This is a genomic window from Erwinia sp. Leaf53 (assembly GCF_001422605.1).
In the GTDB taxonomy this organism is placed as follows: Bacteria; Pseudomonadota; Gammaproteobacteria; order Enterobacterales; family Enterobacteriaceae; genus Erwinia.
On record NZ_LMLK01000022.1, the window covers coordinates 1 to 57,671 of the forward strand.

Below are 57,671 nucleotides of genomic sequence, written 5' to 3' on the forward strand. Positions count from 1 at the left end.
GCGCTACAGTCTCACCACAGCGATCGCTGCTTTCAAAGGATGAGACTCATGACGGCATACGGAACGGAGTTTTTCTCGATGAACGATGTGAACCGACTCAGGATCCTTCAGGACGTGATTGACCGGCGTCTGACAACACGCCTTGCAGCCAGCCGGTTGGAGATCTCTGACAGGCACTGCCGCCGATTGCTTGAACGCTACTGTGAACACGAACCGCTTTATCTTGTTAACCGCCGTCGTGGCCAGCCCGGGAACCGACAACTGATGCCAGGCCTCGCCGAACGTGCATTGCGCATCATTCGTGAACGTTACGCTGATTTTGGTCCGACATTAGCCTGCGAAAAGCTCGCTGAAGTTCATGATTTGTACCTTGCTAAAGAGACCGTGCGTAAGCTGATGACCCGGGCCGGTTTATGGATCCCCCGTAAGCTACGACCGTCGCGTGTCCATCAGTCTCGCCCACGACGCGCCTGTACTGGTGAGCTGATACAGATTGATGGCAGTGACCATCGCTGGTTCGAGGATCGTGGCCCGGCCTGTACGCTCCTTGTTTATGTCGATGATGCAACCAGCCAGCTGATGCAGCTTCTGTTCGTCAGTTCTGAGTCTACTTTCACCTATTTTGAAGCCACTCGCGGTTATCTGGAGCGATACGGCAAGCCTCTGGCGTTCTACAGCGACAAGGCCAGTGTCTTCAGGATCAACAACAAACAGGCTACCGGCGGCGATGGCCAGACCCAGTTTGGCCGTGCAATGAACGAGCTGAACATTACCGGTATCTGCGCCAATACGAGTTCAGCCAAGGGCCGCGTTGAGCGGGCTCACCTGACATTACAGGACCGCCTGGTCAAGGAGCTGCGGTTGCGCGGTATCAGTACTCCTGAAGCTCCCAACGCCTTTGCTGATGAGTTTATGGCAGATTACAACCGCCGCTTCGCAAAGCTGCCCCGGCACGATTTTGACGTACATCGCCCGCTGGAGAATGGCGAAAACCTGCAGGCGACATTTACCTGGCGTGAACAGCGTAAGGTCTCAAAAAACCTGACTTTACAGTATGATAAAAAGCTTTATCTACTTGAGGATAATGAAGGAAACCGGCGTTTTCAGGGGAAATACATCGATGTCTGGCAGTATCCGGACGGCACTATTGAGCTCCGGGCCAATGGTACTTCCCTGCCCTTCATCACTTACGACCGGCTGGGAGAACTTGACCAGGGTGCCATCGTCGACAACAAGCGCCTGGGACGTACTCTGGAGATGATAAAGCTGGTTCAGGACAAGCGGGACAACACCCGCTCACAGGCCCTGCCATCACTGGACGGCCATACCTCACGCAGAAAGAAACAACCCGGCAAGAAATCACAGCGAAGTCTAAATCAGAACGACATGCTGGAAGCCCTGCAGCAACTTCAGACAAGGAGCAAGGAAATCTTCGGCCAGAGCTGAAACCTGACCCACATGCGGACGTCTTAATTTAGCTACAAAGCGGACCTCTGAAAACAGGCCAGACAGGGTGTGTAACTGCAATATTCTAATGTCACTTTTAACCCATTTAGAGATGTCACTTTTTATGGCATAAAGGATCCAATCCTCAGGCCATGGAGACATCAGGATGCTTGTGACCATGTCAGATAAAGAACTCAGTCGGATCAACCTCATTCAGTCAGTTGTTGAAAAGCGCATGCGCCGTCGTGATGCTGCTCATCAGCTTGCTTTGACCGAACGTCAGACACAGCGGTTAATGAACCGCTTTCGTGAGTCTGGCGCTGCGGGACTGTCATCCCTGAAACGCGGCAGACCCGCAAATAATCGTGCTCCGGATGAACTGCGGTTCAAAATTCTGACGCTGCTGCGTGAAAACTACAGCGATTTGGGACCGACTCTCTGGCAGCCGAGAAGCTCACTGAACGCCATGGCATTACCATTTCGACAGAAACGCTGAGAAAATGGATGACCGCTGACGGACTCTGGAGTTGTGGTCAAGACCCCGGAAATCACGCCCTTAACGTCGCACGCGCCGTTAAGCCCGCCCACCGGGGTTTCGGGTTTAATGGAGGCTGATTTATCGCTGCTCGTACGCTGCCCTGCCAGAGGTAAAACGAACCCTTTTCAAACAACGTTGTTTCGGTCAAAGCGTTTGGGGACATTATAAGCTGTGAACTGCTATGAACCATCCTTACGTTAAAAACGAGCATCGACCTTAACAACCCATCGTATCCCCTACAAAAAATACGCCATCAAGATCATTTAAAACAGGAAGATAGAAGCCAGTAAATAAGACTGGACTTAAATTTGTATGTATTTATAATTTGCTCAAATTTTAAGCAAATCGTAAGAGAGATTGCTGTGTGTATCAACAGGGAACGTTGTGCCGGAGCAGCCGTGCTCCTGATTTTATCCTGCCTTGCCCCCGCGACTGAGGCCGCCGTTCAGACGCTCAGCCCCGCCGATCAGAGCATTATTGAAAACCGTCAAAGAGCCCTGCTCGAACAGGCGAAGGCGCTGCGTGAGTCGCTGCAGAACCAGACGGACCTTCCTGTCGTAACGTCTTCATCACAGGCTAACGCCGGTGATGCCTGCCATCCGGTAAAGCAGATCCGTTTCCGTCAGTCAGCTCATCTGCCGGCCGGCGTGCAGGCTGCGCTTGCCCGCTCCTGGCAGAACCGCTGCCTGACTCTGGCGCAAATCAACACGCTGATACGGGAAACTACCGCTGCTTACCTGGAAAGAGGCTATATCACCTCGCAGGCCTGGCTCCCAGAACAGGATATTTCAGGCGGGGAGCTCATCATCGCCGTCAGCGAAGGACGTATCGAGTCGGTCACGCTTAACGGTGACACGCCGCTGGCGGTAAGAATGGCGATGCCGGCAGGAGCGGAACAGGTGCTGAACCTGCGGGACCTGGAACAGGGGCTTGAGCAGCTTAACCGGCTGCGTTCAGCGCAGGTGACCATTGATATTCAGCCGGGCACGCTTCCGGGCTATTCCCGCGTGGTACTGGTGCCGGCAGATAAAAAATCATCCGTCGGTGTCAGCGTGAGCGCCGACAACAGCGGGCAGAAGAGTACCGGTACGGCACAGCTGGCCGCCTCACTGACCGTTGAAAACCCGCTGCATCTGGCCGACCTGTGGCAGTTTTCCGCCTCGCGCGACGGCGAGTTCCGACACGACCGGCGCAGCCGCAGCCTGACCGGCAGCGTCAGCATCCCTTACGGATACTGGCTGCTGAGCGGGCAGACCGGCTGGAACGATTTCTATCAGCAGATCCCACTGCAGCAGGCCAGCTACCGCTATGCCGGCAGCGCTCTCAGCCAGCGTTTCTCCGTTGGCCGCACCCTGCTGCGTGACGGCAGACAGAAGCTGGCGTTTGAAACCGCGCTGAGCCGCAGGCGCAGCGAAAACAGGCTGGCCGGAGAAAAACTCAGCGTCAGCAGCCCGACCATAACCGGCCTGAGCGGCACCCTCAACTACAGCCGCAGCGCGGGCGGGGGGTGGCTCACATTAAGCCCGTCGCTCAGCCACGGCCTGCATGTGCTGGGTGCCACGCCGGACGCACCCGATCGGCCAGGGCTGCCCCGCAGCGGCTTTCGCAAATACAGCCTCAGCGCCAGCTACTTCCTGCCGCTTTCCTCCTCCGTTTGGTATCTGACCTCTTTCTACGGCCAGACCACGCCGGACAACCTTTGGGCCAGCGAGCGGATCTCCGTCGGCGGCCAGTACTCGGTGCGCGGCTTTAAGGAGCAGTACCTCACCGGCAACCGCGGAGCCTACTGGCGCAATGAGCTCACCTGGCAGATTGCCAGCTCTGCAAGCTTCGGCGGCCTGTCGCTGACCGGTGCGCTGGATATCGGCCGGGTGCAGAAGGAAGCCGAACGGGTGGAAGGCGGCAGCGTGGCCGGTGCGGCGCTGGGCCTCGGCCTCAGCGGCGGTCTGTTCAGCCAGTCGGTCACTGTGGGCAAGCCCCTTTTATCGCCGGACAGCCTGCAGCCGGACGCCTGGGTGGCGTGGTGGCAGGCCGGCATCACGTTTTAGCAACAGCACACAGCCGGGCACCGCAACGTGCTCTTTTTAACATCCTTCGAGGGAATGACGATGGACAAACTCAATAATCCGCTGGCCCGGGGGGCCAGCTATCTGCTGATTTACCTGACGGCGCTGCAGCCGCTGAACCCGGCGATTGCGGCAGGCATTACCGCCGCGGTCAGCGGTACGCAGGTGCAGTCCGGCACGGTGCCGGTGGTGAATATAGCCCCCCCCAACGGGGCCGGGATTTCGCACAACACCTACAAAGATTTTAATGTCGCTACGCCAGGCGCGGTGCTGAACAACGCCACGGCGGCGGGCAAGTCTCAGCTGGCCGGTCAGCTGAACGCTAACCTGAATCTTAAAGGTAAAGCGGCAGAGCTGATTATTAACGAAGTGACCGGTGCCAGCCGATCGGAGCTGAACGGTAAGCTGGAGGTGTTTGGCAGCAAGGCGAACGTAATGATCGCCAACCCGAACGGTATTACCTGTGACGGCTGCGGGTTTATTAATACCCCCGCCGTAACGCTGACCACCGGCAAGCCGGTCATGGGTAAAGATGGCACAATGGAAGCGCTGGAGGTTAAAAAGGGCAGCGTCGTTATCGGCAGCAAGGGGTTGGACGGCAATAACGCGGATTACGTCGACATCATCAGCCGTGCGACTGAGATGAACGGCAAAATAAACGCAAAGACCCTGTCCCTGACGCAGGGCGCTAACCGCATCAGCTACGTGGATGGCACCCTGAAGCCAGTCAGTGGTGAAGGAACCAAACCGCAGCTGGCCGTGGACACCAAAGCGCTGGGCGGCATGTACGCCGGTAAGATCCGTCTCGTGGCGACTGAAGAGGGCGTGGGCGTCAACCTTCGCGATCTGACCACTAACCAGAAAGACATCAGCCTGAGCGTCAAAGGTCTGGTGGCCTTCACTGGCTCAGCCCAGGTTAAAACCGATCTCAACATCACGGCTAAGGAACTGCAAATCTCTTCAGCCAGCAGCATCAAGGCTGGAAGAGATATCACAGTGGACAGCCCCCGGCTGGCAAATGAAGGACAGTTCAGCAGCGCCGAAGATATGCGCATCTTCAGCGACGAAGCGCGAACCACCGGCGAGAAAACACTGATTCAGGCAGGAAAAAATCTGTGGATACAGAAGGATGCGACGGGAAATAAATCCACCTATCTGACCAATCTTTCCGGAACGATCAAAACGACGACCGGTGATTTGATCATCCGAACCAACAGGCTGGATAACGACCGACATAAGTTAGTTGTTGCCATGGCTACAGCGCCTAAAGATAACAAGGACTTTGACCGCTACGCGGGAGCTGGTTTCTATAATCACCCTACGGATTTTGTGGGATTCGATTACACTGCTGACATTGATGACAAGAGTTTTAAATGGGTAGGTCACATTGATTTCAAAAAATCTCTGGCAGTTAACAGCGACAGGGAAACATGGTCTGTTATTTCTGACAACAAACCAGCAGAAATCAGCGCAGGCAGCAATGCATATATCAATGCATCAGAACTTCGCAATCGCGCCAGTGAGATAAAATCCGGGAAAGACCTTATTATTACTGGAGGCAATCTTGAAGTTATTACAGAATCAACCGGGACTTATAACGAATACGCTAATTTCGAACGTATAACAAATCCTGAACCCCCACTTTACCATTACAACCCAACAGCTCCCCGCAGTTCATACTTTAAAGATGATCCTGCTAATGCATACTTTCTCCTTATTTACAGCCAGAAAGGAAAAGAGGGTAGCTGGTCAGCAACAGCAAACAGGTCATCACTGCTGCAGGCTGGCGGCAATCTCACCGCAGATTTCAATAATTCAATCATCAGCAAAAGTAATACAAATTATAACCCAGCATCGGTTAGCGACATTACATCGATTGAAAACCCTGTAGTGTTTTCAGCCAACAATATCTTACTGAATAGCAAAAATATCACGCTGAGTGAAGGATTAAAAGCGACCGGCGATATCACCCTGATTGCAGGCGATAAAGCCAGTGTCAAGGAATCTACCTGGACCGCCGGAGGGGCCATTTCCCTCGCTGCCGGGAGCAATATTGACCTGCTGCAAAGCAACCTGAAAGCGCAGGATATCACGCTTATCAGCCGTGAGGGGGATATTAAATCAGCCACCAGCAGCAGTCCGTCTTATTTCCGCACTGACGGAACGCGCTGGCAGACCAACCTGGATGCATCCCGCGATCTGACCCTGAGTGCCGGTAAGTCAATTACTTTGAACAATGCGTTGTTGTCTACCCAGGGGCGAAATATTTCAATGACCTCTGCGGGAAATATTTCGTTAGTCCGTGATGATGCAATTTTGCAACGCGCGCGGCCAATGGAAACACTGCCAGCGACTAAGGCACAAGAGTACTTCAATAAATTACTCACCGCAGGGGCCATCAACGTCACTGATTCCGTGTTGATCAACAGCGGTGGCGACCTTGCACTTCGCGGCGTCAATATTAAAGCCGGCAAGGATATCACCTTGCTGGCCGGTAAAAGTGTCGACCTCAGCGTAAGGCCATTAGGAGAACAGTTTGACCCTCTGTTTGCTAACGTCCGTGTTGCGGAACTGCGAAGTACGGTAAACGCCAGTGGCAATCTGCTTTTAAGTGCCGCACAGAACATCACCGCCCAGGGGGCATCACTTGCTGCCACAGGCAATGCCACGTTGATGGCCGGTAAGGATCTGCTGCTTTCAGCAGTGGCCTGGTCAGCTATCGACAGCCAGAACGACAACAATAAGGATGACCGTAATCTGACCGCCAGCCTGAAAGCCGGTAAGGCACTGACGGCAGCAGCTAACGAAAACTTTATCGCAACGGGCACCGAGTTTACCTCCGGTAGTGATATGACGCTGAGCTCCGGCGGCAAGATGGAGTTTAACGCGGTGGCCAGTCATATCTACCGCGAGCGTAGCGATGGCTACAGCGAAGAGGTCACCCAGCAGAACAGTAAACTGAACAGTGGCGGCGTGCTTACCCTGCTGTCGAACGGCAGCATTCTTTTCCAGGCGACTTCGCTGATAGCGAAAGGCGCTATGGACGTGGCGGCGAAGGGGGGCTTCCTGTATGCCCAGGCGATGGAAGAGTCCAGCAGCTACGAAAAAACCACCACCAGTCGTAAATGGTACGGCAAAAAAACCACCATTAAGCAGACCAGCCATAAGGTAACCAATAAGGTCACCGAGTTTACCGCTGACGGCAATATAAACCTGCTCAGCCGTGATGACAGCACCTACCAGGCCAGCAAAATCAACGCCGGTAAAAATGCCACGCTGACCAGTACCAACGGTAAAGTGATTTTCGAAGCGGTGAAGAACACCACCTTTGAACAGCGCATTACCAATTCAAAAGGTTTCTGGATTAAGAATGCAGATAAGGGGTATACAGAAAGCAGATGGATTATGCCCTCGGTTTATACCGGCGGTATTCTGACGGTAAATGCGGCAACCGGTATCACTGCCGATATCAAAACAAAAAATGCACAGTCGCTGAACGAAGCCGTCACGCTGCTCGGCAATACCACCGGCACTGACTGGCTGAAGGGACTGAACACCCGTAAAGACGTGCAGTGGCAGCCAGTGCAGGACGCCTACAACAGCTGGGATTACAAGAGCCAGTCGCTGAATCCTGTCGCGTCAGCAATCATAGCCGTAGCTGTTGCGGCCGTTACCGCCGGCACAGGGCTGGCCGCCTGGGCTGGTGAAGCAGCGGTTACCGCCAGCGGCTCGGCTGCTGCAACCACTGCGGGTGCTGCCGCTTACGGTGTGGGAGCAGCCGGTATGACGGCGCTGACCTCGCAGGCGGCCGTCGCGCTGGTCGAAAACAAAGGTAACTTATCGAAGACACTGCAGGCGTTAGGCAGTTCATCTTCAGTAAAATCTCTGGCGACCTCAATGGTGGTTGGCGGAACCCTGGCGGGTTTTGACCAGGCAGTATTTGGTATTAATGCCACAGCATCGTCCACAAAGCTTCCACTTCTGAGTAAGGGTGACTGGGGTAAAATAGTCCAGCGTGTGGCAGGACAATCCATCCTCAGTTCAAGCCTGAATACCACAATCAATGGCGGCAGTTTTAAAGATCAGTTAACAAGCGCATTGCTGAGTAATGTTGCCGATCAGATTAATGCTGAAGGTGCGAAATTTGTTGGAGACCGCGGGGGAGTATTAGGGATTCCTGGAAAGACTTTGTCACATATGGTTGTCTCAGGCATTGCCGCTGAAATTGGCCAAGGAAATGTTAAAGGTGCGGTAGCAGGAGCACTGGCAGCAGAGTTAGCTGGGATTATAATTAATGACAATCTTTTTAAAACTGTAGGCTGGCGGGAACGAGATGCACAGATCAGCCGTGTAGCAGGGGCTTTGGCCGGAGCGCTGGCAACTAACCAGGCTAACGGAGTAAATAGTGGTGCCAACGCAGCGGAGATAATAGAGAGGTTTAACCGACAGTTACATCAAGATGAATTAATCGCCATAAAAGAACTATCTAAAGGAGATAAGATATCTGAAGAAAAACTATTGGCTGCATCATGTCGCCAGACAAATTGCACCTATCAGGAAGCATTAAGCTCAGTTGAGAGAGATTTTTATGACACCTTAATGAAAAAATATCCAATCACATTATATGAAGATAGTATTCTATCAGATTATTGGGTGAGCAAATCAAAAAACAGATATGGAAATTACCCTGCGCACACTGAAAATTACATAGAGCAGTTATTCACTTACACCGTAAATGATAGTATTACTGATAGTGAAACTTTTGCAAAAAACCAGTGGATAAGTGAGGCAAGAAATAAATTTGGATTATCTAATTCAACATTAACATCCGTGCATAATATGTTAGCAGTGGGTGCAATTGTCTTAGGTTCGAGAAAGGGGAATGTTAATGGCAGGCCTATTACTTTAGAAAATGGATTCTACGTAGCCGACGGGCTAAAAATAAGTACAAGTTACTACGACCGTTTGTGGCAACAAGGTAGAAAAGCGCCGTTCCTTCAGGCCAGGGAGATACTCAACAGTAACCCTAAAGTCATGCAAGACCCTAGAGGGGCCCCCGGATATATGAGATATGAAGTCGGAGGCATTGAAATGGTGTATAATCCCACTACAGGCCAAATTGGCCACATTCAACCACTGAAAAAATAAATTTGAGGATAAACATGGATATTTGGCCAGTAATGCAGGAAGAGCTCATTCGATATCGAGATCTACGCGGTTCGATTGAGTTACATCTCTTGCATTATGAAAAAAGATGCACCGAAATCATTCAAAAAATTAGCCAATTATCATTTGATGAAAGTCAACTGCTGATTGATGAACTTTTTAGTATACAGAACGCACTTGCAATCTGTCAGTACAAGTACAAATTTCCATTAAATGAAAAATTACGGGGCTATGTTTATGAACTTGATCAACAGGATGATTTCACCAGAAAATACTGGTATGAAAGATTTACCAACGGAATGACATGGCCAACTTCTTAGCAAAGTAAGACTGAAGAAAATATATAACAGACAAGTGAATAAGCAGGTATAGAAGATTATTTTTATGGATCAACACACCGAGCCAAAAAATAAAAACTATACCTGTTAGTCGATAATAAAAATAACATTATGCCTCCCCCTCCCTCCGTTAAACGGAACACAATGCATCAAGCTATCCACCTTTCTCGGAGCACCAGCGGGTGCTTCCACGGGGGCTAGCCTTGCGTCAGCGCCGTTCCCTCCGGTGAAGACCATCGCACAGTTATCCCAGACTACGCGGCACAATAGCGCATTACTGTGCGGACAGATTCAGTTCCGGTTGTTCTCTTAATTGGTAAGAAGTGGTTACTGCCTCCCGTTAATATTCCCCGCGCCCACCACCAGCCAGACCCTGACATGTCATGTAGCCCAGCAGGAATTCTGGCCCAGCTCCGGCATCAGCATCAGCATCAGCATCAGCATCATAGAGCCTTCCAGCCGGTTACTACAGCCGATAACCGGCCTCCAATACCTCAGTTCGCAACAAAAATGTGACGGGAATCACCACCTTCATGTTGCATCCTTGTTAGCATTCGAAGCAACAAAACTTACGAACGAAGGTTTTTTGATATTCGTTCGGAAAATGATGCAGCTTAATCCGGAGGAGTTACCATGAACGTTTTTACATCGACCACACTGCCAGAAGACCACAAGGCCAGTATCCGCCTGATGAAACAACAGCTTCGTCAGCAAATCGGAGACGTTGAAGGGGTGTTCCAGAAAGTAAAAACCAGGATTATTCAGGAGATTGCAGCGGCAAAAGCCGATGAAGCAAGATATGGCACGGCATGGCCGGAGGTCAGCTGGGCTGATATCGCTGAAAAGAGAGTGAGCCCGGAAGCCGTTGAGCATATCAGACGCCGTGGCTGCCTTGTGGTTCGCCAGAACTTTGAACGGAGTAAGGCCCTGGCCTGGGATCGCTCCATGCTTGAGTATCTTGAGCGCAATGATTTCGATGCGCAGTACAAAGGCCCTGGCGACGCATTCTTTGGCAGTCTCGAGGCTTCCCGCCCGGAGATATACCCCATTTACTGGTCACATGCGCAAATGGAGGCGCGTCAAAGCAGCGCGATGGCGCTGACGCAGTCTTTTCTGAATCGTCTCTGGAAATTTGAATCTGCGGGCATCAGCTGGTTCGATCCGGATGTGAACATCATTTATCCGGACCGTATCCGTCGCCGCCTGCCGGGGACCACATCGAAGGGGCTTGGCGCGCATACCGACTCAGGCGCGCTGGAACGCTGGTTACTCCCGGCTTATCAGAAGGTCTTCCGTAAAATCTTCACCGGTCAGTTCGACGATTACGATCCCTGGGATGCGGCATACCGTTCAGAAGTGAATGAGTATGACGTTGATAATACGACTAAATGCTCAGCTTTCAGGACGTTCCAGGGATGGACGGCGCTGTCAGATATGGCGATCGGCCAGGGCCTGTTGCACGTCGTCCCTGTGCCGGTGGCGATGGCGTATGTTCTTCTGCGCCCCTTACTGAAGGATGTTCCGGAAGATGAACTCTGCGGCGTTGGGCCGGGTAAAGTTCTGCCCATTTCAGCGCAGTGGCATCCTGACCTGGTCGAAGGGCTGTGTTCAATTCCTGCATTACAGGCCGGGGACTCGGTCTGGTGGCATTGCGATATCATTCATTCCGTTGCGCCGGTCGAGGATCAGCAGGGCTGGGGCAATGTGATGTATATTCCTGCAGCACCGCTGTGTGAGAAAAACCTGGCTTATGCACGAAGCGTTGCCGATGCTCTGGACAAAGGAGCGTCGCCGGCAGACTTCCCCCGCGAGAATTACGAACAGGACTGGCAGTCGCGTTTCACCACGGCTGATTTAAACGCCATCGGCAAAAGAAGCCTGGGGCTTAGCTGATCGCGATCGCAGAGTTGCCCTGTCCGATAACGAACAGGGCAACTGCTTGTTATCTATGAATCTGCTAGACTCGACGTACTTATCCCTGCAAGCCTGAACTGAAATGAACAACAGACACGAACAGATAATACGGTTAGTCAATGAAAGAGGCAGCGTCAGCGTCAGCGAACTGTCTCAGCTAACCGGCGTTTCTGAAGTCACCATTCGTCAGGACCTGAACACGCTTGAAAAAAGTAACTTCCTGAAACGTATTCATGGTTCGGCGGTTACGCCAGACAGTGATGACGTCAGTTCGCGCCTGCGGACAAGATACAGCGTGAAACAGTCAATCGCTGAGTTTGCCGCTTCTCAAATTGTTGATGGCGAATCCGTGTTCATTGAGGGAGGCAGCACCAATGCCCTGCTGGCCAGAACGCTGGCAACCCGATCGAACTTAACCATCATTACGGTAAGCCATTACATTGCTCACCTGTTAAGGGATTCCCAGTGTGAAGTGATCATTATCGGTGGCCAGTTACAGAAGAGCAGTGAATCCGTTGTCGGTCCGTTAGCACGCTATTGCATCCAGCAGTTACACTTCCACAAGGCCTTTATCGGCGTCGACGGCTGGCATCCGCAAACAGGGTTTACCGGACGAAATATGCTGCGATGTGATGTTGTTAATGCGGTGATGGGAAAAGTCACCCACAGGGTGGCATTAACCGACTCATCCAAGTTTGGCCTGGTCCACCCCTACCCTGTTTCAATTGAGCATACTTTCAACCAGGTGATCACTGATGATGCCATCCCTGATGATGCCAGGAAGCTGTTAATTAAACAAAATATCCGGTTAGATCTGGTTGCTGAGAGCCACCAGCCCGGGTGATTTCCATCGCCAGCCCGGCCGGACAGGTCCGGGCCGACGGCTCACACCATCGCTGTTTTACGGCGCCGTTCTATAAGTGCGGCCGCGATTGATTCGACCTCTTTAACGTCTTTTACGGGATTACGATACTTTTAGTGCTTTTAAAAGCACCTTTTAAAGCTCTAAAAAAAGCGCTATTATCAGTGCTGAGTTACGCCTGATACGCTGCCCGGAGGATGCATGATCACCGAAAACATTCTGAGTAGAAAAACCGCGTCCATCACCGAGTTCAAAAAGAACCCGACGGCCGCTATGAACGAGTCGCACGGCGAACCCGTTGCCGTGCTCAACCACAACAAACCCGCGTTTTACTGCGTGCCGCCGGCGATGTTTGAGCTGATGTTCGAGCACGTGAGCGATGCGCTGCTGCTGCAAAAAGCGCTGGACAGAGCCGGAGACGACGAGCTCGACGTAAGCTGGGACGATCTCTGATGTCCGATACCTTCAAGGCCACTCTGAAGTTTAAGGCGCTGGCCAAAAAAGAGTGGGACTCTCTGAACCCGTCTATCCGGGAGAAGTTTGCCAAAGTGCTGAAGAAGCGCGCGGCGTCATATGAAGCGCTGACGATGCCGGCCAACCGGCTTTCTCTCCAGCATAACTGCTACAAAATCAAACTGAGAAACGACGGCTTCCGGCTGGCGTATACCGTCACCTCTGATGACGCGGGAAACGTCAGGGTTACGGTTACCGTGGTTGCCGTCGACAGACGCGACGAGATCTACGAAGACCTGAACAGGCGGCTGGCCGGAAAATAACCGTGCGAGGATAATAGGCCAGCATACACGCCGCCGTTCTGCCAAAGGCCACCGCTTCCCCGGCCACTCGATATCTGAGCCAGATCCCCGGGTTCACCAGCGGCAAACCCGGCACGCCCCATGTGACTAACGCACTGCGCCTCCCTGATACTCACCCACCAACGTAAAAGCCCGCAGATCACGACTTCACGCTGGCAATAAAGGTTTTACGTGCGGTTTTTGATCCAAGCCGTTCCGCCTCATCCAGCAGCTTCAGCGCCTTATCGACATCGCCCACCTTCACTGCTTTCCTGATCGCATCGTTAAAGTAGCTTTCGGAATCGTCGAGCATCGGCGCATCCGGTTTGACCGGGGCTGGTGCTGGTGCCGCCGCAGGCACGCTGCTGCCCACCACCACCGGTGCGGCTGCCGGGGCCGGTGCCGGGAAGATCTGGCCAATCATCACGTTGCCGGTTTTCTGTTCGGCGGTTACCTTCAGGCTCAGCGTGCCGGTCGGCGTATGGCGCGCCACCGGATCGGGAATATCCGGCACGGCGTTACCCACGCCCGCCGCATAGGCTTTCGCCGGGTTAACCATCTGCGTGCTGCCGGCCAGATCCTGACGCGTGGTGTAGACCAGCAGGAAAATCTGCTTCTGTCCCAGCGCCGGCGTCAGCTTGAGGGTGCCTTCCAGCCGGTCGCTGGAGACAATCCCCGGCTGCTGATACGGGAAATAGCCTGAAGGGTAAAAGGCCGCCGGGCGCATCTGTTCATCCAGCACTAACACATTCGGCGCATACAGCGTTTTGCCGGCGGCAATGCTGGTCAGGGTGATCTCCAGCGATCCCCGATCGGCAGGCAGGGCAAAGGCCGCCACCGCGCCCTGGATATCCCCCTGATTAATTTCAGCGCTGGCGGTTCCCAGCGTGACGTCCTGCGTCACCGGCGGCACCAGCGGCGTCCATGACAGGTTGCGCAGGGTCTGGCTGGCGATCGCCGGTGCGGTATTCACATCATTCTGCGCGGCAGCCACCAGGGCAGGCGACGCCGCCATCAGGCTCAGCGACAGACACAGCGACAGCAGATTTTTTCTCATCGTGGTTTCCTTTTGCTCACAATAAAGGCTGGCGGATATCCACCGATAATCCACCAGCCAGCACGTCTCAGCTCATGTAAAACGCTACCACCACACTTCCATCTGCGCGCCGAAGGTGACTTCATCGTCATTGCCGCGGCTGAAGGTACGGGCGCTGGTGTCGTTCATCGCTAACCCGTTGCCGGCACCGCTATCGGTGTTGTAGCCCCACTTCTCGTCCCAGTTGGCATAGGTGGCAAACACGCGGATGGCCGGGCGTGACCAGATGCTGCTGCCCGCCTGCCACTGCTGGGCCAGAGTCACTTTATACTGACCGTTGCGGTCGCCGGTACGCTGCGACTTGACGTTGTCGTAGCCCACCTCCAGCAGGGTGCTCATGATCGGCGTCCATTTGTACATCGGGCGCATACCCACGGTGTACCAGGTGGTGCCGTTGTTGTTGTCACGGTCAACGTCCTGGTACATCCCGACGTACATCAGGCTCCAGGTGTCGTTGAAGTCCATCGCACCGTGGTCCAGCACGCGCACCATGCTGCCGTTGTTGTTGATCGCCGCGCCGTTGGCGTGGCCGTTCGCCGCGCCCTGCCCCGGATCGGTCATCGCGTCGGCGGCATACTGCACCACAAACTTGTTAAAGCCGTTCCAGATGCTCTGCGTGTGCTCCGCCGTCAGCAACCAGCCGTCTTTGGTGGCATCATCAGCCAGCGAGTAGCCGTCGCGCGCGTTGGCCCGGCCGTAATCGACGCCCAGCTCCAGCACGCCGCCCGGGTTGGTGTTCAGCCCGGCCAGGCGCACGTCGAACACGTCGTTAGAGGTGGCAACTTCATTACGCTGGTCGGCGATATAGCCGAACGAACCGCCGCTCTCGGTGTTGCGCGTTGCGGCCAGCGACAGCTTACCAAAGCCGAGGTCGATATCTTCCAGACCGGCGCCCGGGCCCGAGATATCCCAGTAGTAGAAGTCGATCATATGCACGTCATGGCGCTGATAGAAGCGCTTACCAGCCCAGATGGTGGAGCCCGGCAGCCAGTCGATCAGGTTTTTCCCCTTTACGTTGGCTTCGCGGAAGGCCGGGTCGGTTGACTCCCAGTCGTTCTGCTGTGAGACGGAGTAGGCCACGTTGGTATCGAAGTAGAAGCTCTTATCCCCCTCTTTCCACACTTCCTGGCCCAGCTTTAACTCGGCATAGGTCTCACACTCGTTGCCCAGACGGTATTTGCTGTCGGCGCCGGTGGCCTTGAAGCACTGCTGCTCGCCGCCGCTGCCGGACCAGCCAATCCCGGAACGGGCATAGCCGGTGAAATCAACCGCCAGGGCGGGCGTCGAGAGGATACCCGCAGCCACTGCCAGCGACAGGGAAGCTTTACGCATTGTTGTCATCTTTTTCTCCTGTAGGGGGATCGCGTGCTTTCAGACGCCGGGTTCGGGATGCAGCCGGCGACATGCCGTTCCGTCTTCGCGGAACAGATGGCAGCGGTGTGGCGGCAAACCGATGGCGAATGTTGCACCTTCTTCTACCAGCACCACGTCATTCTGGCGGTAGACCAGGTTCTGACGGATGGCCGGAATTTGGATATGAATCTGGGTTTCGTTGCCCAGCTGCTCAACCACCTGGACCTCACCGGACAGCGTCACCTCAGCGACGTCGCCCGGCAGCAGATGTTCAGGGCGCACGCCCAGCGACAGGTTGCTGCCGACGATGACGCCGCTGCCCTCGACCGGCAGCCAGACCCGCTGGCCGTTGGGCAGCTCAACCTGCACGCGCTGCGGCTCCGCACCGGTGACTTTGACCGACAGGAAATTCATCTTTGGCGAGCCGATAAACCCGGCGACAAAACGGTTTGCCGGGTAGTGATACAGCTCAAGCGGTTTGCCGACCTGGGCGATATGCCCGGCGTCGAGCACCACGATTTTGTCGGCCAGCGTCATCGCTTCGACCTGGTCGTGGGTCACGTAGATCATGGTGCGCTTCAGGCGCTTATGCAGACGCGAGATCTCAATGCGCATCTGCACGCGCAGCGCGGCATCCAGGTTGGAGAGCGGTTCATCCAGCAGGAAAACCGTCGGTTCCGCCACCAGCGTGCGGCCAATCGCCACGCGCTGGCGCTGCCCACCCGACAGGGCTTTCGGGCGGCGTTCGAGCAGGTGCGCCAGCTGTAGCACCTCGGAGACCTGATTCACCCGCTGGGCGATGTCGGCTTTCTTCGCCCCGGCCAGCTTCAGGCCGAACGACATGTTCTCGGCCACCGACAGGTGGGGATACAACGCATAGGACTGGAAGACCATGCCGATACCGCGCCCGGCGGGCGGTACCTCGTTCATACGCCGGTCGCCAATTTTCAACTCACCGGAGGTAATGTCCTCCAGGCCGGCAATCATGCGCAGCAGCGTGGACTTACCGCAGCCGGAGGGGCCGACAAACACCACGAACTCGCCTTCTTTAATCTCCAGGTTGATGTCGCTGGAGATCACCGTTTTATCAAAGGCCTTGTACACGCCGTTAAGGGAAACGCTCGCCATGCTGAACTCCTGTACCTGACGCCTGCGGGAAAACTCGATGCAACGAAGAGTGAGGGATTAGCGGATAAGGGTAATCATCCGTAACAAAGTTTTTCACGGCGGAGGCGCAGGGAGGAACGGCGAGACAGGCAGCCGCAAAAAAGTTCCGGCCGGGTGGCAAATTTGTGATCGGGGTTGCAAAAAATGAAGGGGATTGCTGCGCGGTAAGCCACATAACGCCAGAGAGTGTCGGTGGGATCACACTCTGTGCGGTGGGGGCGTAGAGGGGGGGATGATGAAGCCGCGCCGGGTTGAATCCACACTGGCGCGGTACCCTGTCATTGCGTCTGTGACATCAGCATTACCGACTCCTAACAGAGAATAAAAGGACTGGATTATGACTCTCAGCATTAAGGCCCCTTCCATTAAACAAATCGTTAAACATGCCCTGGCCGTGTCCGCGCTGGCATCGATGGTGTTGTCCTCTTCCGCCTTTGCCAGAATTGAAGAAGGCAAGCTGGTTGTCTGGATCAACGGTGACAAAGGCTATAACGGCCTGGCGGAAGTCGGTAAGCGGTTTGAAAAAGAGACCGGCATCAAAGTCACGGTTGAACACCCGGACAAGCTGGAAGAGAAGTATCCGCAGGTGGCGGCCACCGGCGGCGGCCCTGACATTATTTTCTGGGCGCACGACCGTTTCGGCGGTTACGCCGAGTCCGGCCTGCTGGCGGAAATCAGCCCGGATCAGGCGTTTAAAGACAAACTGTTCCCGTTCACCTGGGACGCCGTCACCTTTAACGGCAAGCTGATCGGCTACCCGGTGGCGGTGGAAGCGCTGTCGCTGATTTACAACAAAGACCTGATCAAAGAGGCGCCGAAAACCTGGGAAGAGATCCCGGCGCTGGACACCTCACTGCGCGCCCGAGGCAAAAGCGCCATCATGTGGAACCTGCAGGAACCCTACTTCACCTGGCCCCTCATCGCCGCCGACGGCGGATATGCCTGGAGGTATGAAAACGGCAAATACAACATCAAAGACACCGGGGTGAATAACGACGGCTCCCGCGCCGGCCTGCAGTTCATTATCGATCTGGTGAAGAACAAACACATTAACGCCGACACCGACTACTCGATCGCCGAAGCGGCCTTTAACAAGGGCCAGACCGCGATGACCATCGACGGGCCGTGGGCGTGGTCAAACCTCGATAAGAGCAAAATCAACTACGGCGTGGCGCTGCTGCCCTCCTTCCACGGCAAACCCTCTAAGCCGTTCGTTGGCGTGCTGACCGCCGGCATTAACGCCGCCAGCCCGAACAAGGAGCTGGCCAAAGAGTTCCTGGAAAACTACCTGATCACCGACGAGGGTCTGGGCTCGGTCAACAAAGACAAACCGCTCGGGGCGGTGGCGCTGAAATCGTACCAGCAAACGCTGGAGAAGGATCCGCGCATCGCCGCCACCATGGCCAACTCGAAAAACGGTGAAATCATGCCGAACATCCCGCAGATGAGCGCGTTCTGGTATGCCGAACGCAGCGCTATTATCAACGCGGTGAACGGCCGTCAGACCGTATCGCAGGCGCTGCAGGACGCTGAGTCACGCATTACCAGATAAATCACCTCACCAGCTGATGCCGTTGAAGTCATGAAACAGAGGGTGCGGAGCCTGCGGGCTCCGCACCCTGCCTACAAGGAAGCCCCTATGCCAGTAGCCCAAACCGGTCTGACCGCTGAAAAAAAACGGCCGTTGAGTCATGTGCTGAAATGGCCGGCCATCGGCCTGCTCGCCTGCTTAACCGGTTATCTGATCGTGCTGATGTATGCGCAGGGTGAATACCTGTTTGCCGTCCTGGCCCTGATCCTCTCCGGCAGCGGCCTCTGTATTTACGCCAACCGCCGCGCCTTTGCGTGGCGCTATGTCTATCCCGGCCTGGCCGGAATGGCGCTGTTTGTGCTGTTCCCGCTGGTCTGCACCATCGCCATCGCTTTTACCAACTACAGCAGCACCAATCAGCTGACGTTTGAGCGCGCGCAGTCGGTGCTGATGGGCCGTGAATTCCAGGGGGGCAAAGCGCTAAACTTTGCCCTCTATCCCGCCGGCGATCGCTGGCAGCTGGCGCTGACCTCGGCGGAGAGCGCTGAGGTGCTGGTCTCACCGCCGTTCGCCTTTGATGCCGCCGCCGTGCAGACGCTGACGCTGACGCCGCAGGCGCTGCCCGCCGGCGAGAAGGCCGGGCTGCGGGTGGTGACCCGGAACCGTCAGGCGCTCGGCAGGCTGATGGCCCGGCTGCCGGATGGCGCCACGCTGCGGATGAGTTCGCTGCGCCAGTTCTCCGGCACGCAGCCGCTCTACCGTCTGAATCAGCAGAACCAGCAGCTGACCGACGTGCAGTCCGGGGTGGTCTACCGGCCGAATATGCACAGCGGCTTTTATCAGGCGATCGACGCCGGCGGCGAGTGGCAGGCGGAGAAACTCAGCCCAGGCTTTACCGTCGGCATCGGCTGGGGCAACTTCCTGCGCGTGCTGCACGATGAGGGCATTCAGAAGCCCTTCCTGTCGATCTTTGTCTGGACGGTGGTGTTCGCGTTGCTGACCGTGGTGCTGACCGTCGCCGTTGGCATGGTGCTGGCGTGCGTGGTGCAGTGGGAAGCGCTGAGAGGCAGGGCGGTGTACCGCATCCTGCTGATCCTGCCCTACGCCGTACCGGCGTTTATCTCCATCCTGATTTTCAAGGGGCTGTTTAATCAAAGCTTCGGCGAGATCAACCTGATGCTCAACGCGCTGTTTGGCATCAAACCGGCGTGGTTCAGCGATCCCTGGACCGCTAAGAGCATGATTATCATCGTCAATACCTGGCTGGGCTATCCCTATATGATGATCCTGTGCATGGGCCTGCTGAAGGCGATCCCGGATGACCTCTACGAAGCCTCGGCGATGGACGGCGCGACCCCGATGCAGAACTTCTTCCGCATCACGCTGCCGCTGCTGATTAAACCGCTGACGCCGCTGATGATCGCCAGCTTTGCGTTTAACTTTAACAACTTCGTGCTGATCCAGCTGCTGACCAACGGCGGGCCGGACATGATCGGCACCACCACGCCGGCCGGGCATACCGACCTGCTGGTCAGCTACACCTACCGCATCGCCTTTGAGGGCGGCGGCGGGCAGGACTTCGGTCTGGCCGCGGCGATCGCCACGCTGATCTTCCTGCTGGTCGGCGCGCTGGCTGTCATCAATCTGAAAGCCTCACGTATGAAATTCGATTAAGGAGCAACACCCATGCCGATGGTCAAACCAAGGTCGCAAAAAGCCAGGCTGCTGGTAACGCATCTGTTACTGCTGTGCTTTCTGGCGCTGATCCTGTTCCCGCTGCTGATGGTGTTCACCATCTCACTGCGGCCGGGCAACTTTGCCACCGGGAGCCTGATCCCGGATCAGGTCTCTTGGGATCACTGGAAGCTGGCGCTGGGCATCAGCGTGACCAGCGCCGACGGCAGCCTGACCCCGCCACCGTTCCCGGTGCTGCTGTGGCTGTGGAACTCGATCAAAATCGCCGGCATCACGGCGGTGGGCATCGTGGCGCTCTCCACCACCTGCGCCTATGCCTTTGCCCGTATGAAATTCCGTGGCAAAAGTTCACTGCTGAAGGGCATGCTGATCTTCCAGATGTTTCCGGCGGTGCTGTCGCTGGTGGCGCTCTACGCCCTGTTTGACCGGCTTGGCATTTACGTGCCGTTCCTCGGGCTGAACACCCACGGCGGGGTGATTTTCGCCTATATGGGCGGCATTGCGCTGCACGTGTGGACCATCAAGGGCTATTTCGAAACCATCGACGGTTCGCTGGAGGAGGCCGCGGCGCTGGACGGCGCCTCGCCGTGGCAGGCGTTCCGCCTGGTGCTGCTACCGCTGTCGGTGCCGATCCTGGCGGTGGTGTTTATCCTGTCATTTATCGCCGCGATCACCGAGGTGCCGGTGGCCTCCCTGCTGCTGCGCGACGTCAACAGCTACACGCTGGCCGTGGGGATGCAGCAGTACTTAAACCCGCAGAACTACCTGTGGGGGGACTTCGCCGCCGCCGCGATCCTCTCCGCCATACCGATCACCGCGGTGTTCCTGATTGCCCAGCGCTGGCTGGTCGGTGGCCTGACGGCCGGCGGGATAAAAGGCTAGTTTACCGCTCCCTTTTTTGCGCGTTATCCCGGCAACGGGTGTACTACTTTTCCTGTGTCCTCTGGGTGGCTGAATAAGCCGCCCTTTTTTTTGCTGATACTCCCTGAATTCACCCAACAAAAAAGGGTTTCCCCCGGCGGGAGAAACCCTGTTCTTACTGCGTTAGCCTCAGCTGAGCGACCCGCTGCGCCGCCGCTTATCGAGGTCCTTAATCAGCTTATTGATCCGATGGTCGGCGAACATCTGCTCCAGCGTGTGGCTGAGCTTACGTCGCCAGTTGGGATACTCATCGCTGGTGCCCGGAACGTTCACCGGCGCGGCCATATCCAGCCAGTCTTCCGGCTGCAGGCCCAGCAGCGCGCAGGCGCTGTCGGCGACATAGCGCTGCAGCCCGCGGTTGATCACCGGGGTCATCGCCATCAGTTCAGCGTGGCTGCCGGTTCTTTTGGGGATACAGCCGTAGTGATGCAGCCCGTCAAGCAGCCCCTGACGCGCGCGCGCGCGGTCCTGGTACAGCCCCTGCAGCACGCTGTCATCACGGTACTGCCCGAGCTTTTTGCCCAGCGTCAGATCGTCCGCCTGCCAGTAGCCGCGCAGCGTCGGCAGATCGTGGGTGGTGACGGTCGCCATCGCCTGCACCGGATAGGACTGCGGCGCGCGGAAGTGATGCTCCTCGTCGCGCTCGAAATAGAGCACCTTGTAGGAGTAGACGCCGCCTTCGCGCAGCCTGCTGACGATCTCCACCGGCACCGTCCCAAGGTCTTCGCCAATCACCATGCAGCGATGGCGCTGGCTCTCCAGCGCGAGGATCGCCAGCAGGTCGTCCAGCGGATAGTGTACGTATGCGCCCTTATCCGCCGTCTCGCCCGCCGGGATCCACCACAGGCGCAGCAGCGCCATCACGTGATCGATGCGCAGCGCACCGCAGCGGGTCATACTGGCGCGCAGCAGGTCGATAAACGGCTGATAGCCGCGCTGTACCAGCACCTGCGGATCCAGCGGCGGCAGATCCCAGTTCTGCCCCTGCGGGCCGAGGATATCCGGCGGTGCGCCCACCGAGGCTTTCAGGCAGTAGAGTTCGCCGTCGCTCCAGGTCTCCGCGCCGTCGCGGACCACGCCCACCGCCAGATCGCGGTACAGCCCCAGCGACATCGCCAGCTGCTGGCTGGTGTGAAAACAGTTCGCCAGCTGCGTCTCCGCCAGCCACTGTAACCAGAGATAAAACTCCACCTCCTGCCTGTGCTGCTCGCAGAAGGCCCTCACCGCCGGGCCGCGCGCGTCCTGCCATTCTTCGGGCCAGTCGGCCCAGCCGCCGGTCGCGCCGCTGCGCAGCGCCAGGTGCGCGTGCAGCGCGTCAAAGGCGGCCTGCAACCGGAGGCTCTCGCCCCCCTGGCGGGTAAAGTTCGCCAGCGCCTTGACCTGCGCATCCTGCGGCTTACGCATGAGGAAATGCGCCCAGGCCAGCCGCAGCCCCTCCAGTTTCAGCGGCATTACGCTGGCGTAATCCACCTCATCGCTGGCCCGTACGGCCTGCAGACGCTGCCGGGTCTCGGGCAGCTGCCACCAGCGCTGTGCCGCCTCACTCTGGCGGAAATCCTCCAGCGCACCGACGTCGATATAAATCACGTTCAGCCAGCGGCGTGACGACGGGCTGTAGGGGCTGGCCGCCGCCGGGTTGGCCGGGTAGAGCGCATGGATCGGGTTCAGCCCGACAAAATCCCCGCCGCGTGCGGCAATCTGCCGCAGCAGCAGGGTCAGATCGCCAAAATCACCGATGCCCCAGTTGCTCTCCGAGCGCAGCGTATAGAGCTGCACGCAGGCGCCCCACAGCTTTTTGCCGGCCAGCAGCGCGTCCGGTTCATAGCAGCGTTTCGGGGCGATAATCACCCGGCACGTCCATGATTCCGCCGCCTGGGTCAGCGTCAGCTGGTGGTAACCGGGCGGGATTTTCCCCGCCAGCACCAGCGTCATCCTGCCGCTGATGCGGCCACGCTGCGTGGCGCCGCTCTCCGGCTGCAGCGTCCACAGGTACTCCCCGTCGCCCTCGACCGGCAGCGCCAGGCGTTGCCCGGCGACAAAGACTTTGACCGCCGGCACCGGCGTGGCCAGCGGGCGACGATCAGCCCGCCAGCCCATCGCCGTCAGCAGTTCGCGTTGGGTTTCCGGCGCGGTGGCCTGCTGCTGGCCGTGGGCGTTAATAAACCCGGGGGCAATCCCCGCGTCCCTCGCCGCCTGCTCCAGCGTAATATTCTCCATGCGGACTCCTTAGCGTTTCGCCTGCCAGATGCGCTGCTGATAATCGCGGATCGACCGATCCGAACTGAACATGCCGACGCGGGCGGTGTTAAGAATGGTTTTGCGCGTCCACGCATCGCGATCGCGGTACAGCGCATCGACCCGCTGCTGCGCGGCGCAGTAGCTGGCAAAGTCAGCCAGCACCAGATAGGGGTCGCCGCCGCCGAGCAGGCTGTCGAGCATCAGGCTGAACGCCTGTTTATCGCCGTTGCTGAAGAAGCCGTTTTCCAGCTCCTGCAGGATGCGGTCCAGATGCTTATCTTTTTCACGGACCTGTAACGGGTCGTACCCGCCCGCCTGCAGCGCTTTCACCTCATCGACGGTGTTGCCGAAAATAAAGATGTTCTCTTCACCCACCTGTTCGGCGATCTCCACATTGGCCCCGTCGAGGGTGCCAACGGTCAGCGCGCCGTTCAGCGCAAGTTTCATATTGCCGGTGCCGGAGGCCTCTTTACCGGCGGTGGAGATCTGCTCTGAGACGTCCGCCGCCGGGATCATCAGCTCGGCCACCGACACGCGGTAGTCCGGGATAAACACCACTTTCAGGCGGTCGCGCACCAGCGGGTCGTTATTCACCTTCTCCGCCACCTGGTTGATGGCATAAATGATGTTTTTCGCCAGGTAATAGCCCGGCGCCGCCTTAGCCGCAAACAGGAACACGCGCGGCACCCTGTCCATCTCCGGGTTATCGCGCAGCTGGCGGTAGAGCGACAGAATGTGCAGCAGGTTAAGGTGCTGACGTTTGTACTCGTGCAGGCGTTTGATCTGCACGTCGAAGATCGCCTCCGGGTTCAGCGTCAGTCCGGTGACCTGCTTAACGTAAGCGGCCAGCGCAATTTTGTTGTCACGCTTGATCTGCTGGTAACGCTGGCGGAACGTCGCATCGTCCAGCGATTTTTCCAGCCCCTGTAGCGCATCGAGATCGGTCACCCACCCGGTGTTCAGCTGCGTATCGATCAGCGCGGAGAGCGCCGGGTTGCACTGCTTTAACCAGCGGCGCGGGGTGATGCCGTTGGTGACGTTGTGGAATTTCGTCGGCCACAGCTGGTGATACTCCGGGAACAGGTCGTTGACCACCAGCTCGGAGTGCAGCGCCGCCACGCCGTTAACGGCAAAGCCGCTGACCACGCACAGGTTGGCCATGCGCACCTGGCGATGCTGATGCACCGACAGTTTCTCCCACACCGCTTTGTCGCCCGGCCAGCGCTGTTCCACCACTTTTTTAAAGCGGGCGTTGATGGCTTTAATCAGCGAGAAGTGGCGCGGCAGCAGGCTGCGCACCAGCTTCTCATCCCAGCACTCCAGCGCTTCCGGCATCAGCGTATGGTTGGTGTAGGCAAAGGTTCTCTGCACGATATCCCAGGCCGCGTCCCACGCCAGCCGGTGCTCGTCAAGCAGGATGCGCAGCAGCTCCGGGATGGCAATGGTCGGGTGGGTATCGTTCAGCTGGATCACCTCATACGCCGGCAGATCCTCAATCCTGCGCCCGAGGAAATGATGGCGGCGCAGAATATCGGCGACCGAACAGGCGCACTGGAAATACTGCTGCATCAGGCGCAGGCGTTTACCGGCGTCGTGGTGGTCGTTCGGATAGAGCACTTTCGTCAGCTTCGCGGCGTCGATGCCCTGCTGTTCCGCCCTGAGGAACGCGCCGTCGTTAAACAGCGTCAGGTCGAACGGATGCACGTCGCTGGCCTGCCACAGGCGCAGCGGCTGGGTGACGCCGTTCTGATAGCCGACCACCGGCAGGTCCCAGGCCTCGCCGCGCAGCGTATAAGCCGGCTGCCAGCGCTCGGTGCCCTGCGCATCTTTCACCAGCCTGCCGCCGAAGGCGACATCCACCGACAGCGCGCTGTTGTGGCTGAACCACGGATAGCTTTCGCGTTGCCAGTTGTCCGGCGCTTCCTGCTGCTGCCCCTGCTGAAACGACTGGCGGAACAGGCCGTACTGATAATTTAAGCCGTAGCCGGTGGCGGGCTGGCCGACGGTGGCCATCGAATCGAGGAAACAGGCCGCCAGACGCCCCAGCCCGCCGTTGCCCAGCGCCGGATCGGTCTCCTGCTCCAGCACATCGGCCAGCACCTCGCCCTGCTCCTGCAGCGCCTGGCTGACCTCATCATACCAGCCGAGGTTAATCAGGTTGTTGGCGGTCAGGCGGCCGATCAGAAACTCCATCGAAATATAGTTCACATGGCGCTGCGGCTGCTGCGTTGCCGCGGGTTCAGGCTGCGCGTTCAGCTGCTCTGACAGCGCCGCGCTGGTCGCCTGCCACCACTGGTGCGGCGTCATCTGCTCTGCCCGGCGTAAACCAAAGCCCTGCCACCGGCGTTTTAGCGCGGCGGTAAACTGCGTTTTATCAAAAGTCACCTGCATCACATGCCTCTTTATTCGCGGATCTGTAGGGAAATGGAGTGTTATTACGCGCTATGCTGCCGCCTTCAGCGCGGGGCGGCATCCTCCCGCCGGCAATCAGGCAGGGAGGAGAAACGGGGCGTAGCCGGAGGAGGCGGCCGGTGAGGAGGATGGGGGGTAAAATCAGCCTTAAAAAATGTGATGCAGAGCAAGTTAACGACATGTAACTCCTTAACATTGTTGCATTCAGGGTTTCAAAGGAGGACTTTAGAAAAAGTGATTAATTACGCGCTGCGAAATAAAGATTACGCCTCCTGATCACCTTCAACAGAATCGAAAAAAATGCTGATCCCATCAAAACTGAGCCGCCCGGTGCGGCAGCAAAATACCGTGGTTCGTGACCGACTGTTGGCCAGGCTCTCGGCGGCACCGAACTATCGTCTGACCCTGGTGGCCGGCCCGGCGGGCTATGGCAAGACCACCCTGGTGGCCCACTGGGCCGCGGGTAAGAGCGATCTTGGCTGGTATTCTCTTGATGAAAGCGACAACCTGCCCGAGCGTTTCGCCAGCTATCTGATCGCCGCCATTCAGCAGGCCTGCGGCGGCCACTGCGGCAAAAGTGAGGCGCTCAGCCAGAAACATCAGTATGCCAGCCTGCCGGCGCTGTTCGCCCAGCTGTTTGTCGAGCTGTCGGACTGGCACCGCCCGCTGCTGCTGGTGATTGATGATTATCATCTGATTACCAGTGAGGCGATCCACGCCGGGATGCGCTTCTTCCTGCGGCATCAGCCGGAGAACCTGTCGCTGGTAGTGCTGTCCCGCACCCTGCCGCCGCTGGGCATCGCCAACCTGCGCGTGCGCGAGCAGCTGCTGGAGCTGAACGCCGCGCAGCTGGCGTTCACCCACCCGGAAACGCAGCAGTTTTTCGACAACCGCCTGAACGACCCGATCGATCCGGCCGACAGCAGCCGCCTGTGCGATGAGGTTGCCGGCTGGGCTACCGCCCTGCAGCTGATTGCCCTGTCTGCCCGCCAGTCCAGTACGCCGTCACGCCAGTCCACCCGGCAGTCGGCGCGTAAGCTGGCGGGGCTGAACGCCAGCCACCTGTCCGACTATCTGGTGGAGGAAGTGCTGGACCGCGTTGATGCGCCGACGCGGGATTTTCTGCTGCGCTGCTCGCTGCTGCGCTCGATGAATGATGCCCTGATCGTGCGCCTGACCGGCGACAGCAACGGCCAGCAGCGGCTGGAGGAGCTGGAGCGCCAGGGCCTGTTTATTCACCGTATGGATGACACCGGCGAGTGGTTTAACTTCCATCCGCTGTTTGCCACCTTCCTGCGCCAGCGCTGCCAGTGGGAGCTGACGGCGGAGCTGCCCGCCATCCACCGCGCCGCCGCAGAAGGCTGGCTGGCGCAGGGATTCCCGGCGGAGGCGATCCACCACGCCCTCGCCGCGGATGATATCGCGATGCTGCGCGATATTATGCTGCAGCACGCCTGGTCGCTGTTCAATCATAGCGAGCTGGCGCTGCTGGAAGAGTGCCTGGCCGCGCTGCCGTACGACTGCCTGATCCGCAACCCGAAGCTGGTGCTGCTGCAGGCGTGGCTGGCCCAGAGCCAGCACCGCTACGCCGAGGTCAACACGCTGCTGGCCCAGGCGGAATGCGAGATGCAAAAACAGGACCAGGTAATGGATCAGGACCTGAACGCCGAGTTCAACGCGCTGCGCGCCCAGGTCGCCATCAACGACGGACGCCAGGACGAAGCGGAGCAGCTGGCCGCCGAGGCGCTGCGTTTTCTCTCCTTTGAGAGTTTTTACAGCCGCATTGTCGCCACCTCGGTGACCGGCGAAATCCAGCACTGCAAAGGGGACCTCGCCCGCGCGCTGCCGCTGATGCAGCAGACCGAGCAGATCGCCCGCCGCCACGAGGCCTACCACTACGCGCTGTGGGCGCTGATCCAGCAGAGCGAGATCCTGATCGCCCAGGGCTTTTTGCAGGCCGCCTTTGAGATGCAGGAGCGCGCCTTCGAACTGGTGCGCGAGCAGCACCTGGAGCAGCTGCCGATGCACGAATTTTTACTGCGCCTGCGCTCGCAGCTGCTGTGGTCATGGTCGCGGCTGGACGACGCCGAAGACGCCGCGCGCCAGGGGCTGGAGGTGCTGACCAACTTTCAGCCGCAGCAGCAGCTGCAGTGCCTGGCGATGCTGGCGAAATGTTCGCTGGCGCGCGGCCAGCTGGACAATGCCCACCATCATTTACAGCGCTGTGAAGCGCTGCTGAAAACCGGGCAGTATCATATCGACTGGCTGACCAACACCGACAAGCCGCGGGTGATCTACTGGCAGATGACCGGCGATAAGGCGGCCGCCGGACAGTGGCTGCAGCAGGCGCGTAAGCCCGATATGGCCGATAACCACTTCCAGCAGGGGCAGTGGCGCAATATCGCCCGCGTGCAGATTTTGCTGGAGAAGTTCGCCGAAGCCGAAGCGGTGCTGGATGAGCTTAACCACAACGCCCGCCAGCTGCGCCTGACCAGTGACCTGAACCGTAACCTGCTGCTGAGCAACCTGCTTTACTGGCACACCGGCCGTAAAGCGCAGGCGCAGCAGGCGCTGATCGAAGCGCTGGGGCTGGCGAACCGCACCGGGTTTATCAGCCACTTTGTGATTGAGGGGGAGATGATGGCCCAGCAGCTGCGTCAGCTGCTCCAGCTTAACCTGCTGCCCGACCTTGAGCAGCGGCGGGCGCAGCAGATCCTGCGCGAAATTAACCAGCATCATCGCCATAAGTTCGCGCACTTCGACGAAGGGTTCGTCAATAAGCTGTTAACCCACCCGCAGGTGCCGGAGCTGATCCGCACCAGCCCGCTCACCCAGCGCGAATGGCAGGTGCTGGGGCTGATCTACTCCGGCTACAGCAACGACCAGATCGCCGGGGAACTGGACGTGGCCTCGACCACCATCAAGACGCATATCCGCAACCTGTATCAGAAGCTGGGGGTGGCCCATCGCCAGGACGCGGTGCAGCAGGCGCAGCATCTGCTGCAGGTGATGGGCTACGGGGCTTAATGGCCGTGCACGGTCAGCCCCACCAGCCGGATCACCACCGGGCGCACCACCAGGATGCAAACAAAGGCCGCAGGCATGGCAATCTGATAGGCATTCATCACATTTGTCATGTAATCCGTGCCCAGGCCGAACTCAGCCCAGGTGATCACCAGGCTCATCAGAAACGCCATGATCGTTGCCATATACAGCGCAAAGATATAGGGTGAGGCGTGCTTTGGCAGGCGGATGCGGGCGGGATTTTTTGCGACGGCGTCGGTCATGGTGTCATCCTGTTAACGATTAATAATAAACGGCGGTGAATAAAACAGCCGCTAAATTATCAGGCCGTTCAGGGCGGCGGTAGCCGGGCGAAGCTTTAATCATTATTAAGCAAAACTATCGAATATGACGTTGAGGCGGCGATGGATCTGTTAGGGCTGATTGGCACCTTTATTCGCGTAGTGGAGAACGGCAGCATCGCCGCGGCGGCGCGTGCCAAGGGGATGAGCCCGGCGGCGGTCAGCCAGAGCCTCTCCCGTCTTGAGGCACATCTGGGCGTACGCCTGCTGTCACGCACCACCCGCAGCATGACCTTAACCGAAAGTGGTCAGCGTTATTTCGAGAAAGTCCGCCACATTCCCCATGATATCGATCTCGCCTCTGAGGCTGCTGCGCTGGAAAGCAAACCGCAGGGCCCGCTGTGCATCGCCACCACGGCCGCGTTCGGCCGTCACGTTCTCGCGCCGCTGATGCCGGCCTTTAAAACGGCTTACCCAGGTATTGTTACCGAACTGATTAGCACCGATCGCAACGTCGACCACCGGCTGGAGGGCGTCGACGTCAGCATTCGTATTGAGGCACAGCTCAGCGACCAGCTGATTGCGCGAAAAATTGTCTCATTACCCTTTATCTTCTGCGCGGCCCCGGCGTATCTGGCGCACGCGGGCATCCCACAGCATCCCGATGAGCTGAGCCGCCACGCCTGCCTGGTATTCCGCTATCCGACCGACGGCCGTTTTCTGCCCTGGACCTTTATGGTCAACGGCCAGCCGGTCAGCGCCAGGCTCAACCCGGCATTTATCAGCGATGATATTGATATCATCGCCAGAATAGCCGTGAACGGCGGCGGCGTTGCGCGACTGGCGAGCTTTGTTGCCCGGCCGCTGATTGAGCAGGGTCTGCTGGTCCCGTTGCTGCAATCGGACCCAACCGACGGGATTGATATGGCGTCGTTACCGATGGATATTTATGCCTGCGTTAACGAGCGGTCGGCGCTGAATTCAAAGGTCAGAGCCTTTATTCAGTTTCTGGAGGAGTCGATCTGACGGGCCGTATCACCGTACAGACCCGCTTCGTCGGCGCTGCTGAACCAGAAAACCTGGCCGGCTTTTGCTTATCCGCCAGTCAGCAGATAGATCAGTGAAAATTTATCGGTGAAGTCGATCTGTTCGATCTCTGCCAGCAGTTTATCATCAGCGTATTTGTCATGCTTAGTGATGCTGTGATAGCTGTAAACGATATTAATCACCTCCTCTTCGCTGAATTCGGGGTTAAGTTCAACGGAAGCGGCAATCAGCCATTTTAACAGGAGCCATTCCGACATCAGCAGCAGAAGATGGGTTAAGGGTTCCCTGCCCTTTTTCGACGGGAAGCGATCCTCATAGAGTCGATACTGAATATAATTACTGAGCAGATGGGGGCGAGCCTGTAGCCACGGCAGCGCCTTCTCCCGCCAGATAGTATTCAGCTGCCGTGCTGGCGTCGTCACCTCGGTGGATTGCGTAACACCCTGGGTTAAATCAGTCAGGTTCTGATAATAGCGCTGTAAACGTTGTCCGCCGCGCCCTTCATTTTTGGTGCTCAGATAGCTTTGCAAACGTAACAGCAGCGCGGACTGCAGCTGATGATCGGGGTGCAGCTCGGCCATTTCTTTTTTTACCGTGCCGTTTTGCAGCGCCGTCTGGATATCCTCGAAAAAACGCAGCATTTTTTCCTGCAGGTCAGCGTCCCCGGCTAGCTTATCGCGATAAAGCAGCAGCATGGTGATGCCGTAAAACCCCTCTTCGATGTCTGACCCGCAACCGACCATAATATGCGTACACATCAGACCGATCAGCCGGTCCTCCTGGCTGATATCCGGTGCATCCAGCGGCTCGGGGCTTTGCCTGACCCTTTCGCCGAAGAGCATCGCCCCCGGTGTGGTTAACAGCAGCCTGGCGGCTTCCGGACAGGACAGGGTCAGGTTACTGCGGATCTCATATTTAAAGCTGCCATACAGCCGCGGATAGATCGCGCAGGTGCCGCTCAGCGCTTTTTCGCCCAGAGACTTATGGACTTTACACAGGCGGTCTTCATCGAGGAAAGAGCAGTTTCCGTTGCTTTGTAATTTAATCTTCCCCCAGCTGCCCTCATTTATTTCCGTCGTGATGACATTTTCCTGCGCTATATGACGTATTTCAATCTCATCACTCTGCAGGTAGCGGTTCACCGTCGGCTTATCAAGCTCGATATCCCAGCCTTTACAGCAATGATCGGGACAGGCGCTGCCCACACAGTGAAACTGGGTGAAAAATGCCGGCTCAACAATGACGATATCATGCATAAATCAAGGACTCTTCAGGGAAAGAAAAATGGCTCATGCTAAGATAACAAGCCATTGAGTCATCAATTGTCTTAAAAGGCAGCCAAATCAGCGCCTGTTTTGCTGATGACGCTGAAGAAGATGTCCCCTGGCTGCTCATCTTCAGATGACGGCATTAACGCCCTTTTACTGCTGTCGCGGCGTAAACGTCAAGTTTACGGCCGAGCTCAGTTTTACAGAGGAGGCGAGCTCGTGATGATTGTAAAGTTCTTCGGTTAATATCCTGAATGCTTCTGCGCGATTTGCATATTTCCTGCGAAACTGAGTCGGCGTGATGGCAAAATAGGACTTGAAGGTGCGGGTGAAATTTTGCTGACATGAGAAGCCATTCTCAACGGCGATTTCAAGCATCCCTTTATTCGTAAAAGCAATCAGATGTGCAGCTCTTGCAATACGTCTGAGCCGGATATAAGCAGCAAGATTAATACCGGTTCCCTGACGAAACAACCGCTGAAAGTGCCAGTGGCCGTAACCGCTGCGTTCTGTTACCGTTCTGACTCTTATCGACTCATCAGAAAGATTTTTATCAATCCAGGGAAGAATACCCTCAATCACAGCATCAGTGATTTTATTTCGTGCTGATTTCATCTTCTCTTCCGGCTAAATGCGTTTTCATTTCAATCTCAACAGGACTACGCTGGTCAGCAGGCGTGCGCATCAACAGGTTCGGGTGAGGCTGACAGGTTTCTCTTATACGGCCATTATGGCTCAGTTTAATCGACGTGTATGTTATACAAAGGGATAGTATACAAAGAGATCATTGCATATTTTCCTGTGCCTGATGCAGCTCGCCGAGGCGTGATAACGAACAGACCGGTGAAGTTTATATTTTAAAGCTCATCGCATCGGGTTATATTGACGTTCATGAAGAAAGCGTTGAGAGTCAGAAAGCGTCTCTATGGATAAAAAAATTTATATCGTTGACGACGATCAGTCTGTCATCAACTCACTGCATAACCTCCTCAGTTCCGCAGGTTATGCAGTTTCAAGCTTCACATCGCCAGCCGAATTCCTTAGCCAGACGGATTACAGTACACCCTGCTGCCTGATCGTAGACCTCAACATGCCGGGGTCAGACGGTTTTGACGTCAGCCATCACCTGACCGAACGCGGTTACTCCATACCCACGATTTTCCTCACCGGCTTTGGCACCATCCCGATCACGGTCAGGGCGATGAAGGCGGGGGCATTTGAATTCTTAACCAAACCCGTGATGCCCGATGATTTACTGAATGTCGTCGCAGATGCGCTACAGTTTTCAGAAAAAAACGTCGCCCTCTCTGAGGAAAAACGTCGGGTATGGGAGCGCTACGGTTCACTTACGCCGCGCGAGAAGGAACTTATGCAGCTGGTTATCCGGGGATTGCTCAATAAGCAGATAGCCGCCGAAATGGGGATCAGTGAAATCACCGCGAAAGTGCATAAGCGCCGGGTAATGGAAAAAATGGGCGTCCGCTCGGCGCCCGAGCTGGTCAGAATCGCGGAAAAGTTAGGGCTGCTTGATGATGATGCGGCCGCCGGTAGTGGGGTTTACTGAGCACCCTTCCACCGTTAATAAATGCTCCCGCCACCCCGTGCGGGAGCCCCTCTCACTACATTCCCCCCTCAACCGGGAGGGTGAACCAGAATAAACTTCCTCCCTCAGAGCGGTTCTCGGCGTGCAGAACGCCACCATGACGTTTGATAATCTCCTTGCTGATGGTCAGCCCCATGCCCATACCTTCCGCTTTGGTGGTGTAAAATGACTCGAAAATCTTATCCGGCATCTCACCCGGCAGCCCGCTACCGTTATCAGCCACGTCGATACGAATCACATCGCGGGCCGGATGCGATGAAGCGATACGTAAATGTCGTACGCCGGCGTTTTCCGCCATCGCTTCAATGGCATTAATGACCAGATTTAATAAAACCTGCTGGATCTGGACGTTTTCACAAAAAATAGCGTCATTTTCCGCCGACAGGTCCAGCTCCAGCGAGATGAGTTTGCGTTCCAGTTCCAGACGGGACAGGCTTAAAATATCCCGCGTAATCAGGTGCATTCTTGCCGAAGCAAACTCAACGACCTGTTTACGGGTAAGCGCCTCAAGCCCGCGGATGATATTGCCGGCGCGTCGACCTTCACTGATGATCTCATCAAGGCTGTTGCAGGCATTCTCCAGATTAGCGGGATCACGTTTCAGCCAACGCTGGCTGGCACCGGCATTGGCCACAATAGACATCAGCGGCTGGTTAATTTCGTGGGCGATTGACGAGGTAAGCTGGCCAACGGTTGATGCACGCGCCACGCGAGCCAGCTCCATCTGAGCGATCCTGACAGCATTCTCTGATTCACGCTGTGCCGTGATATCGGTCAGCGTGCCAAAGTATTCCGCCACATCTGGCCAGTTATCATTTGGCTCACCAATGCCTTTAATATAACGACATTCGCCATTATCGCGGATAATACGGAATTCAGCCTGCATAACGGACCCCTTCATCACGCTGGTTTCAATTAACTCCCGCAGGCAAAGAATATCATCCGGGTGAACACGACGCTGGAATTCAGCCATTGAGGTGGTGGTCTGTTCATCCGGAAGGCCCATGATCCGTTTATATTCATCAGAGATATATTGTACGTCGGGTTCCACATGCCAGTGCCAGGAGCCGGTATGACTGATTTTTTCCCCCAGCATCAGCGACGTCTGGCTGGAAAGCAGTTTCTTTTCGATTTTACGGCGCTGATTGTTCTCCTCGACCAGTTCGGCATACAGTCGGGCCGTCTCCAGTGAGACCGCCGCCTGTGCGCCCAGCATGGAAACAATCCGCGAGTGTTCGGCGGTAAACATATCGGGCATCAGCCGATTTTCCAGGTAAAGTACCCCAACCATCTGAGCCTGCCGGTACATCGGCACGCACATCACCGCTGCCCCCGAGGCGACCAGATAATTATCCTGACTGAACGGGCTGAACACCTCAGGTTTGCCGGTGCGGATCTCCTGCCCGGTGCGGATCACCGCAGAGAGGACCGACAACGGCAGATCGGTCGCGACCGGTAATTCGCGGACAATTCTGACCTTTATGCCGTCAACGGTGGTGGTGGCTCTTGCCTGGATTTCAGGAATATTATCGTCGGTCAGCCTGATTAACATGCAGTGCTGGGCACCGGCGCGTTCCACCAGCATGATCATCAGGATGTGTATCAGCCGATCCAGGTTGATCTCTTCGGTCAGGGCGCGCATCACGGTTACCATGCTCTGCAGGTCGCCGATCGCGGCGCTGGGTTCAAAGGACAGGGTGCTGAGCGCAGTCTGAGAGGCGTGGCAGGCGAGTGCCGGATACCGTGTTTCCAGCTGCTTAACTTTGGCCCCTGCCCCCCAACGGTCCCATGCGGCTATTGCCCCCCTGATGTAAGCATCACCGGCGAACGACATGCCCCTGGCGTAGGCCAGACCTGCGGCCAGCTCGCAGGCCAGTCCGTTGATATGATGAAACTGCCCTTCACGTGACAACGCAATGGCTTTTTCAAACTGCTCTGATGCCCCGGTCGTTTCCCCTTCAAGACGCAGCAGCTCCGCGCGAAGCAGGGCTTCCTTATCTGAAAACGTTTTCGTGTTCTCATTTGACCAGGTCACAATCCTGTCGAAATGGTGCCCGAGCCGCTGCCGCAAATCCTCGGTCATGGCCCCGGTTTCTAAGGGAATGGTCAGGGACAACGCGCTGTAGAGGTGATAATCGAGCATATGTACATGCCCGGGGATGTGTTCGACAAAGGGTAACGCGTCTTTAAACAACTTCTCTGCCACTTCATATTCATGTGCAAAGAAGTGGGCCATCGCTTTGTACAGTCGCGACCAGAACCGCATCAGGAGTATCGGCTCAACGGCGTTTTCGGGTTTCACCACCTCCAGCACCGGCGTCAGGAAATTATCGCCGCTGAACGTATGGCCCCGTGGCTTACGCAGGAACAGGACGAAGTCCAGCTGCATGCCGAGAATAACTTCAACGTCGCGATACTGCGCCTTTTGCACAAACAGCAATGCCCGCGAGACTGACGTGTGTACCCCGTCGAGATGGTCTCCCCGGGCCAGCATATTCATAATGATATGCCGCAGCGCCAGGCAGGCAGAGGTCCGGTCGCCGGTTTCAACCCCAACGTCAAAGGCAGCCCTGGCCCGCTCAATCGCGTAGGTTAGCGGCATTGTCCACACGCTGACCTGGTCAAGCGGTAGCAGCGTACGCGCTTTAAAGCTCACAAAGTCATGCTTGTAAACCAGTTCACGCGCCAGCAGGGTGCTGGCAAAACCACGGCTGTACTCATCATACCGATCGCCACAGACCACCCCGTACCATGAGAGCGCGAGCGTGGATGCGCCACTCAGTCCACGGGCCATGGTCAGGTGCAGCAGCCTGCACAGCAGCATGAATTGCAGTCGTGGATTGGTAAAGGCGGCGAACGTGCTGGCGCTGGCCATCAGATTCATGATGGCTACGGTATTTTTACATTCCACCAGCGGAAGTGAACGGAACCGGGTATACGGATTTTTACCCACATCCTCCTTCAAAACCAGCCTTGCTGCATCGCACTCTTCCGGGCCAGGATGGCGGTTCAGTTGCACACCAAACACCGCAAGCCACTCCAGCGCGGTTTCCAGCGCACGCTCACTGTCCGACTGCCGCATGTGGATTTCAGCGATCAGACAGGCGGCCTCCGCTTTGGTTGTCATCTCGCCGGATGAGAAGTGAAGCCGGGTACTTAACGCCAGCGCGGCCGCGAGATTACCGTTAAGAAACTCGCACTCGGCCTCTTCAAGCAGAAACTCCCCGGTGTCGGCCTTTCCCGTGCCGTGGAGAAGGGAACGGGCCATTTTCAGGTAGCGCAGGGCTGAAACGTAGTCACCGGTGGTTTTTGCACGCCGGGTGGCTTTCAGTATCAGCTGGCTGCATCCCTCAACATCCTGAGCCAGCAATGAAAGATCTTTAATGGACACCAGATGATGCGCGGCGCTGAAAAGCAGAACACTGGTGACATCGAGGCTGGATTTACGCATGTAGATAAGCGCGGCGGCGTAATGGAAAGCATCTTTCTCTTTATCTGTTAACAGTTCGAGTGCCGCCTCATGCATGCTCTCATGCATAAAAGCGTAACCCTGATGACTTAACGCGATCAGTCGTGCCTTCACGGCGGGTAACAACATCCGCTCAATGTCGGCCACGGGCAGGGTGATTATCGTGCTAATCACCTCGAGCTGGCCCGCATTTCCCGATAATGCCAGCTTGCCCAATAGCTGACGCGTTGGCAGCGGTATTAATGAGAGATGCAGTAAAACACTGGCGGCAACGTTGGCCGTAAAATGGCTGTTTTTAAGCGCCTGCAGATCGCAGGCCCAGCGGCGCGGCGCGGTGTGGCTAATCAGTTCATCACGCAGGGCCTGACGGAAAAATTCATGGGTTGCAAGCGGATTGCCGGCGGTTTTCTCATGAATAACCTGCGCAAGTTCCAGGGTGGCCGACGCAGTGGTGTGAAATATTCCGGCCAGCCAGCCGGCAATATGCGTCTCAGAAAGCGGGGCCGGGGTGATATCGGTAATGCGCATGGCACAGGCGCGAATACGCTGCAGATTGCCGATGATGGTAGGGCAAGGTAATGAGACACTATCGCGATGTGCCATGACCAGCAGCAGCGGGATGTCTTCACTGGAGCTGAGCAGATTCTGCAGCAGGTGAAGCGTGGCCTGATCGGTCCAGTGCATATCATCGATAAAAATAACCAGAGGCCGCCCGGGCGCGGTGAACGCCCTGACCAGGTTACTGGCAACCAGCATCAGCCGTTTTTTTGCATCAAGCGTGTGCACATGGGTCAGCACAGCCACTTTTTTATTCAGCAGGATGCCCAACTCCGGGACCAGATTCACCGCCAGCCCGGCGTGTTCGCCCAGCAGGCGGGTTATGTGCGCCTTCCACTGCGTCATTTCTGCATGGGGAAGGCCGAGCACGTGGAGTGCCAGCACTTTGAAGGCGGCGGTAAACACCGTATACGGCATCACCGGCGAATGCTTATCCGCCTTCACTACGGTGAGCAGCGCTTTTTTATTACGCAGTCGTCTGAGTGACGATGCGATAAGTGATGACTTGCCCGATCCCTGAGCGCCACCGATCACCACCAGACTGTGCTTGCCGCTGCGGCTTACCTCATCAAAAGCCGCCAGTATCTCCGTTGCCTGTGGATGGTCCGTACAGAGCGTATCCAGTGAAAAATGGCTGTTGGGGTGATCCTGCAGCCCCGGCGTAAAAGGCTCAATCAGCCCGTCCGGCATCAACGTGGACGCGCATTGCCGCAGATCGGCCAACACCGCCTCGGCCGTCTGATAGCGGTTTTCCGGAGATTTGGCCAGCAGTTTCAGGATAATGGCCGAGAGAACCACTGGAATCTCTTTGCGCAACGTATGCGGCGGCAGCGCCTCAGAGGCAATATGGTGATGCACCCACTCTGCGTGTCCGCCGTCAATATTGCCGTAGGGCAACCTGCCGGTCAGTAACTCGTACAGCACAATACCCAGACTGTAGAGATCGCTAACGCGGCTGACCGGATGCGCTGAGCGAGAGGTATGCTCCGGAGACATATAGGCCAGCGTACCGCCGGCGACCTGCAACGGTGGCTTCTGCAGTAAATCGTCATTAACAGATGACAGCCCGAAGCCGCCCAGCAGCACCGTGCGATCGTCCGTATAAAAAAAGTTGGCAGGCTTGATATCACCGTGTACCAGCCCCTGCTGATGCATCATGCTCAGCGTGCCGCAAAGCGTTGCGGCACGTGTGAGAAAATCAGTGATATCTCCGGGGGGCATGCACAAAATATCTGCCAGCGTGCGATAGTTAAACGGCGGGTAGATCAGCGCATATCGCCCTTGATAATGGGTGTGTTGCCGCGGTTTTAGCGCCCAGCTCTCCGATAACCTGCCGCGAAGCGCATATTCGTTTTTCAGCCGCTGGGTGATCTGGGAGAGCAGTTCATCATTGCCTGCGGTGGCAAGAATAAAGGATTCACCGCTAATGGCATGGCGACACAGAAACCAGTCAATCGTGTCATCCTGCACCAGCCGGCTAAAGGTAGTGTCCTCTGATAACAGGATTTCATCGTGTTCTGTTTCGACAGACGGCCGCGTAGAGTGGCTCACTGACGCGCAGCCTGACAGGAAAACGCCTGGAGGATGTGTTCAAACAGGGTGTCAATCTCAATCGGCTTAGGTAAAAACGCTATCGCGCCAAGCGCGATAGCGTACCTGTGCATGCTTTCATCTCCATTGCCGGAAATGATAATACCCGGCGGATTTTTCAGCCGCCGGGTGAGATTGATGAAAAGCTCAAAACCATTCATGCCTTTCAACTGCACATCAATGATAAAAAGCGCGGCATTCGCCATCGCTGCTTCATCAGAAAGAAGAGATTCTGCCGAATCAAACGCCTCTGACAGAAAACCTTCTGACTGAAGCAGGTTGGTCAGACCACTGCGGACAGAACGTTCATCATCGACGACGATAATGCGCTGCGACAGCTGCATGCTGTTTTCCTTAGTTAAAACTCAGGCCCGGATCGGGCGCTTCCCTGGGAGGATTTGTCCTCTGAGGACGAAGAATTATCCCCGATTTTATGGTGATACTGATGGCGAAACCAGTGAAGACTGACCGGCTGGCGTTGAATCAGTCGTCTGGCTAACGGGATAATGTGCTCGCCAGTCTGCATGCCCAGCAGCCCCACCAGTGCAACGATCGGAGGGGCCGGGGAATTTACGTCAAGGATGGCATAGATCAGGCCCGCCAGTACGCCAACGATCAGTGAAACAGAATAGGTTTTCAACATGTTTATCCCGCCTGCTTAGCCAGTAAGGGTAACGATGCCGGCCGGTGATCGGCGGTGATCGGGTGTTGCTCGCTGGTGGTCACCCTGGCTGATGGGGAAGTGTGAAGCAGTTTCCCTCCCAGGGTGCTGCCGATAACCATTCCCAGCAGTCCGATCAGTGCCACCGCTGGCGGAGCCGGAGACTGAACCCTGAGCAGCGCATAGATTATGCCGATCAGCGTGCCGGCCGCCAGAGAGAGTAATAAAGGACTCACAGGCCCTCCTTTATCTGAAAAAGCGTGCCGGCTCCGCAAAGAGCCAGCCCGCTGAACGGTTTAACGCACCGGTGCCGGAACCGGAGCCAGGGTACGATGTTCGCTCTTCTGACGTGAAGGCGCCTTGTGTACCATGGTGTAGGCGTAATCAACGCCGATACCGTAAGCACCTGAGTGCTCTTTCGCAATGTCCATCACCGCGTTGTACGTCTCTTTGTGGGCCCAGTCACGCTGCCACTCCAGCATCACCTGCTGCCAGGTGACAGGAATAACGCCAGCCTGAATCATGCGCTGCATCGCATAGTCGTGCGCTTCTTTGGTAGTGCCGCCAGAGGCATCAGCCACCATGTAAATTTCGTAATCACCTTCCAGCATCGCGCACAGTGCAAAAGTGTTGTTGCACACTTCAGTCCACAGGCCAGAAACAACAATTTTCTTCTTGCCGTTCGCTGCCAGTGCGTCGCGGACTTTCTGGTCATCCCATGAGTTCATTGAGGTACGCTCAAGGATGTCCTGGCCCGGGAACACGTCCAGCAGCTCCGGGAAGGTATTACCGGAAAAACTTTCGGTCTCAACGGTAGTCAGTACGGTCGGAATATTGAAGACTTTGGCCGCTTTAGCCAGCGCCACGACGTTATTTTTCAGCACCTGGCGATCGATTGACTGCACACCAAACGCCATCTGTGGCTGCTGATCGATAAAGATAATCTGGCAGTTCTGCGGCGTGAGTACTTCAAGCTTGCGATTGGTCATGTCATTTCCCATTGAGGTTAGAGGGGCTAAGTTCAGTAAAAAAAATTAATGGCATCAATTTGCAGCAGCCGCCGTTAGCGGGTAGCGCATTCCTGCTCGCTGCTATCCGTAGGGGTGGGTCACTGTTGCTGCGCAGTGTAGGAGCCTTTTATTTTTCAAACTATTATCTATAGGTATAACTATACGAAGGTATACCTATCCTTTTGTATAACTAGACCTGCTACCGGCCTCCTGTTCATAATCCCGTCATCCCACTATCCTGCTTTTACAGCAGAGCATTTCACTGGCTGCGGTCGTAATGAGCGCATCAGACCATTCAATTCTGGAGATCATATGGTTACCCTTGGTAAAGCCGACGTCATACTCACTAATGGACGATTTCACACTGTCGATCGCGAAAATCCGGTGGCCGATGCCGTGGCCATTCGCGACGGTAAATTTCAGGCCGTGGGCAGCCTGGCGGAAGTTATGCAGTACCATTGTGAGGGAACCAAAGTCCTCGATCTTAAGGGCCATACCGCCGTACCGGGCCTGAATGACTCACACCTGCACTTAATCCGTGGCGGTCTGAACTACAACCTGGAGCTGCGCTGGGAAGGCGTTCCCTCCGTCGCGGATGCGCTACGCATGCTGAAAAATCAGGCGCTGCGCACCCCTTCGCCACAGTGGGTGCGCGTGGTGGGCGGCTGGAACGAATTCCAGTTTGCCGAGCGGCGTATGCCCACGCTGGATGAGATCAACGAAGCGGCGCCGGACACGCCGGTGTTCGTACTGCACCTGTATGACCGCGCGCTGCTTAACCGTGCCGCACTGAAAGTGGTGGGCTATACCAAAGATACGCCTAACCCGCCGGGCGGTGAGATCCAGCGCGACGGCAACGGCAACCCGACCGGCATGCTGATCGCCCGTCCCAACGCCATGATCCTGTACGCCACGCTGGCGAAAGGACCGAAACTGCCGCTGGAGCAGCAGGTGAACTCTACCCGCCAGTTCATGCGCGAGTTAAACCGTCTGGGCATCACCAGCGCCATTGATGCCGGCGGCGGCTTCCAGAACTACCCGGAAGATTATCAGGTGATTGCCGAGCTGCATGAGAAGAAGCAGTTGACGATCCGTATCGCCTACAACCTGTTCACCCAGCGTCCGGGGCACGAGCTGGAAGATTTTGAAAAATGGACCGATCTGCTCACTCCGGGCCAGGGCACCGACTACTTCCGCCACAACGGCGCGGGGGAAATGCTGGTCTTCTCGGCGGCCGATTTCGAAGACTTCCTGGAACCGCGTCCCGATCTGGCGCCAGGCATGGAAGATGAACTTGAGCGCGTAGTCCGCCACCTGGTTGAACACCGTTGGCCGTTCCGCCTGCACGCCACCTACGACGAATCAATCAGCCGTATGCTCGACGTGTTTGAAAAGGTTAACCGCGACATTCCGTTTAACGGCCTGCACTGGTTCTTCGATCACGCTGAAACCGTTACCCAGCGCAATATCGATCGCATCAAGGAGTTAGGCGGCGGTATCGCGGTCCAGCACCGTATGGCCTTCCAGGGCGAATACTTCGCCGAGCGCTACGGCATCGAAGCAACCCGCCACACGCCGCCGGTGGCCCGCATGCTGGAGACCGGCGTGCCGGTCGGGCTGGGTACTGACGCCACCCGCGTGGCCAGCTACAACCCGTGGACCGCGCTCTACTGGCTGGTGTCCGGCCGCACGGTGGGCGGGATGCAGATGTATGACGTCAACGCCCGTCTGGATCGCGATACGGCGCTGATGCTGTGGACACAAGGCAGCGCCTGGTTCTCCAGCGAACAGGGTAAGAAAGGACAGATTAAAGCCGGTCAGCTGGCGGACGTCGTGGTCCTGAGCAAGGATTACTTCAGCGTGCCGGAAGAAGAAATTAAGGGTATTGAATCGGTGCTGACCCTGGTGGACGGGAACATCGTCTACGCTGCAGGTTCTTTCACCTCTGAAGCGCCGCCGTCAATTCCTGTGCTGCCAGAATGGTCGCCGGTGGTGAAGGTGCCGGGCCACTACCGCAGCGCCCCCCCTTCTGCGAACACCCGCGTTGGTCTGCAGCAGATGCCTCACCAGTGCAGCGGTCCGTGCGGCGTGCACAGCCACTCACATGACGTGGCTCGCGGCGCCAACCTGCCGGTATCCGAAGATAACGCCTTCTGGGGCGCGCTCGGCTGCAGCTGTTTTGCATTCTGACGTTAAAACGCGTCTGTTCTCTCAGCAGCCCCGCAGTAATGCCGGGCTGTTCTGTCTGCGCCTGCCCGGCGAACAGACCCAGTCGGCCTGCCTGCCGGTCCTCGACGGGCCGGTGGCGCATCCGCTTTGGTAAACCCAGGAAAGTAGTTATGGCGCAAGCTAACGATATCAACAACATTACGCAGAATGAGACCCTGCCGTCCCCGGCGGCGGCATCATCTCTGGATCCTTTGCGTCAGCCGGTGTTTCGCATGCTGTGGATTGCCACGGTGGTGTCCAATATTGGCTCGTGGATGAACGACGTGGGGATCAACTGGACCATGCTGACGCTCAGCGCCGATCCCCTCAGCGTGGCGCTGGTGCAGGCAGCCAGCAGCCTGCCGATGTTCCTGTTTGCCCTGCCCTCCGGCGTGCTGGCCGATATTATCGACCGGCGTAAGTATCTGCTGTTTTCACAGCTGTGGGTGTTCATCGCCGCCGCCGGGCTGACCCTGTTGTCCTTTACCGGGCACGTCACGCCGCTGGTACTGCTGATTGCGGCCTTCCTGATGAGCGCCGGTGCGGCAATGAGTTCACCGCCGTTTCAGGCCATTGTGTCGGACCTGGTGAAAAAGGAGGAGTTAGGACCCGCGATTGCGCTTAACTCGCTGGGTATCAATATCAGCCGCGCCATCGGTCCGGCACTCGGCGGGCTGATCCTGTCGTTCGCCGGGCCGTGGATGGTGTTTCTGCTTAACGCCCTCTCTGTCGTTGGCGTCGCCTGGGTGCTGTACCGCTGGAAAGAGTCGCCCGGTATTCAGCGCCTGCCGCCGGAGCACTTTTTTCCCGCCGTGCGCGCCGGTCTGCGCTACGTACACGCCGCACCGGTGCTGCGCAACGTACTGGTTCGTACCGTGGCATTCTTCGTGTTCGGCAGCGCCGGCTGGGCGCTTCTACCGCTGGTTGCACGCCGCGAACTGGGGATGGGGCCAGGCGGCTACGGCATTCTGCTGGCCTTTATCGGCGTGGGGGCGATTTGTGGCGCGGTGCTCCTGCCCCGGCTGCGTAAACGCTTTAACGCCGACCAGCTGATGGTGCTGGCCAGCCTGATGTTTGCCGCGACCCTGCTGGCGCTGGCGTTTATACGCAACGTCTGGCTGCTCAACGTGTTTGAGTTCTTCACCGGCTTCGCGTGGATTGCCGTGCTCTCAACCCTGAATCTGGGCGCGCAGCGTAGCGCCGCAAAGTGGGTCAAGGCGCGGGCGCTGGCGGTTTACCTCACCGTGTTCTTTGGCTCAATGACCGTGGGTAGCGCCATCTGGGGGCAGCTCGCGTCCAGTTACGGCATTCCGCTATCGCTGTGTGTGGCAACGCTGGGGATGGTGCTGGGCTGCTTTACCGTATTGCGCTGGCGTCTGGATAAAGATCCTGACCTCAATCTGGACCTCAGTGATAGCAACGAGCCGGTTCCGGTACTGGATGTGCATCACGATCGCGGGCCGGTGCGGGTAAGCTACGAGTACCTGCTGCAACAGCAGGATGCGCCGGCATTTATGGTCTGTATGCAGGACTTAAGGCGTGTACGACGTCGCGGCGGCGCCATCAACTGGGCGGTGTACGAGGATATTCTGCAACCCGGCATTTTCGTTGAAACATTTGAGGTGGGCTCGTGGATGGAGCATCTGCGCCAGCTTGAACGTTACACGATGAACGATCAACGGATACAGAACCGGGTAACCGCATTTCATCAGGCAGAACAGATGCCCGTGGCACGCTATCTGATTGCACCTGAGTAAGGCATGATTTTTGGGTAAATTACCCAGGCCTGATACTCTGCAGGACCGGCTCACCGGCCGGTCCTTTTTCTTGCTGACCCCGTCAGAGCGTGGTGCAGCTGGCGAATCTTTCCAGCGCGGGGCCGTCAAGCCGGTAGCGAACCCACTCGTTAAGGGGCAGCGCATCAATACTCTGATAAAACTCGTTGGCCGGTTTATCCCACTCCAGTACGTTCCATTCAATGCGGCTGCACTGCCGGCTTACCGCCAGTTGGGCAATAAACTGCAGCATCGTTTTGCCAGCGCCCCGCCCCCGGTAGTCGGGCGTAAAGTAGAGCTCTTCCACGCTCAGGCGATGGCGGCCTGACCAACTGGCCTGGCTCATTAAGAGAATCGCGTAGCCATTGATCGTTCCGTCAATTTCACAGATATAGGCTTCAGCGAGCGATCCCGGGGAGAATAAAAACGTCCTGATTTCTCCAATGGCGGGTATCGCTTCCAGCGGCGCCTCTCTGTAGACGGATAACCCATTGATCATGTTATAGATGGCATCCGTATCTGCCTCGCTGGCCTGCCTGATCATCACGTCCATACACTGTCTCTTATCATCACCATTTGAAGGCTGAAAGGATAATGGGTATCTTTCAATGAATTAAGTGCATTAATATCAATAAAGGATGAATTCTATGCATCATGTGCTGAGGCGTATCGATCTTAACCTGTTGCCTGTTTTTGATGCGGTGTTCCGGCACCGATCGGTCCGGCTTGCGGCGGTTGAACTCTCAATGAGCACTTCAGCACTCAGCCATGCCTTAGCGCGCCTGCGTGACTTTCTGAAGGACCCCCTGTTCTATCGTGAGGGGCACCGAATGTGCCCCAGCGTTTACGCTCAACAGCTTGCTCCACACATCGCCGGGTCATTATCTGCCCTTAATCAGCATCTCAGCCCGGTGCAGCCGTTCGATCCCCTGAACAGCAGTGAAACGTTTCGTGTTGCGGTGACGGACTACACCGCCTTCTGTATTTTTCCGCGGCTGATGCGTGCGATTGAAAACACTGCGCCCGGCATTAATTTTGAACTGTTTCATTTACCTCACAACCCGGCCCTGAATCAGTTACTGGCAGGAGAAGTGGACCTGGCGCTGAGTTTTAGCGAGCCGGACGACGTTAAACATCAGGATTTGGACGAGGTTGAACTCTTTAGCGATGAATTTGTGGTGATCGGTAACGTTAATCGTCAAAGCATGACGCTCGACGATTATCTCTCTGCCGGACATCTGGTGGTGACGCCATGGAATGAAAGACAGGGATTGCTGGATACGCACCTCGCAAAACTGGGGCTGCAACGAAAAATCACGCTTAAAACGCCCTCGATGCTGAGTTCACCCTATATTATCGCCGAAAGTGAACTGCTTATGGCAATCCCGTCGTTCGTTGCGGGAAAGCTGGAAAAACTGGCCAACTTTAAGACCTTCAAACTGCCGTTCTGTGCGCCTCCTTTTACCGTCAAAATATTCTCCCATGAACGCAGTGGCAAAAAGAAATCTACCGACTGGTTAAAAAAAGTCATTTTAAACAATACTGTTATCGGCACCGACCCTGGTGTGACGCCATACAAGCTGTAAAAATTTCCACCCTGTCTGAGAGTCGTGCTGCCCGGCGGACGCCCTCGCGTTGGCTGGAGCCTGTCAGAGCATAGTACATCGCTCCTCCGCAGGCAGCTCAGGGCCTGGCGGCGCGCTCAGGCAAACCGCTGACGACTGCAGCTACGTCAACGGTAGTGAACTGTTCGTCGACGGCGGTACCGCAAAAATTTAAGCGTCCTTCATCCTGTTTAGCGATGCCCGGCTAAAGTGACTTTAATTATTATCACTCATATTCCTTCATGACCTTGTTGAGCCGGACGTTTCATTCGCCGTGCAACGCGAGGTCATCCTTAACAATGTAACAAGGCAGACACATGCATAGTGCTGATTCTTCGATCGGTCAACTGCACACTGTTTATTTATTTCCCCTCCTCAGACATCTGATAAGGCGTGAATGCGTGCATTATAATTAGCATTGATTTATATGAAATTTATATACTCCCCACTTCTCAAAAACAATTACACCCGCATCTCCTTCAACCGCTATTTTTTTTGCAGCCCATAAATAACGGCATGAAAAACAGAATGGTGCAGAATATTCTTATTTATGAACTACGCTTAAATTGAATTAACACGTAACCATGTAAATTAAGGATAGTTTATGGACATTCAAAGAGATTCAGTTGTGGTCAGGCGTATTTCCTGGGGAAGCGTGATCGCCGGTGTGGTCACCGCTATTGCGCTGTCCCTGCTGTTCACCACCCTCGGCACCAGCCTCGGCCTGTCAATGCTGCAACCTAAAGCCGATGATGTGGTGAACGGTGCCGATAAAGCCGTGCTGGCGTGGTCGGTGATTTCGGTGGTGATCAGCCTTGCCTGCGGCGGGTTTATCGCCGGCCGTCTTGCCGGCACTGACGGCACCGTTCACGGATTCCTCAGCTGGGCAACCTCGCTGATCGTCGCCTCGGTACTGGGCTTTATGGCGGTCGGCGGGGCGCTGAATATGGCAGGCTCCGCGGTAGGCTCTGTCGCTTCAGCCACCGGCAGCGCGGTCAGCGGCATTGGCAGCGTGGCGGCCAAAGCCGCAGGCGGCACCGCAGATATGGCGAAAAACCTGTCGGATCGCCTTGGCTTCGACACTAAGCTGACCGCGGCAAACGCGGATGACAATATCACCGAGGCGTTACGCAAGTCCGGCGTCCCCGAGCTGCAGCCGGACTATCTCCAGTCCCAGCTGCAGGCGGCGGGCAATGACGTGGCTTCAGCCGTTAAGGATCTGGCGGTCAGCCCGGACAGCAGCGATGCCATTTTTGATAAACTGGGTCAGAAGCTGAAAGCACGGGTCGATACGGTCAGCCAGTCCGTCAGCCGTGATGATGTTAAAAATGCGCTGGCGCAGAACACCAGCATGACCCCTGAAGAGGCGGATAAAGCGGTTGATAACTTTATCAAAACCCGCGATACCACCGTCACTCAGGCGAAACAGCGTCTGGACGAACTGCAGGGCCGCCTGAACGAGGCGAAAGTGCAGTACGCCGAACTCAAAAAAGAAGCAATTGAGAAAGCGGATCAGGCGGCCAGCGCGGGTGCCAGACTGGCGCTGTGGTCGTTCATTGCGCTGCTGATCGGCGCGGTCGTCAGCGCCTTTGCCGGCCTGTGGGGGGTGAACACCCATCCTGAGTATCGTCGCATCAGGGCATAAACGTCACCCACCTGAAACGACCAACGCTGTTTACCCCGCCCTGAGATCCCTCTCAGGGCGGTTTTTTTTCTCACCGCACTTACCGTCACTCTTCGTTCATCAGCTTACGGCCTTGCGCCTGACGCCGTTGCGCCCGTAACAGTATGGAAAGCCTGCCGTTAAAGATGACACCGTCCCTGGCCTCAGCCATTATGGCTGAGGCCGGCCGCCTGGAGCAGCCGTCGCCGTTTCGGGCAAATAACTCACAGTAAGGGAGGTTTATGAGCAATCTTGATTACCACGTCAGCTACGCTTCGCACCGCGTGCCGGTGATGGGACGTAACGCCGTTGCCACTTCGCAGCCGCTGGCGGCGCAGGCGGGCATCCGAATGCTGCAACAGGGCGGCAACGCGGTGGATGCGGCGATCGCCAGCGCCATGGCGCTGACGGTGCTGGAGCCGACCGGTAACGGCATCGGCAGCGACGCCTTCGCCATCGTCTGGGACGGTAAGCAGCTGCATGGCCTGAATGCCTCCGGGCGTGCCCCCGCTGAGTGGAACCTTGCACGTTTTGCCGGGCTGAAAACGATGCCGCAAACCGGCTGGGAAGCGGTGACCGTACCAGGTGCGGTGTCGGCGTGGGTGGCGCTGGCGGAGCGTTTCGCCAGCCTGCCGCTGACCACGCTGGCGCAACCGGCCATCGACTACGCGCGTAACGGCTTTCCGGTGTCGCCGCTGATCGCCCGGCTGTGGCAGGCCGGCTACAACAAACTGCAACAGCAGCCGGGCTTTACCGAGTGCTTCGCGCCCGGGGGCCGCCCGCCGCGTGCCGGTGAGCTGTACCGCAACCCGGCCCAGGCCGCCACGCTGCAGAAAATTGCGGAAACGCGCGGTGAGGCGTTTTACCGCGGTGAACTGGCGCAGAAGATCGTGGCCAGCGCGCAACAGCACGGTGCGGCGCTGAGCATTGCCGATCTTAGCAACCACCGTGCTGACTGGGTGCGGCTGCTGTCGCGGCCGTTTGCCGGTGGTTCGGTGCACGAGCTGCCGCCAAACGGTCAGGGTATCGCCACGCTGATCGCCATCGGCATTCTTGAGCACTGGGATATTGGCCGCTATCCGCCTGATTCCGCGCCGTGCCTGCACCTCTGCTTTGAGGCGATGAAGCTGGCGCTGCTCGATCTGGAGCGCTACGTCGGCGACGACGATCGTCTGGCGTTCCCGGCGGAGCACCTGTTAAGCGACGAGTATCTGCAGCAGCGGGCGGCGCTGATCGATCCCGATCGTGCCGGGGATTTTACCTTTGGCTCGCCGCAGCAGAGCGGCACCGTCTATCTCACTACCGCCGACGCCAGCGGCATGATGGTCTCGTTTATCCAGTCCAACTATATGGGCTTCGGTTCCGGGGTGGTGGTGCCCGGCACCGGCATCAGCCTGCAGAATCGCGGCAACGGCTTTTCGCTCGACCCGCAGCACCCGAACGTGGTGGCGGGCGGCAAGCGGCCGTTCACCACCATTATTCCGGGGTTTGCGTTGGACGCGGCCGGGCAGCCGCTGATGTCGTTTGGCGTGATGGGCGGCACCATGCAGGCGCAGGGCCATCTGCAGCTGGCGCTGCGCGTGATGCTGCACAAGCAAAACCCACAGGCGGCGATCGATGCCCCGCGCTGGCGCGTGGTGCAGGGGCGCGAGGTGATGGTCGAATCCGGCATTGACCGCAACGTGCTGGCAACGCTGCGTGAGATGGGGCACCTGATTAGCGTAGAAGATCCGCTCTCCGGCCATAACTTTGGCGGCGCGCAGGCGATCGTCCGCGATCCACAGGGCTTCTATGTTGCAGGCTCCGAAAGCCGGAAAGATGGTCAGGCGCTGGTCTGCTGATAGCCTGAGCACCGACCGCACGCCGCAGGCGACTATGCTAACGGTTTTACCGTGACGCTCTGGCCGCCGCGGGATATTCTGGTGGCGCAAAGGGTCTCAGTGACCCTTTAACCAACCTGACGCGTATCCACGTTCGTGGTCAGTGCCGAACCTGATTATTCCTTATTTGCGGGCGCTGAAGTTGAGCGATCGGCTTCCGTACCGGTGCGCTCAACTCCATCACTGGCATTACCAGCACATTCAGCAGATATTTTGCCGACAGGTATTAAATTCCAACAATTCTCATGCAGATGCATAGCCCCCCACCGTACAAATATCACCCACCTGGTTTTATCTACAGTCAGAATAACGCCGCAGCCTCTTAAATTCCCCCCCACCAATTTTGTCATTTTAATTTTTTTTCAAATTTTTTTGCATGAATAATTACCTGCCAGCAGGGGGCACATTAATGCATTTATATGCAATTTTTATTCATTTTAATGAATAGTTTTGTTAAAACCATGAATTTTTCAGAGGGTTATAGGTTAGCTTACTGTGCATAAGACGTTTTGTTTTATCGCTAACTTTGTTAATGTGCGGCACCATTATGGAGCATGGCAGTAAGAAAAACGCTATTCTGGCGAATTTTCCACCCGCTCCCGGTTCGTAACAGAGAAACACGCTTCGCAGAGAAAATACAGTACGGCTATTTAATGTCACTCACTGGCAATGCCAACAAACGTTGCTTTTTAATCCATGCTTCCGGGCAGGCCTTATCACACCTGTCACTTAAAAGACGGGGAAAAAGGTAACAAGTCGGATGGCATTGAAAGAGTCATTGTCATTAAAAAAACAATCGCTTCATGGCGGGAGAATTAATTCCCTGCCGGGGATCGCTTTGCCTGCTCGTTAATAACGCGAGCCTTTGCTGTGGCATCAACAGACCATCCCCACGTCGTTATTACGGGATTGATTGCCATTAAGCATACGGATAACTGAAATAGCATTTCCGAACCGAAAAAACCATTAGCTGCACAGGGATAACGCCTGTTTCTATCCAGGTATATTGATTTGACAGAGGCCGGCACAGGATGTCACCCGGCCGCCTGTCGTCTACCAGAGAGACGTTCTGCAATGAAACTGACAAGAAGAAAATTTTTACTCGGTGGCGCGGCGCTGGCCGTGGCCGGCGGCGCTATTCTGACGCCTATGCTCACCCGCGAAGGTCGCCTGCTCCCGGGCATGCCGCGTTCCGGCTTTGTGCCCGGCCTGAGCGAACCGCTGCCGAAACAGTCTGACGTGGTGGTGATCGGCGGCGGCATCCTCGGCATTATGACCGCCATCAACCTGGTTGAGCGTGGCCTGTCGGTGGTAGTGCTGGAGAAAGGCAACATCGCCGGCGAACAGTCGAGCCGCTTCTACGGCCAGGTAATGACCTACAAAATGCCGGATGAAACCTTCCAGCTGCACCACCTTGCCAAACAGCGCTGGCGTGAGATGAACGCCCGTATCGGCACGGATACCACCTACCGCACCCAGGGCCGCGTTGAGGTACCGCTGGACGACGAAGATCTCGAGCATGTAAAAACCTGGATCGAGCGTAAACGTCAGGAAGCCGGCAGCGCTATTCCGTTCAGAACCCGCATGATCGAAGGCGATGAGCTGAGCCAGCGCCTGCGCGGCGCGAAGTCCGAATGGAAGATTGCCGGTTTTGAAGAGGACTCCGGCAGCCTGGACGCCGAAGTAGCGGCATTTGTGATGGCCGAGCACGCTAAAAAGATCGGCGTCAAAATTTACACCAACTGTGCGGCGCGCGGCATTGAAACCCAGGGCGGCGCGATCTCCGACGTGGTCACCGAGAAAGGCGCGATCCGTACCTCGCAGGTGGTGGTGGCAGGCGGCGCATGGTCACGCCTGTTTATGCAGAACCTGAATGTAAGCGTCCCTACCCTGCCGGCCTACCAGTCACAGCAGCTGATCAGCGGCGCGCCGGGTGCGCCGGGCGGCAACGTGGCGCTGCCGGGTAACATCTACTTCCGCGAACAGGCCGACGGCACCTATGCCACCTCACCGCGCGTGATCGTGGCACCGGTGGTGCAGGAATCCCTGATGTACGGCTATAAGTATCTGCCGCTGCTGGCGCTGCCGGACTTCCCGGTGCATATCGCGCTGAACAAACAGCTGGTCGACACGCTGATGCAGCCAAAGCACTGGAAGAACAGTGAAGAATCGCCGTTCGAGAAAAACCGCGATATGGTCGCCGCACCGGACCTGCCTGAGCTGAACAGCTCGCTGGAAAAACTGCGCGCCGAGTTCCCGGCGTTTAAAGCGTCGAAACTGATCGACCAGTGGAGCGGCGCGATGTCCATCGCACCGGATGAAAACCCGATTATCTCCGAGGTGAAGGAGTATCCGGGAATGGTGATCAACACCGCTACCGGCTGGGGCATGACCGAAAGCCCGGTCTCAGCAGAAATCGCCGCCGACCTGCTGCTGGGCAAAAAGCCGGTTCTCGATCCAAAGGCGTTCAGCCTGTATCGTTTCTGACGCCGTCCGGACCTGCCAGCGCGCCAGTACCCAGGGGTACTGGCGCTACGCTTACTTTGCCCAGTCTTCCAGTGCCAGACCCGTTACCCGTTCAAACTCTCGCACGTTGTTGGTCACCAGAACGGCCCCTGCGGAGATGGCATGGCCTGCAATGCCGGTGTCATTTGGCCCGATCGGCGTGCCCGCGGCAAAGAGCGCAGTCTTAACCTCTGTGGTGGCGTCTACCGCAGCCCGGTCCCACGGCAGAATGGCATCAAGACGGCTGCAGAATGCCTCAACCAGCTTTGCATGGCGCGGTGAAGCCTTTTTACCGATTGCACCGAAACGCATCTCCGCATACGTAATCGCAGAGACAACGATGCGATGGTTGCGCAGTACAGCCTGTTCAAGACGGCGAATCACCGTTTCCGGCTGCTCACGCATGATAAAGGAGCAGATATTGGTATCCAGCATGAAGGTTTTAGTCATAGTTCAAAACGCCCCTCATCACTGACAACATCATCGCGATCGGCCATAAAGTCCTTATCAGCTTTCTCCTCTTGCAGATACGATCCCCACGTTGGTCGTACGGGACGCAGGATAAGGGTATCGCCATCCCGTAGGATCTCAAGTTCGCTGACGCCGTCAAAGTCCAGGTCACGTGGCAGGCGGATAGCACGGTTGTTACCGTTTTTAAACACGGATACGGTTCGCATAGTTGTCCCTCACAGGTTGAACAGATCCGGGGAAAGTTCCCGGTCAGATCATTATAGGCGTACGGGCAGAACATGTATATGCCTGGCATATGCATACTATGCTCTTGCATTCACCCCAGGACCTTCCCGTTATTCTCCCTGACGACCACCTGCCCCTACTGTCATTAGACTCCATGGCCGATGGTCAGGACCGGGTTTAAGGTCTTTTACGCGCTGAGCCAGGTGAAGTACACCACGGCGCTGCCGAACCGGCACCTGCGCGGATAGCCTGAGCAACGCCGCGCCGGTTGTTAAAGAATCTCATATTTATGGATGTACAAGGTTAAATATTCTGGGTTGACAAGATCATTTAAAAAAAACCCAGTAATATAACTCTAATTTTTGAATAGAAAAGAGTTTAATAATCGAACCGGCCGTTAAAAACCGGTCGCACCGGTAAAGTTAATCCTGTCGATGCCGATAATAGTGATGTCCGTCTTTTTTTAAAAAAATCACGCTAACACGGCAGCTGAAAGGATGAATTTTTATTATGAAAAACACAATGAGCGTGAAAAGAATGCTGACGCTGGCCTTCGCCACCGTCATCCTGTGCGGCGTCTGCGTTTCACTTTTCGCCGGCTTTAAACTTTACAACGCTTCAGAGCAGCAGAAGCTGACCACGGCGCGATTCAATGACTTAGAGGTATTAAGAGGCCTGCGGGACACGTTCTCGCAACAGCTTAACGAAGTACAGGGGCTGCTGGCGCGTAATGATGATAGCGCGGCCCGTACATCAGAGACTTTTATTACTTTGCAGCAGAAGAATGACGCGGTAACGGATATGTTTCGCGGTCTGGTGAACGGCGCGAAGTCGATTCCTGGCATTAACCTGCAGGAGGTTGAAGAGGCGTCTTCACGGCTGGCCGTTATCGAACAGACGCGCGCCGACTGGCGCGAAAAGGCCGCAGCGCTGTTTGCGTATCCGCTGGCCGATGAAGCGGCACGACGTGCGTGGTTTATTAACCAACTGCAGCCTGCCGCGAATAACTATGGTAAGGCGATCGGCGAAATGGTTGATTACCAGCAAAGGGTTACCAACGCGACGCTGGGCTCCTCCTCGCGCCTGCTGGCGGGCGTGTTCACCACGCTCTATATCCTGACCGGGTTTTCAATCCTGCTGGGTATCGTCATGACCTGGCTGATCACCCGCCGCCTGCAGAGACAGCTGGGCGGTGAACCGGCCGAGGCGGTGCGCCTGGCCACCGCTATCGCCGACGGAGACCTGACCACCGAAACGCTAATCAAACCGGGGGACAGCACCAGCCTGCTGGCGTCGCTGGCCGGTATGCAGGAACGTCTGCGCGCTCTGGTGACAGGCGTAAAGGATACCGCCTTCAACGTAGCCGAAGTGGCAAACGGCATCAGCCATGGCAACCACGAACTCGCTTCCCGCACGGAACAGCAGGCGTCGGCGCTGCAGCAGACTGCGGCCAGCATGGAGCAGCTCAGCGCCACGGTACGCAATAACGCCAGCGGTGCCGAGCGCGCGGCGCAGGACGCGCGTGAAGCGGCGAAAAGCGCGCGTAGCGGCGGTGACAGCGCCGGCCAGATGTCTGACGCCATGAGCGGCATCGCGAAGAGCGTTGAAAAGGTCAGCGAAATTACCGGCGTGATTGAGGGCATCGCCTTCCAGACCAATATCCTGGCGCTGAACGCGGCGGTGGAAGCAGCGCGAGCGGGAGAAAGCGGGCGCGGTTTTGCCGTGGTGGCCGGTGAGGTGAGAACGCTGGCACAGCGCAGCGCGGTGGCCGCACGGGAGATCAAGGACGTGATGCGTGAAGCGACCTCGCTGGTGGCGGAAGGGTCGAAAGTCACCGACAGTACCGCCAGCAATATTCGCGGCATCGCCACCACGGTGGTTGACCTCGCCGGGTCTATCGGTGAAATCTCACTGGCCTCCGGTGAGCAGATGCTGGGCATCAGCCAGATCCACCAGGCCGTTAACGAAATGGACAGCGTAACGCAGAAAAATGCCACGCTGGTTCACACGTCTGCGGCGGCGACCGGGAAACTGGACGAACACGTCGCGGTACTGACGGCGTCGGTCAGCCGCTTCAGAACCTGATAACGGCAACAGACATCCTTATTTTATTTAACAACCGCGCCGACGTTTGTAAATAATCGTACAGGTCACTTGCGCTTTCAGCATACGGCTACTATTACTTACCGCGCTGATTGTTAAATATTTAAGATGTGCCTGAATGCATATTGACCGCCCCCTTGTGGGGCGGTTTTTTTTTGCACGCGGCTAACGCCAACCGGTACTCCAGTTAATTTAAAGCATAGGTGATTAAAGTTAAAAAATAATAAACTTTATCTTTCTTAAAATCTTATCAGTTTCATGTCCGCCATTTTATCATTCTCACCGCTGGCTGATGATTGTCGCCCGATCCTGTTATCACGCCGATGGGTTTTCAGGACTGAAAGGCAAAGCTATATTTATTTTATATATTTAAAACAATATGTTAAGAAAAATAAAAGGTTCAGACTCTGGTCTGCATCCGCGGCTTCCGGCTGAGCGGCAGTACAGCAAGACTGAACAGAAATCCGCTCACAAAAAAACTTCTGATGACTCCCCGTACGATATGCGCGCTAAACGTACCACAGTCGTTAATATCAGGAATCAGACCGGAAAGTGTTTAAGCCCGGGAAGCACGATCCTTAAGGTGGATCTCCCCGAGCGGTACTCAAAAATTGACCTAACAGAAACCGGCCGTCTGACGTTTACTCGCCAGGCAGGCGGAGCGAGTCATCGGGTGTTCTCCCTTAAGCAGATACACTGTAAACGCCCGATGCGCCGATTTTATTCATCCCTGCACAAACATTTTTTTCCTGCGCTTATTGCCCGCCGTTCAGCCGCCACACCAACGCCTGGCGGGCGTGGGCAATACGCGGCTGGCGCAGCGCCCCAGGCAGCCAGATCAGGTGGTAGCGGATTTCACCGTCACCAACCGGCGCGTTGAGTCTGACCAGTTCGCCGCTGGCCATCTGCGCCTGGCACAGAAATTCCGGCATCACCGACCAGCCAAAGCCCCGGCACAGCAGGCTGCGTTGCCCGCGCAGATCCTGGCCGACCATCGCCGGCAGCAGCGACTGATAATTGATGCGGTTCTTATCCAGCCAGCCGGCGATCAGCGACAGCTGCAGATCGTAGGCCAGCAGCGGCTCGCGCAGCAGATCGGCGGCAAAATCTCGGCTCTGGTGCAGACGTTCTGCCACGCCGGGCGAGGCCACCGCCACTACCCGATCGCGGTAAACCACCTCGCCTTTCAGACGTGGGTCGGTCACCGGGTGCGCGGTAATACCGAGATCGCAGTGCCCTTCCGTGACCATCTGCGCCACCAGCGAGCCGTCGCCGGTATGCATATGCACGCGGATGCCGCTCTCCAGCAGCGGCAGCAGCTCCGCCGCCAGCTTCTCGGCCATAAAGTCGGCGTGGCCGATGATCTGCAGCGTGCCGCTAACGTCCATCGATCGCGCCCGCGCCGTCGATAGCGCCCGCTCGGCGCTGTCCAGCGAACCACCGATATCAGCGGCCAGATCGTCGGCGGCGGCGGTCGGTTGCACGCCCTGCGGCTGGCGTTCAAACAGCGGCCGGCCGATTGCCACCTCCAGCCCGCTGATATGCTGCGACACCGCCGGCTGCGTCAGGTTCAGCGCCCGCGCCGCGCCTGAGATCGAGCCCTGGCGATAAACTTCGATAAAGGTGCGTAAGCGAACCAGTGACACGGTGACCCCATAAATTTATTTATACCCCTGTGAAAATAGCCTTGTTAGCGGCAAAACGCCAGCGCGGGTAACCTGTCTGCAATTCGAAACGCACAGGATAAACATCATGACCCATCAGCAGGAATTACAGCACGTACTGCAGGTGATGAAGCACGCCCATCTGCAGGCCGGCCCGGCTTCCGCCGCCCTACGCCGCGACCGTTTACAGCGCAGCATCGCGCTGCTCCGCGATAACCAGGCGGCGCTGATTGCCGCCATCAGCGACGATTTTGGCCACCGCAGCGCCTATCAGACGCAGGCGGCCGACCTGTTAACCACCATCAATATGCTGCAGCACTCGGCCGAACACCTGGCACAGTGGATGCAGCCGGAAGCCGCCGAGGTGCCGGTCGCCGGCATGCAGGCACGTATCGAGCCGCAGCCGCTCGGCGTGGTCGGCGTGATCAGCCCGTGGAACTTCCCGATCAACCTGGCCTTCGGTCCGCTGGCCGGCGTATTTGCGGCGGGCAATACCGCGATGCTGAAACCGTCCGAGCTGACGCCGCGCACCTCCGAGCTGCTGGCCGAGCTGGTACCGCGTTACTTTGCCGCTGATGAACTCACCGTGGTGCTGGGTGATGCCAGCGTGGGCCAGGCGTTCAGCGCCCTGCCGTTCGATCACCTGGTGTTTACCGGCAGCAGCGCGGTGGGCAAACACGTAATGCGCGCCGCGGCAGAAAATCTGGTGCCGGTCACGCTGGAGCTGGGCGGCAAGTCACCGGTGGTGGTGGACGAGGACGCGGATATCGCCCAGGCGGCAGAGCGCACCCTGACCATTAAAACCTTTAACGCCGGGCAGATTTGTATTTCACCGGACTATCTGTTGCTGCCGCAGAGCGCGGAGCCGGCCTTTATCCGTGCCGCGCAGACCTTTATGCAGCAGGCGTTCCCGACGCTGCAGGCCAATGACGACTACACCGCCATCATCAGCGATCGCCACTATCAGCGGCTGGTGGATCTGATTGACGATGCCCGCGCTAAGGGCGCACGCATTATCAGCCTGGCCCCCGCCGGTGAGGCGGATTTCGATCCGCTTACGCGCAAAATCGCGCCGCAGCTGATCCTCGATGCCAGCGAAGAGATGACGGTGATGCAGGAAGAGGTGTTTGGCCCGCTGCTGCCGGTCAAAACCTTTACCGCCGGGGTCAGCGAGGCGATTAGCTACATCAACGCCCATCCGCGCCCGCTGGCGGCCTACTATTTTGGCAAGGATCCGCAGCGCCAGCGGCAGATGGCGCAGCACACCACCTCCGGTGCGCTGGTGATAAACGACGTTATGACCCATGCTTCTCTCGACAGCCTGCCGTTTGGCGGCGTTGGTGCCTCGGGTATCGGCGCCTATCACGGCATTCACGGCTTCCGTCGTTTCAGCCACGCTAAACCGGTGGTGATTCAGGATGCAGCCGGCACCAGTAACCTGCGCCTGCGCGCCCCCTATCAGCAAAACAGCGCGGCGCTTTCCGCCCTGCTGAACAACGCACGCTAACCGAGGATCACCGATGAA

The 57,671-nt window shown here is 56.9% G+C and carries 40 protein-coding genes and 1 pseudogene (1 of these 41 running past the window's edge); 24 read left to right on the forward strand and 17 right to left on the reverse strand.

Translation table 11 applies throughout. The annotated features are described in order from the left end of the window. The first annotated feature begins 48 nt into the window (after positions 1-48). The 9 genes and pseudogenes from ASF13_RS13910 to ASF13_RS13940 all read left to right on the forward strand — a co-directional run bounded on the left by ASF13_RS13910 (position 49) and on the right by ASF13_RS13940 (position 13,106). Positions 49-1,446 carry an ISNCY family transposase gene (locus tag ASF13_RS13910; protein ID WP_056237197.1) on the forward strand — a complete coding sequence of 466 codons (1,398 nt, stop codon included), beginning with the start codon at positions 49-51 and terminating at the stop codon, positions 1,444-1,446. 178 nt (positions 1,447-1,624) lie between these two features. Then, positions 1,625-2,037 (forward strand): annotated as a pseudogene (locus ASF13_RS23605) (helix-turn-helix domain-containing protein); the annotation flags it as partial. 345 nt (positions 2,038-2,382) lie between these two features. Then, on the forward strand, positions 2,383-4,032 hold the full coding sequence (locus ASF13_RS13915; RefSeq protein WP_146005425.1) for a ShlB/FhaC/HecB family hemolysin secretion/activation protein: 1,650 nt from the start codon (positions 2,383-2,385) through the stop codon (positions 4,030-4,032). 60 nt (positions 4,033-4,092) lie between these two features. Continuing rightward, a complete protein-coding gene (locus ASF13_RS13920; protein WP_162237197.1) occupies positions 4,093-9,198 on the forward strand; it encodes a DUF637 domain-containing protein in 5,106 nt (1,701 codons plus the stop codon). A gap of 14 nt (positions 9,199-9,212) precedes the next feature. After that, positions 9,213-9,536, forward strand: coding sequence for a hypothetical protein (locus ASF13_RS24385; RefSeq protein ID WP_156365598.1), 324 nt, complete (start codon positions 9,213-9,215; stop codon positions 9,534-9,536). Positions 9,537-10,187: 651 nt separating this feature from the next. Beyond that, entirely contained in the window at positions 10,188-11,447 is a 1,260-nt protein-coding gene (locus ASF13_RS13925; RefSeq protein ID WP_056237201.1) for a DUF1479 domain-containing protein, read from the forward strand. Positions 11,448-11,550: 103 nt separating this feature from the next. Then, entirely contained in the window at positions 11,551-12,312 is a 762-nt protein-coding gene (locus tag ASF13_RS13930) for a DNA-binding transcriptional regulator YciT (RefSeq protein ID WP_056237202.1), read from the forward strand. A gap of 219 nt (positions 12,313-12,531) precedes the next feature. After that, on the forward strand, positions 12,532-12,783 hold the full coding sequence (locus ASF13_RS13935; RefSeq protein ID WP_056237204.1) for a type II toxin-antitoxin system Phd/YefM family antitoxin: 252 nt from the start codon (positions 12,532-12,534) through the stop codon (positions 12,781-12,783). Next, a complete protein-coding gene (locus ASF13_RS13940) occupies positions 12,783-13,106 on the forward strand; it encodes a type II toxin-antitoxin system RelE/ParE family toxin (RefSeq protein ID WP_056237207.1) in 324 nt (107 codons plus the stop codon). Before ASF13_RS13935 ends, ASF13_RS13940 begins: the two co-directional genes overlap by 1 nt. A 178-nt stretch (positions 13,107-13,284) precedes the next feature. Here the strand turns inward: ASF13_RS13940 and malM are convergent, their stop codons facing one another. From malM to malK, 3 genes are all read right to left on the reverse strand, one after another. After that, positions 13,285-14,181, reverse strand: coding sequence for a maltose operon protein MalM (malM, locus tag ASF13_RS13945; protein ID WP_056237210.1), 897 nt, complete (start codon positions 14,179-14,181; stop codon positions 13,285-13,287). 84 nt (positions 14,182-14,265) lie between these two features. Further along, positions 14,266-15,561: a maltoporin gene (locus tag ASF13_RS13950; protein WP_056237212.1), complete on the reverse strand. Its 1,296-nt coding sequence runs from the start codon at positions 15,559-15,561 to the stop codon at positions 14,266-14,268. 30 nt (positions 15,562-15,591) lie between these two features. Then, complete coding sequence (gene malK, locus ASF13_RS13955; protein ID WP_056237214.1) at positions 15,592-16,701, reverse strand: maltose/maltodextrin ABC transporter ATP-binding protein MalK; 1,110 nt, start codon at positions 16,699-16,701, stop codon at positions 15,592-15,594. Positions 16,702-17,077: 376 nt separating this feature from the next. Between malK and malE the strand changes: the two genes are divergently transcribed. The 3 genes from malE (at position 17,078) to malG (ending at position 20,848) form a co-directional block, all read left to right on the forward strand. After that, positions 17,078-18,292, forward strand: a complete 1,215-nt coding sequence (malE, locus tag ASF13_RS13960) for a maltose/maltodextrin ABC transporter substrate-binding protein MalE (RefSeq protein ID WP_056237216.1) — start codon at positions 17,078-17,080, stop codon at positions 18,290-18,292. Positions 18,293-18,379: 87 nt separating this feature from the next. Beyond that, positions 18,380-19,945 (forward strand): maltose ABC transporter permease MalF, encoded by a 1,566-nt coding sequence (malF, locus tag ASF13_RS13965; protein ID WP_056237218.1) that lies wholly within the window; start codon positions 18,380-18,382, stop codon positions 19,943-19,945. A gap of 12 nt (positions 19,946-19,957) precedes the next feature. Beyond that, a complete protein-coding gene (gene malG, locus ASF13_RS13970; protein ID WP_056237219.1) occupies positions 19,958-20,848 on the forward strand; it encodes a maltose ABC transporter permease MalG in 891 nt (296 codons plus the stop codon). 168 nt (positions 20,849-21,016) lie between these two features. Here the strand turns inward: malG and malQ are convergent, their stop codons facing one another. Together malQ and malP are read right to left on the reverse strand one after the other, a co-directional pair. After that, positions 21,017-23,104: a 4-alpha-glucanotransferase gene (malQ, locus tag ASF13_RS13975; protein ID WP_056237222.1), complete on the reverse strand. Its 2,088-nt coding sequence runs from the start codon at positions 23,102-23,104 to the stop codon at positions 21,017-21,019. Between the two features lie 9 nt (positions 23,105-23,113). Beyond that, positions 23,114-25,516: a maltodextrin phosphorylase gene (gene malP, locus ASF13_RS13980; RefSeq protein ID WP_056237226.1), complete on the reverse strand. Its 2,403-nt coding sequence runs from the start codon at positions 25,514-25,516 to the stop codon at positions 23,114-23,116. A 321-nt stretch (positions 25,517-25,837) separates the two neighbouring features. Here malP and malT point away from each other — a divergent pair, with 321 nt between their 5' ends. Beyond that, a complete protein-coding gene (gene malT, locus ASF13_RS13985) occupies positions 25,838-28,564 on the forward strand; it encodes an HTH-type transcriptional regulator MalT (RefSeq protein ID WP_056237228.1) in 2,727 nt (908 codons plus the stop codon). Here malT and ASF13_RS13990 read toward each other — a convergent pair. Beyond that, positions 28,561-28,824: a DUF2798 domain-containing protein gene (locus ASF13_RS13990; protein WP_056237230.1), complete on the reverse strand. Its 264-nt coding sequence runs from the start codon at positions 28,822-28,824 to the stop codon at positions 28,561-28,563. The genes malT and ASF13_RS13990 overlap by 4 nt on opposite strands. 141 nt (positions 28,825-28,965) lie before the next feature. Between ASF13_RS13990 and ASF13_RS13995 the strand changes: the two genes are divergently transcribed. Beyond that, positions 28,966-29,868, forward strand: coding sequence for a LysR family transcriptional regulator (locus ASF13_RS13995; protein WP_056237235.1), 903 nt, complete (start codon positions 28,966-28,968; stop codon positions 29,866-29,868). A gap of 68 nt (positions 29,869-29,936) precedes the next feature. Here the strand turns inward: ASF13_RS13995 and fliB are convergent, their stop codons facing one another. Beyond that, the gene (gene fliB / locus ASF13_RS14000; protein WP_056237236.1) at positions 29,937-31,145 is read right to left on the reverse strand and encodes a flagellin lysine-N-methylase; all 1,209 of its coding nucleotides are present in this window, start codon (positions 31,143-31,145) and stop codon (positions 29,937-29,939) included. Between the two features lie 165 nt (positions 31,146-31,310). Next, on the reverse strand, positions 31,311-31,772 hold the full coding sequence (locus ASF13_RS14005; RefSeq protein WP_056237239.1) for a helix-turn-helix domain-containing protein: 462 nt from the start codon (positions 31,770-31,772) through the stop codon (positions 31,311-31,313). Between the two features lie 310 nt (positions 31,773-32,082). Between ASF13_RS14005 and ASF13_RS14010 the strand changes: the two genes are divergently transcribed. After that, positions 32,083-32,721, forward strand: coding sequence for a response regulator transcription factor (locus ASF13_RS14010; protein ID WP_056237241.1), 639 nt, complete (start codon positions 32,083-32,085; stop codon positions 32,719-32,721). A gap of 55 nt (positions 32,722-32,776) precedes the next feature. Here the strand turns inward: ASF13_RS14010 and ASF13_RS14015 are convergent, their stop codons facing one another. From ASF13_RS14015 to ASF13_RS14035, 5 genes are all read right to left on the reverse strand, one after another. Further along, positions 32,777-38,008 carry an AAA family ATPase gene (locus tag ASF13_RS14015; RefSeq protein ID WP_255354460.1) on the reverse strand — a complete coding sequence of 1,744 codons (5,232 nt, stop codon included), beginning with the start codon at positions 38,006-38,008 and terminating at the stop codon, positions 32,777-32,779. A gap of 326 nt (positions 38,009-38,334) precedes the next feature. After that, positions 38,335-38,721, reverse strand: coding sequence for a response regulator transcription factor (locus ASF13_RS14020; RefSeq protein ID WP_056237248.1), 387 nt, complete (start codon positions 38,719-38,721; stop codon positions 38,335-38,337). A gap of 14 nt (positions 38,722-38,735) precedes the next feature. Then, positions 38,736-39,020 (reverse strand): DUF1427 family protein, encoded by a 285-nt coding sequence (locus ASF13_RS14025; protein ID WP_056237250.1) that lies wholly within the window; start codon positions 39,018-39,020, stop codon positions 38,736-38,738. 2 nt (positions 39,021-39,022) lie between these two features. Next, positions 39,023-39,274, reverse strand: coding sequence for a DUF1427 family protein (locus tag ASF13_RS14030; RefSeq protein WP_056237252.1), 252 nt, complete (start codon positions 39,272-39,274; stop codon positions 39,023-39,025). A 60-nt stretch (positions 39,275-39,334) separates the two neighbouring features. Next, on the reverse strand, positions 39,335-40,027 hold the full coding sequence (locus ASF13_RS14035) for a hydrolase (RefSeq protein WP_056237255.1): 693 nt from the start codon (positions 40,025-40,027) through the stop codon (positions 39,335-39,337). Between the two features lie 333 nt (positions 40,028-40,360). Here ASF13_RS14035 and ASF13_RS14040 point away from each other — a divergent pair, with 333 nt between their 5' ends. After that, complete coding sequence (locus ASF13_RS14040; RefSeq protein ID WP_056237257.1) at positions 40,361-42,238, forward strand: amidohydrolase; 1,878 nt, start codon at positions 40,361-40,363, stop codon at positions 42,236-42,238. A gap of 149 nt (positions 42,239-42,387) precedes the next feature. Further along, positions 42,388-44,013, forward strand: coding sequence for an MFS transporter (locus tag ASF13_RS14045; protein WP_056237263.1), 1,626 nt, complete (start codon positions 42,388-42,390; stop codon positions 44,011-44,013). An 82-nt stretch (positions 44,014-44,095) separates the two neighbouring features. On the opposite strand, the gene ASF13_RS14050 is transcribed toward ASF13_RS14045, so the two are convergent. Beyond that, positions 44,096-44,584, reverse strand: a complete 489-nt coding sequence (locus tag ASF13_RS14050; protein WP_056237265.1) for a GNAT family N-acetyltransferase — start codon at positions 44,582-44,584, stop codon at positions 44,096-44,098. 85 nt (positions 44,585-44,669) lie between these two features. Between ASF13_RS14050 and ASF13_RS14055 the strand changes: the two genes are divergently transcribed. The 4 genes from ASF13_RS14055 to ASF13_RS14070 all read left to right on the forward strand — a co-directional run bounded on the left by ASF13_RS14055 (position 44,670) and on the right by ASF13_RS14070 (position 51,665). Then, the gene (locus ASF13_RS14055) at positions 44,670-45,617 is read left to right on the forward strand and encodes a LysR family transcriptional regulator (RefSeq protein ID WP_056237271.1); all 948 of its coding nucleotides are present in this window, start codon (positions 44,670-44,672) and stop codon (positions 45,615-45,617) included. A gap of 622 nt (positions 45,618-46,239) precedes the next feature. Beyond that, positions 46,240-47,280, forward strand: a complete 1,041-nt coding sequence (locus tag ASF13_RS14060; protein ID WP_056237272.1) for a TIGR04086 family membrane protein — start codon at positions 46,240-46,242, stop codon at positions 47,278-47,280. A 260-nt stretch (positions 47,281-47,540) separates the two neighbouring features. Next, positions 47,541-49,139, forward strand: coding sequence for a gamma-glutamyltransferase family protein (locus ASF13_RS14065; protein ID WP_056237275.1), 1,599 nt, complete (start codon positions 47,541-47,543; stop codon positions 49,137-49,139). A 1,113-nt stretch (positions 49,140-50,252) separates the two neighbouring features. After that, the gene (locus ASF13_RS14070; RefSeq protein WP_056237278.1) at positions 50,253-51,665 is read left to right on the forward strand and encodes an FAD-binding oxidoreductase; all 1,413 of its coding nucleotides are present in this window, start codon (positions 50,253-50,255) and stop codon (positions 51,663-51,665) included. Between the two features lie 51 nt (positions 51,666-51,716). Here ASF13_RS14070 and ASF13_RS14075 read toward each other — a convergent pair whose 3' ends face one another. Together ASF13_RS14075 and vapB are read right to left on the reverse strand one after the other, a co-directional pair. Further along, on the reverse strand, positions 51,717-52,133 hold the full coding sequence (locus ASF13_RS14075) for a type II toxin-antitoxin system VapC family toxin (protein WP_056237281.1): 417 nt from the start codon (positions 52,131-52,133) through the stop codon (positions 51,717-51,719). Then, positions 52,130-52,360 carry a type II toxin-antitoxin system VapB family antitoxin gene (gene vapB, locus ASF13_RS14080; protein ID WP_056237284.1) on the reverse strand — a complete coding sequence of 77 codons (231 nt, stop codon included), beginning with the start codon at positions 52,358-52,360 and terminating at the stop codon, positions 52,130-52,132. Before vapB ends, ASF13_RS14075 begins: the two co-directional genes overlap by 4 nt. Before the next feature lie 529 nt (positions 52,361-52,889). Between vapB and ASF13_RS14085 the strand changes: the two genes are divergently transcribed. Next, positions 52,890-54,464 carry a methyl-accepting chemotaxis protein gene (locus tag ASF13_RS14085; protein ID WP_235515012.1) on the forward strand — a complete coding sequence of 525 codons (1,575 nt, stop codon included), beginning with the start codon at positions 52,890-52,892 and terminating at the stop codon, positions 54,462-54,464. Positions 54,465-55,237: 773 nt separating this feature from the next. On the opposite strand, the gene ASF13_RS14090 is transcribed toward ASF13_RS14085, so the two are convergent. Continuing rightward, positions 55,238-56,128, reverse strand: a complete 891-nt coding sequence (locus ASF13_RS14090) for a LysR family transcriptional regulator (RefSeq protein ID WP_056237290.1) — start codon at positions 56,126-56,128, stop codon at positions 55,238-55,240. 97 nt (positions 56,129-56,225) lie between these two features. Between ASF13_RS14090 and ASF13_RS14095 the strand changes: the two genes are divergently transcribed. After that, positions 56,226-57,653, forward strand: a complete 1,428-nt coding sequence (locus ASF13_RS14095; protein ID WP_369814386.1) for a coniferyl aldehyde dehydrogenase — start codon at positions 56,226-56,228, stop codon at positions 57,651-57,653. A gap of 13 nt (positions 57,654-57,666) precedes the next feature. Next, on the forward strand, positions 57,667-57,671 hold the 5' portion of the coding sequence (locus ASF13_RS14100; RefSeq protein WP_056237295.1) for a type 1 glutamine amidotransferase domain-containing protein. 676 nt of this gene lie beyond the right edge of the window; the window shows 5 of its 681 coding nt (coding positions 1-5); the start codon lies at positions 57,667-57,669; its stop codon lies off the right edge, out of view.

Coding starts and splice junctions, on each gene's coding strand:
- ASF13_RS13910 (WP_056237197.1), top strand. CDS start 49: ATGACGGCATACGGAACGGAGTTTTTCTCGATGAACGATGTGAACCGA.
- ASF13_RS13920 (WP_162237197.1), top strand. CDS start 4,093: ATGGACAAACTCAATAATCCGCTGGCCCGGGGGGCCAGCTATCTGCTG.
- ASF13_RS24385 (WP_156365598.1), top strand. CDS start 9,213: ATGGATATTTGGCCAGTAATGCAGGAAGAGCTCATTCGATATCGAGAT.
- ASF13_RS13925 (WP_056237201.1), top strand. CDS start 10,188: ATGAACGTTTTTACATCGACCACACTGCCAGAAGACCACAAGGCCAGT.
- ASF13_RS13930 (WP_056237202.1), top strand. CDS start 11,551: ATGAACAACAGACACGAACAGATAATACGGTTAGTCAATGAAAGAGGC.
- ASF13_RS13935 (WP_056237204.1), top strand. CDS start 12,532: ATGATCACCGAAAACATTCTGAGTAGAAAAACCGCGTCCATCACCGAG.
- ASF13_RS13940 (WP_056237207.1), top strand. CDS start 12,783: ATGTCCGATACCTTCAAGGCCACTCTGAAGTTTAAGGCGCTGGCCAAA.
- malM (WP_056237210.1), bottom strand. CDS start 14,181: ATGAGAAAAAATCTGCTGTCGCTGTGTCTGTCGCTGAGCCTGATGGCG.
- ASF13_RS13950 (WP_056237212.1), bottom strand. CDS start 15,561: ATGACAACAATGCGTAAAGCTTCCCTGTCGCTGGCAGTGGCTGCGGGT.
- malK (WP_056237214.1), bottom strand. CDS start 16,701: ATGGCGAGCGTTTCCCTTAACGGCGTGTACAAGGCCTTTGATAAAACG.
- malE (WP_056237216.1), top strand. CDS start 17,078: ATGACTCTCAGCATTAAGGCCCCTTCCATTAAACAAATCGTTAAACAT.
- malF (WP_056237218.1), top strand. CDS start 18,380: ATGCCAGTAGCCCAAACCGGTCTGACCGCTGAAAAAAAACGGCCGTTG.
- malG (WP_056237219.1), top strand. CDS start 19,958: ATGCCGATGGTCAAACCAAGGTCGCAAAAAGCCAGGCTGCTGGTAACG.
- malQ (WP_056237222.1), bottom strand. CDS start 23,104: ATGGAGAATATTACGCTGGAGCAGGCGGCGAGGGACGCGGGGATTGCC.
- malP (WP_056237226.1), bottom strand. CDS start 25,516: ATGCAGGTGACTTTTGATAAAACGCAGTTTACCGCCGCGCTAAAACGC.
- malT (WP_056237228.1), top strand. CDS start 25,838: ATGCTGATCCCATCAAAACTGAGCCGCCCGGTGCGGCAGCAAAATACC.
- ASF13_RS13990 (WP_056237230.1), bottom strand. CDS start 28,824: ATGACCGACGCCGTCGCAAAAAATCCCGCCCGCATCCGCCTGCCAAAG.
- ASF13_RS13995 (WP_056237235.1), top strand. CDS start 28,966: ATGGATCTGTTAGGGCTGATTGGCACCTTTATTCGCGTAGTGGAGAAC.
- fliB (WP_056237236.1), bottom strand. CDS start 31,145: ATGCATGATATCGTCATTGTTGAGCCGGCATTTTTCACCCAGTTTCAC.
- ASF13_RS14005 (WP_056237239.1), bottom strand. CDS start 31,772: ATGAAATCAGCACGAAATAAAATCACTGATGCTGTGATTGAGGGTATT.
- ASF13_RS14010 (WP_056237241.1), top strand. CDS start 32,083: ATGGATAAAAAAATTTATATCGTTGACGACGATCAGTCTGTCATCAAC.
- ASF13_RS14015 (WP_255354460.1), bottom strand. CDS start 38,008: ATGCCCCCCGGAGATATCACTGATTTTCTCACACGTGCCGCAACGCTT.
- ASF13_RS14020 (WP_056237248.1), bottom strand. CDS start 38,721: ATGCAGCTGTCGCAGCGCATTATCGTCGTCGATGATGAACGTTCTGTC.
- ASF13_RS14025 (WP_056237250.1), bottom strand. CDS start 39,020: ATGTTGAAAACCTATTCTGTTTCACTGATCGTTGGCGTACTGGCGGGC.
- ASF13_RS14035 (WP_056237255.1), bottom strand. CDS start 40,027: ATGACCAATCGCAAGCTTGAAGTACTCACGCCGCAGAACTGCCAGATT.
- ASF13_RS14040 (WP_056237257.1), top strand. CDS start 40,361: ATGGTTACCCTTGGTAAAGCCGACGTCATACTCACTAATGGACGATTT.
- ASF13_RS14045 (WP_056237263.1), top strand. CDS start 42,388: ATGGCGCAAGCTAACGATATCAACAACATTACGCAGAATGAGACCCTG.
- ASF13_RS14050 (WP_056237265.1), bottom strand. CDS start 44,584: ATGGACGTGATGATCAGGCAGGCCAGCGAGGCAGATACGGATGCCATC.
- ASF13_RS14055 (WP_056237271.1), top strand. CDS start 44,670: ATGAATTCTATGCATCATGTGCTGAGGCGTATCGATCTTAACCTGTTG.
- ASF13_RS14060 (WP_056237272.1), top strand. CDS start 46,240: ATGGACATTCAAAGAGATTCAGTTGTGGTCAGGCGTATTTCCTGGGGA.
- ASF13_RS14065 (WP_056237275.1), top strand. CDS start 47,541: ATGAGCAATCTTGATTACCACGTCAGCTACGCTTCGCACCGCGTGCCG.
- ASF13_RS14070 (WP_056237278.1), top strand. CDS start 50,253: ATGAAACTGACAAGAAGAAAATTTTTACTCGGTGGCGCGGCGCTGGCC.
- ASF13_RS14075 (WP_056237281.1), bottom strand. CDS start 52,133: ATGACTAAAACCTTCATGCTGGATACCAATATCTGCTCCTTTATCATG.
- vapB (WP_056237284.1), bottom strand. CDS start 52,360: ATGCGAACCGTATCCGTGTTTAAAAACGGTAACAACCGTGCTATCCGC.
- ASF13_RS14085 (WP_235515012.1), top strand. CDS start 52,890: ATGAAAAACACAATGAGCGTGAAAAGAATGCTGACGCTGGCCTTCGCC.